This window comes from Pseudomonadales bacterium (assembly GCA_041395945.1).
GTDB lineage: Bacteria > Pseudomonadota > Gammaproteobacteria > Pseudomonadales > Azotimanducaceae > SZUA-309.
Genome location: JAWKZN010000001.1, coordinates 2,706,764 through 2,764,434, shown reverse-complemented (window position 1 = coordinate 2,764,434; position 57,671 = coordinate 2,706,764). Strand labels below are relative to the sequence as shown.

47 protein-coding genes (2 of these 47 running past the window's edge) are annotated in these 57,671 nt (G+C 62.0%); 26 read left to right on the top strand and 21 right to left on the bottom strand.

What is annotated here, in order from left to right:
• The 6 genes from R3E82_12635 to R3E82_12610 form a co-directional block, all read right to left on the bottom strand.
• Positions 1-100, bottom strand: partial view of a cation diffusion facilitator family transporter gene (locus R3E82_12635; protein ID MEZ5551731.1) — the 5' end (the start) only. 770 nt of this gene lie to the left of the window's left edge; the window shows 100 of its 870 coding nt (coding positions 1-100); the start codon lies at positions 98-100; its stop codon lies off the left edge, out of view.
• Positions 101-146: 46 nt separating this feature from the next.
• Entirely contained in the window at positions 147-1,073 is a 927-nt protein-coding gene (locus R3E82_12630; protein MEZ5551730.1) for an LLM class flavin-dependent oxidoreductase, read from the bottom strand.
• Between the two features lie 102 nt (positions 1,074-1,175).
• The gene (locus tag R3E82_12625) at positions 1,176-1,673 is read right to left on the bottom strand and encodes a GNAT family N-acetyltransferase (protein MEZ5551729.1); all 498 of its coding nucleotides are present in this window, start codon (positions 1,671-1,673) and stop codon (positions 1,176-1,178) included.
• Between the two features lie 7 nt (positions 1,674-1,680).
• Entirely contained in the window at positions 1,681-3,099 is a 1,419-nt protein-coding gene (locus R3E82_12620; protein ID MEZ5551728.1) for a serine hydrolase domain-containing protein, read from the bottom strand.
• Positions 3,096-3,698 (bottom strand): HAD family phosphatase, encoded by a 603-nt coding sequence (locus R3E82_12615; GenBank protein ID MEZ5551727.1) that lies wholly within the window; start codon positions 3,696-3,698, stop codon positions 3,096-3,098. The genes R3E82_12620 and R3E82_12615 overlap by 4 nt, the downstream gene beginning before the upstream one ends.
• Positions 3,699-3,703: 5 nt before the next feature.
• Positions 3,704-4,138 (bottom strand): nuclear transport factor 2 family protein, encoded by a 435-nt coding sequence (locus tag R3E82_12610; GenBank protein MEZ5551726.1) that lies wholly within the window; start codon positions 4,136-4,138, stop codon positions 3,704-3,706.
• 184 nt (positions 4,139-4,322) lie between these two features.
• On the opposite strand from R3E82_12610, the gene R3E82_12605 reads away from it, so the two are divergent.
• On the top strand, positions 4,323-5,105 hold the full coding sequence (locus tag R3E82_12605; protein ID MEZ5551725.1) for an enoyl-CoA hydratase-related protein: 783 nt from the start codon (positions 4,323-4,325) through the stop codon (positions 5,103-5,105).
• A 52-nt stretch (positions 5,106-5,157) separates the two neighbouring features.
• Here the strand turns inward: R3E82_12605 and R3E82_12600 are convergent, their stop codons facing one another.
• From R3E82_12600 to R3E82_12585, 4 genes are all read right to left on the bottom strand, one after another.
• Positions 5,158-6,138, bottom strand: a complete 981-nt coding sequence (locus R3E82_12600) for an ion transporter (GenBank protein ID MEZ5551724.1) — start codon at positions 6,136-6,138, stop codon at positions 5,158-5,160.
• 72 nt (positions 6,139-6,210) lie between these two features.
• Positions 6,211-7,131 carry a histone deacetylase family protein gene (locus R3E82_12595; GenBank protein MEZ5551723.1) on the bottom strand — a complete coding sequence of 307 codons (921 nt, stop codon included), beginning with the start codon at positions 7,129-7,131 and terminating at the stop codon, positions 6,211-6,213.
• The gene (locus R3E82_12590) at positions 7,131-8,801 is read right to left on the bottom strand and encodes a GGDEF domain-containing phosphodiesterase (GenBank protein MEZ5551722.1); all 1,671 of its coding nucleotides are present in this window, start codon (positions 8,799-8,801) and stop codon (positions 7,131-7,133) included. Before R3E82_12590 ends, R3E82_12595 begins: the two co-directional genes overlap by 1 nt.
• 134 nt (positions 8,802-8,935) lie before the next feature.
• Entirely contained in the window at positions 8,936-13,285 is a 4,350-nt protein-coding gene (locus tag R3E82_12585; GenBank protein MEZ5551721.1) for a DEAD/DEAH box helicase, read from the bottom strand.
• Between the two features lie 21 nt (positions 13,286-13,306).
• Between R3E82_12585 and R3E82_12580 the strand changes: the two genes are divergently transcribed.
• Together R3E82_12580 and R3E82_12575 are read left to right on the top strand one after the other, a co-directional pair.
• Positions 13,307-14,596 (top strand): acetyl-CoA hydrolase/transferase C-terminal domain-containing protein, encoded by a 1,290-nt coding sequence (locus tag R3E82_12580; GenBank protein ID MEZ5551720.1) that lies wholly within the window; start codon positions 13,307-13,309, stop codon positions 14,594-14,596.
• 111 nt (positions 14,597-14,707) lie between these two features.
• On the top strand, positions 14,708-14,992 hold the full coding sequence (locus tag R3E82_12575; GenBank protein MEZ5551719.1) for a hypothetical protein: 285 nt from the start codon (positions 14,708-14,710) through the stop codon (positions 14,990-14,992).
• 407 nt (positions 14,993-15,399) lie between these two features.
• Here the strand turns inward: R3E82_12575 and R3E82_12570 are convergent, their stop codons facing one another.
• A complete protein-coding gene (locus R3E82_12570; GenBank protein MEZ5551718.1) occupies positions 15,400-17,451 on the bottom strand; it encodes a S9 family peptidase in 2,052 nt (683 codons plus the stop codon).
• Positions 17,452-17,852: 401 nt separating this feature from the next.
• On the opposite strand from R3E82_12570, the gene R3E82_12565 reads away from it, so the two are divergent.
• On the top strand, positions 17,853-18,575 hold the full coding sequence (locus R3E82_12565) for an SOS response-associated peptidase (protein MEZ5551717.1): 723 nt from the start codon (positions 17,853-17,855) through the stop codon (positions 18,573-18,575).
• Complete coding sequence (locus tag R3E82_12560) at positions 18,575-19,054, top strand: hypothetical protein (GenBank protein ID MEZ5551716.1); 480 nt, start codon at positions 18,575-18,577, stop codon at positions 19,052-19,054. Before R3E82_12565 ends, R3E82_12560 begins: the two co-directional genes overlap by 1 nt.
• Positions 19,055-19,084: 30 nt before the next feature.
• Here R3E82_12560 and R3E82_12555 read toward each other — a convergent pair whose 3' ends face one another.
• Positions 19,085-21,103, bottom strand: a complete 2,019-nt coding sequence (locus R3E82_12555) for an aldo/keto reductase (GenBank protein ID MEZ5551715.1) — start codon at positions 21,101-21,103, stop codon at positions 19,085-19,087.
• Positions 21,104-21,208: 105 nt separating this feature from the next.
• Entirely contained in the window at positions 21,209-21,853 is a 645-nt protein-coding gene (locus tag R3E82_12550) for a helix-turn-helix domain-containing protein (protein ID MEZ5551714.1), read from the bottom strand.
• 70 nt (positions 21,854-21,923) lie between these two features.
• Between R3E82_12550 and R3E82_12545 the strand changes: the two genes are divergently transcribed.
• The 8 genes from R3E82_12545 to R3E82_12510 all read left to right on the top strand — a co-directional run bounded on the left by R3E82_12545 (position 21,924) and on the right by R3E82_12510 (position 31,000).
• Positions 21,924-22,781, top strand: coding sequence for an outer membrane lipoprotein-sorting protein (locus R3E82_12545; GenBank protein MEZ5551713.1), 858 nt, complete (start codon positions 21,924-21,926; stop codon positions 22,779-22,781).
• A 59-nt stretch (positions 22,782-22,840) separates the two neighbouring features.
• On the top strand, positions 22,841-24,109 hold the full coding sequence (locus R3E82_12540) for an FtsX-like permease family protein (GenBank protein ID MEZ5551712.1): 1,269 nt from the start codon (positions 22,841-22,843) through the stop codon (positions 24,107-24,109).
• 12 nt (positions 24,110-24,121) lie between these two features.
• On the top strand, positions 24,122-25,417 hold the full coding sequence (locus R3E82_12535; GenBank protein MEZ5551711.1) for an FtsX-like permease family protein: 1,296 nt from the start codon (positions 24,122-24,124) through the stop codon (positions 25,415-25,417).
• A gap of 80 nt (positions 25,418-25,497) precedes the next feature.
• Positions 25,498-26,724 carry an FtsX-like permease family protein gene (locus R3E82_12530; GenBank protein ID MEZ5551710.1) on the top strand — a complete coding sequence of 409 codons (1,227 nt, stop codon included), beginning with the start codon at positions 25,498-25,500 and terminating at the stop codon, positions 26,722-26,724.
• Positions 26,721-27,416: an ABC transporter ATP-binding protein gene (locus R3E82_12525; protein ID MEZ5551709.1), complete on the top strand. Its 696-nt coding sequence runs from the start codon at positions 26,721-26,723 to the stop codon at positions 27,414-27,416. The genes R3E82_12530 and R3E82_12525 overlap by 4 nt, the downstream gene beginning before the upstream one ends.
• A complete protein-coding gene (locus R3E82_12520; GenBank protein ID MEZ5551708.1) occupies positions 27,413-28,666 on the top strand; it encodes a hypothetical protein in 1,254 nt (417 codons plus the stop codon). The genes R3E82_12525 and R3E82_12520 overlap by 4 nt, the downstream gene beginning before the upstream one ends.
• Before the next feature lie 24 nt (positions 28,667-28,690).
• A complete protein-coding gene (locus R3E82_12515; protein ID MEZ5551707.1) occupies positions 28,691-29,365 on the top strand; it encodes a histidine phosphatase family protein in 675 nt (224 codons plus the stop codon).
• A gap of 72 nt (positions 29,366-29,437) precedes the next feature.
• Entirely contained in the window at positions 29,438-31,000 is a 1,563-nt protein-coding gene (locus R3E82_12510) for an AMP-binding protein (protein MEZ5551706.1), read from the top strand.
• Positions 31,001-31,140: 140 nt separating this feature from the next.
• Here the strand turns inward: R3E82_12510 and R3E82_12505 are convergent, their stop codons facing one another.
• A complete protein-coding gene (locus R3E82_12505; GenBank protein ID MEZ5551705.1) occupies positions 31,141-32,286 on the bottom strand; it encodes a crosslink repair DNA glycosylase YcaQ family protein in 1,146 nt (381 codons plus the stop codon).
• 165 nt (positions 32,287-32,451) lie between these two features.
• Here R3E82_12505 and R3E82_12500 point away from each other — a divergent pair, with 165 nt between their 5' ends.
• The 4 genes from R3E82_12500 (at position 32,452) to R3E82_12485 (ending at position 37,562) form a co-directional block, all read left to right on the top strand.
• Positions 32,452-33,111: a thiopurine S-methyltransferase gene (locus R3E82_12500; GenBank protein MEZ5551704.1), complete on the top strand. Its 660-nt coding sequence runs from the start codon at positions 32,452-32,454 to the stop codon at positions 33,109-33,111.
• Between the two features lie 60 nt (positions 33,112-33,171).
• The gene (locus tag R3E82_12495; protein ID MEZ5551703.1) at positions 33,172-34,074 is read left to right on the top strand and encodes an ion transporter; all 903 of its coding nucleotides are present in this window, start codon (positions 33,172-33,174) and stop codon (positions 34,072-34,074) included.
• A gap of 141 nt (positions 34,075-34,215) precedes the next feature.
• Positions 34,216-36,903 carry an aconitate hydratase AcnA gene (gene acnA, locus R3E82_12490; GenBank protein MEZ5551702.1) on the top strand — a complete coding sequence of 896 codons (2,688 nt, stop codon included), beginning with the start codon at positions 34,216-34,218 and terminating at the stop codon, positions 36,901-36,903.
• Positions 36,904-36,926: 23 nt separating this feature from the next.
• A complete protein-coding gene (locus tag R3E82_12485; GenBank protein MEZ5551701.1) occupies positions 36,927-37,562 on the top strand; it encodes an HAD family phosphatase in 636 nt (211 codons plus the stop codon).
• A 531-nt stretch (positions 37,563-38,093) separates the two neighbouring features.
• On the opposite strand, the gene R3E82_12480 is transcribed toward R3E82_12485, so the two are convergent.
• The 3 genes from R3E82_12480 to R3E82_12470 form a co-directional block, all read right to left on the bottom strand.
• Positions 38,094-39,908 (bottom strand): SLC13 family permease, encoded by a 1,815-nt coding sequence (locus R3E82_12480; protein MEZ5551700.1) that lies wholly within the window; start codon positions 39,906-39,908, stop codon positions 38,094-38,096.
• Positions 39,909-40,007: 99 nt separating this feature from the next.
• Positions 40,008-42,428: an endopeptidase La gene (lon, locus tag R3E82_12475; protein MEZ5551699.1), complete on the bottom strand. Its 2,421-nt coding sequence runs from the start codon at positions 42,426-42,428 to the stop codon at positions 40,008-40,010.
• A gap of 183 nt (positions 42,429-42,611) precedes the next feature.
• The gene (locus R3E82_12470) at positions 42,612-44,864 is read right to left on the bottom strand and encodes a carboxy terminal-processing peptidase (GenBank protein MEZ5551698.1); all 2,253 of its coding nucleotides are present in this window, start codon (positions 44,862-44,864) and stop codon (positions 42,612-42,614) included.
• A gap of 389 nt (positions 44,865-45,253) precedes the next feature.
• Between R3E82_12470 and R3E82_12465 the strand changes: the two genes are divergently transcribed.
• Both R3E82_12465 and R3E82_12460 read left to right on the top strand, forming a co-directional pair.
• Positions 45,254-46,021: an FKBP-type peptidyl-prolyl cis-trans isomerase gene (locus R3E82_12465; protein ID MEZ5551697.1), complete on the top strand. Its 768-nt coding sequence runs from the start codon at positions 45,254-45,256 to the stop codon at positions 46,019-46,021.
• Positions 46,022-46,054: 33 nt separating this feature from the next.
• A complete protein-coding gene (locus tag R3E82_12460) occupies positions 46,055-46,309 on the top strand; it encodes a hypothetical protein (GenBank protein ID MEZ5551696.1) in 255 nt (84 codons plus the stop codon).
• Between the two features lie 96 nt (positions 46,310-46,405).
• On the opposite strand, the gene lepB is transcribed toward R3E82_12460, so the two are convergent.
• The 3 genes from lepB to yaaA form a co-directional block, all read right to left on the bottom strand.
• Positions 46,406-47,095 (bottom strand): signal peptidase I, encoded by a 690-nt coding sequence (gene lepB / locus R3E82_12455; protein MEZ5551695.1) that lies wholly within the window; start codon positions 47,093-47,095, stop codon positions 46,406-46,408.
• Positions 47,095-47,388, bottom strand: coding sequence for a DUF1244 domain-containing protein (locus R3E82_12450; GenBank protein MEZ5551694.1), 294 nt, complete (start codon positions 47,386-47,388; stop codon positions 47,095-47,097). The genes lepB and R3E82_12450 overlap by 1 nt, the downstream gene beginning before the upstream one ends.
• Positions 47,389-47,534: 146 nt before the next feature.
• Positions 47,535-48,311 (bottom strand): peroxide stress protein YaaA, encoded by a 777-nt coding sequence (yaaA, locus tag R3E82_12445; protein ID MEZ5551693.1) that lies wholly within the window; start codon positions 48,309-48,311, stop codon positions 47,535-47,537.
• Positions 48,312-48,512: 201 nt separating this feature from the next.
• On the opposite strand from yaaA, the gene R3E82_12440 reads away from it, so the two are divergent.
• From R3E82_12440 to R3E82_12430, 3 genes are read left to right on the top strand one after another with little or no spacing between them, the layout of a single operon-like run.
• Positions 48,513-49,247 (top strand): Stp1/IreP family PP2C-type Ser/Thr phosphatase, encoded by a 735-nt coding sequence (locus R3E82_12440; protein ID MEZ5551692.1) that lies wholly within the window; start codon positions 48,513-48,515, stop codon positions 49,245-49,247.
• Positions 49,248-49,249: 2 nt separating this feature from the next.
• Positions 49,250-49,579, top strand: a complete 330-nt coding sequence (locus R3E82_12435; protein ID MEZ5551691.1) for a BolA/IbaG family iron-sulfur metabolism protein — start codon at positions 49,250-49,252, stop codon at positions 49,577-49,579.
• A complete protein-coding gene (locus R3E82_12430) occupies positions 49,576-50,544 on the top strand; it encodes a rhodanese-related sulfurtransferase (GenBank protein MEZ5551690.1) in 969 nt (322 codons plus the stop codon). The genes R3E82_12435 and R3E82_12430 overlap by 4 nt, the downstream gene beginning before the upstream one ends.
• A 62-nt stretch (positions 50,545-50,606) precedes the next feature.
• Here R3E82_12430 and R3E82_12425 read toward each other — a convergent pair whose 3' ends face one another.
• Positions 50,607-51,215 (bottom strand): arylesterase, encoded by a 609-nt coding sequence (locus R3E82_12425; GenBank protein MEZ5551689.1) that lies wholly within the window; start codon positions 51,213-51,215, stop codon positions 50,607-50,609.
• An 82-nt stretch (positions 51,216-51,297) separates the two neighbouring features.
• On the opposite strand from R3E82_12425, the gene R3E82_12420 reads away from it, so the two are divergent.
• The 4 genes from R3E82_12420 to ttcA all read left to right on the top strand — a co-directional run.
• A complete protein-coding gene (locus tag R3E82_12420; protein ID MEZ5551688.1) occupies positions 51,298-51,969 on the top strand; it encodes an ABC transporter ATP-binding protein in 672 nt (223 codons plus the stop codon).
• Positions 51,966-54,464, top strand: coding sequence for an FtsX-like permease family protein (locus tag R3E82_12415; protein MEZ5551687.1), 2,499 nt, complete (start codon positions 51,966-51,968; stop codon positions 54,462-54,464). The genes R3E82_12420 and R3E82_12415 overlap by 4 nt, the downstream gene beginning before the upstream one ends.
• A gap of 140 nt (positions 54,465-54,604) precedes the next feature.
• The gene (locus R3E82_12410; GenBank protein ID MEZ5551686.1) at positions 54,605-56,848 is read left to right on the top strand and encodes an EAL domain-containing protein; all 2,244 of its coding nucleotides are present in this window, start codon (positions 54,605-54,607) and stop codon (positions 56,846-56,848) included.
• Between the two features lie 458 nt (positions 56,849-57,306).
• A protein-coding gene (gene ttcA, locus R3E82_12405; protein MEZ5551685.1) for a tRNA 2-thiocytidine(32) synthetase TtcA crosses the window boundary here: on the top strand, positions 57,307-57,671 show its 5' end (the start). Its footprint extends 532 nt past the window's final position; 365 of the gene's 897 nt are visible here — the first part of the coding sequence; the start codon lies at positions 57,307-57,309; its stop codon lies off the right edge, out of view.

Sequence of the window (57,671 nt, the reverse complement as noted above, 5' to 3'; positions counted from 1 at the left end):
GCAGCCCGCCAATCACCTCGATGATCATGAACCCGGCAATCAGGGCAAACGCACGGCCGAGCAGAGTCTGGTTGTGATCGTGGTCGTGGGCCAATGGCATGCTCGAATTGATCGGTACGCGGCGAGTATAGCCGCAGAGAGGCTTCCTAGCGCTTCAGTCGCTCCCCGATGGCGGCAACGCTGTCGATACCGGCGCTGTCGGTGGCGGCGACGGGCATGATGTTGAACACCCGGCAACCTGCGTCACGATAGGGAAGGAGGAAGTCGGCGATGTCCCTTGCGCTGCCGTAGGGGCTGTACTTTTCAAAACGTTCAAAAGGCACCCGGTAAAAGCTCTCCATGCCGCTGGCAAGTCGGGTTCGGGCCCGATCACGATCCTCATCGATGCCAGCCCACACCTGCAGACCGTGCTGTGTCGGGACCGGTCTGCCGTGGCCCTGTGCGGCGGCATTGATCTGCCCGATGGCCTTGCTGAAGCGCGTTGGCGACACCCAGACAGCGAGCCAGCCGTCACCGTAGCGGGCGGCACGGTGCAGGGCGGCCTCTACCCGACCTCCCACCAGAATGGGTATTGGTGATCGGGGTGCAGGACGGATCGATGCGCCTTCGAAACTGAAAAATTCACCGCTGTGATCCACCCGCTCGCCCGTGAGCAGCTGCTCGAGCACATGCAGACACTCGTCGGTGCGCCGCCCGCGGGTAGCCGGGTCAATGCCGCACATGAGGAACTCATTGCGGTCCTCGCCACCCACACCGACCCCTAGGATCAGCGCACCGGGTGCGCTTTCGCTCAGGGTGGCGAGCTGTCGCGCCACGATGACCGGATGCCGCAGGGCGAGCAGATAAACTCCGACACAGACCTTGAGGCGCGCATCCAGTGCGGTGAGGGTTGCTGCGTTGATGAGCCCGTCCATGCCGGTACCGTTGATGAAACTCACATGATCGGCAATGAACAGATGGTCGATGCCGCTATCGAGCACCTGGGAGACAAGGGCGGCCCGTTCGCTGTGTGAGCTCCTGAGCATCGTGGGAGATGCGACCGTGCCCACCCGCACAGGGGAATCGTTACCCATCAGCGCAGTGTCTTCGGATCGGTTCCGAGGCGCACTTTAATCTGTGAGGAGAAGGCGCGCGCCAGATTCGGGAGATCGTTGCTGCCTGTCAGGGAACTGCCTTCAGCCATTCAGCAGCCGCAGCTTCATCTGGTAGGCGGCTTCGCGGTCATCGTAGTAGCGAGGCAGCAGCGCCTCTTCCCGGTAGCCGTGACTGTGATAGAAACGCCGGGCAACCTGGTTGTCTGCCCTGACCTGTAACTCGATCTGCTGGCAGCCCGCGATTCGCGCGCTCTTCTGCAGCCAGCGCAACAGACGGCTGCCGATGCGTCGACGGCGCAGACTCGGATGCACCGCAAGCAGCAGCAGGGCGGCTTTGTCGAGGTCGGTATCGCCGTTGCCGAAGTCCATGACCGCGAAGCCGCCGACGAAGCGGGTGCCGGTTACTTCGAGCTCAGCCACCAGGACCACTGTTTCCGGCTCGGCGATCTTTTTTGCGATGGCTTCGGTCTGCCAGCGCCAGCCGAGACCCTGTTCGATGTAGTCCCGGGACATCCGTGCGAGCAGCCCGGCTTCGTGAGCCCGGGCGGGTCGCAGAGTACAGGTGCCTATCGCTGTCATGGGCGTATTATTCCCGAGGGCACAGTCTGAGGAAAGCGGGGCAGGGGGTTCGGCTGAGGTTGACATGGTTGCCCAGTTCGCCCTGCATCAGGAGCAGAGCGCCGGTATCGACGAAGACGACCGTGGTCCCGGGATCCTCTCTGCGGCGGAAGCGGCCGTCACCCAGGGGGTAGAGCCTGGTACTCCGGTTGTCTGCGAGAACCTCCAGGTACTGATCGGTTGCGCGGATGCGAATTCCCGGCGACTCGCCCGCCAGCCATCCGTTCAGCCCGAATCGGGCGCTGGACGGATAGTACTCGCCGGCATACCGCTGCAGGTCCGAATCCCGGGAAACCGCCGGTGGGGCGGCGGACTGGAGGTCAGACAGCATCCAGCCCTCGATGCGCCGATGCATGCGCCGCAGCAGGCCGGGATTGTCCGTGTTGATCACCAGCAGATAGCCGCGGCCCGCCTCGAACTGCAGGCCATAGCGCGAGCGGTAGCCGTCGGCATCCCCGCCGTGCCCCCAGATCACGTGACCGTCCCGAATCCAGGGATACAGGCCGGCGGCATAAGTCAGCGCAAGTCCGGCGCGGGCACCGAGAGAACTGCCTGGAGTGTGCATCCGCGCGATGACCTCGGGTGCAAACACCTGGCGCCCCCTCAGCCGGCCCTCGTTGAGCAGCATGCTGACAAAGTTCCCCATCTCGGCGATCGATGCATTCAGTGCTCCGAAGGCGCGAAAAGTCATATGCCAGTAGGGTATGGGGGTGGTGCCGTCAGCCCGGAAGCCACCGGGCAATCCCGGCACCGGCTCGAAACTGGCAGCCGGCATGTGCAGCGGCTGCAGGACAGCGTCGGTCATGTACTGCTCGAATGTCTGTTCCGACAGGGCCTCGATTACCGCCGCGGTAATGCCGGGTGCAACGTTGGTGTAGCTGTGCTGCCATCCGGGCGGCCAGCGCAGATCCCGATTGGCGGCCCCTCGGGTGAGCGCCGCAGACAGGGGGAGGGGCTCGTTGTCATCGAACTCGGCCCGGCTGAGATCGCTGAAACCGGCGGTCAGTTCGAGCAGATGAATGAGCCTGACCGGATCCGTCCGGGACCAGGGGTTGTGAAAGTACTGCTGTTGCAGCAGGGCCGCGACGGGTGTGGTCAGCGGCAGTTGCCGTTCCTGTGCCAGATTCAGTGCGGCCAGAGCGGTGAAGGATTTGCTGATGGAGCCCCAGCGCAATGGCGTGTCCTTGTCCGCTGTGCCGTAAGCGCCGATCAGTACGGGTTCGCCGTTGCGAAAGAGGGCGAGTCCCAGCGCCGGGACCCGGTGCAGCTTCTGCATGCCGATGAGTTCGTCGACCAGGCCAGTCATTCCGGGGACAGTCTGCTCCTGAGCGGGTATCTGGGGCGACGTGCAGCACGTCACCAGCAGCGCTGCCAGCGTGCGCATCATGGCAGCACACCGAACTCACCCAGCGCGCTGCGTAATCCGGTGACCGTCTCGAATCTGTGGGCATGGAAGCCGAGAGAGGCGGCCGCAGCGGTGTGGTGGGTTTTTCCGTCGACAAACAGGCACTGATCGGCGGCGAGATCCAGGATGCGCAACACCGCAGAAAAGCTGCGCGGATCCGGTTTCATCACGCCGAGATCTCCGGAGTACAAACGGGGCAGAAAAAGACCTAAGTGCGCGGGGTGTGCCGCTTCCAGTCCGATACGGGCGATGTCTGAATTGTTGCTCAGAACCGCGCTGGCGGCCCTGTTTCTGGCCAGTTTCACGAGCTGGACAACCTCAGTGTTGGGCGTGTACCCGGCGGCCCAGGATGCCTGGAACTGTTCCATGCTGAGGCGGATGCCGAGGAGTCGGCCGCACTCGGCCAGTGCCCGTTCGCCGCGGAGGCGACCGCGCTCACAGGCCTCCATGAATCCGGAATCTGCCAGGCGTCTGCGTATCCGGTCCGGCGGCAGATCGCAGATCCCGGCGAAGGCTTCCCAGCGCTGTTCCAGCTGGAAGCGGAAGATCACGTCCGTGAGGCCGAACACAATGGCACGCACATCTTTCAATTGCTGGGGCGCCGGAAAGCCAGATGCAGCTTCCGTCGACTGATGCGCCATCCTCCGTCGGTGAGTGCGAAGCGATCTTCATAGTGTCCGACCGCCGCCACACCCTGCAGATCGATTGGCGTGCCGGACAGACTCTCCGGTCCCACGTGCCGGTAGAGGGTCAGATAGGCGATCCCGCGGGCCTCGGTCGGGCTTATGACGTCAATGAACACATTGGTGATTACATGACGTGACTTCAGCTCGTCGGGCCGGCGCCGGATGGCCTCCCGGATTTCTGACAATCCGCAAAGCGGCTGACCGGCGTCCAGTTCTGCATCCTCGGTGAAGAGATCGAAAAACGCATCATAGTCCCGGAAATCCAGCGCCCTCGAATAGGCAATGGAGAGCCTTTCGCAGCTGAGTTCAATCTCCCGTCTGGTGGCTTGTTTCATCTGTGCGTTCACTCTGTTGTTCGTTCACTCTGTGTTCTGATATCCGATGTGCAGTTTGCAGCTTTGAATCTGCCGGTTCTCAATGAGAGTTCCTCAGGCACCCGCCGGGGTGCTGGCGGTGCCGGCGCAGGTTGAGATATCGTGTCTGGAAGTATTCACAGTCGAGTTAACCGAGGAAACCCAGATGGAACGTATGTCGCTTGAATTTCAGGACCGGGTCGCCGTGCTCCGATTCAATCATCCCGAAGTCATGAATGCCATCGGTGCGCAGATGCTCGAAGATTTCAGCGAAGCCCTGGGTGAAATCAGCAATCCGGCGAACGGTGCCCGGGCGCTGCTGCTCACCGGTGAAGGACGGGGTTTCTGTGCCGGTGCGAATCTGCAGGACGAAGGTCGTGAGCGCCGGCGCGGGGGTGCCGGTGACGGACTGCGCTCTACCTACCACCCCATACTGCTGACGCTGCGGGATCTGGACATGCCCATTGTTACCGCTGTGAACGGCGCGGCTGCCGGGGTGGGCATGAGTTTCGCCGTGATGGGCGATATCGTCTGCGCATCGAAAAATGCCTTCTTTCTGCAGGCGTTCGCCCGCATCGGCCTGGTTCCCGACGGTGGTTCGACCTTCATGCTGCCCCGTCTGGTCGGCTGGGGCCGGGCGCTGGAACTGTCGATGCTGGCCGAGCGGCTGCCCGCGGAGAAGGCGGAGCAGTGGGGGCTGGTGAATCGCCTGTTCGAAGACAACGAAGCCCTGCTCAGCGGCGCAATGGACATCGCCTCCCGGCTGGCCCGCGGACCCAGATCACTCACCCTCATCCGCAAGGCCTACTGGAACACCTGGCACAACGCCTTCGAACAGCAGCTCGATCTTGAAGCGCAGCTGCAGAACCAGGCGGGGCGCAGCGCAGACTTTGCGGAAGGGGTCCAGGCGTTCCTGGAGAAGCGCGATGCGAAATTCAGCGGTGAATGATTCCTGAAACGGCGAAGTTTGATTAACGTGGATACCCGGGATACTGTCCGGGTCAGAGCTGCCTCAATGCGGCGCGCTGATCCGCCGGCTGTGCAAGCAGCGACCGGTGGCAGTGGGGGCAATGTCCCGGATGCTCACGCTGAAATTCCCGCAGCAGCTGTGCTGCTTCTTCCGTATCGATTCCGAGGCGCTGGCGCAGATCTTCGAGGGCTTTCGCCTCTTCCGCGTCCACCACGCCGTCCGACAGCGCGCTGGCGATATGACTGGAGTAGGTTTCCCGTTGGCGGCGCAGCTGTTCGGAAAAGCTTGAAGCCAGGATTCCGGCCGGCAGTGCAACCATGCCCACGCCGATCAGGGTGATGCAGCCACCGAAGAACTTGCCCAGGGCAGTGATGGGAATGGTGTCACCGTAGCCCACGGTAGTGAGGGTGGCCATCGCCCACCACATGGCCGCCGGGATGCTGCCGAATTTGTCCGGCTGGACCTGGTGTTCGATGAGGTAGATGCCGCTCGACGCGAGCACCAGCAGTACCAGCATCAGCGCGAAAGAGGCGATGAACGCGCTGGCTTCTGCCCGGAACACCGAAAGGATCATCTGCACAGTGGCCGAATAACGGGTCAGCTTGAAGACCCGCAGCAGACGGATCACCCGCAGGAAACGCAGGTCCATGCCGAAAAACATGCTCAGGTAGTAGGGGGCGATTGCCAGCAGATCGACGATGGCCGCCGGGGTGAGCGCGAAACGCAACCGGCCCATGGTGGTGTCGGAGAAGCGAGTGTCCTGACTGTCCGGGGCGCTCCAGATCCGCAGCAGATATTCGACGGTAAAAACCGCGACCGAGAACCGTTCGAAAACATCGAACGCGCTGCGGTTGGCCCGGGACAGGCTGGGTACAGATTCGGCGACGATGGCCACCACGTTCAATGAGATCAGCGCGATGAGAAACAGGTCTACCGCCTGGCTCAGCCGGTCGCCGGTGCGTCGTGCGTCCAGACAGGCTGCCACCCGCAGGCGCAAGCGTTGCGAACTCATGCCTTAGGTATAGACCAGATCCGCTGTGCCTGCTTCTGCAGGTGCCGCCAGGAACCGCCAGCCTCCGGCGTCTCAGTCCAGCAGTGCCTGCAGATGCGCGTGTACCGATCGGGCCAGAGCGTCCAGGTCGTAGCCGCCTTCGAGGGCGCTGACGATGCGCCCTTCACAGTAGTGATCGGCGGCGTCGCGGATCAGGGCAGTGATCCAGCGGAAGTCTTCCTCGTCCAGATCCAGACCGCCCAGGGGGTCTTCCCGGTGGGCGTCGAAACCCGCTGACACCAGGATCAACTGGGGTCGGTGCCTCTCCAGCGCAGGCAACCAGTCGGCGCTGATGCGACGGCGGAACCCGGCGCTGCCGGTGCCGGCGTCCAGCGGCGTGTTGATGATGTTGGGGCGGACGATGTCAGCCAGTCGATAGGGGTAGAAGGGATGCTGGAAACTCGAACACACCAGCACTTCCGGCCTGTCTCTGAAGATGTCGACGGTACCGTTGCCGTGGTGCACGTCGAAGTCGAGGATGGCTACCCGCTCGATCCCGGGGCGGGTCAGCGCGGCGTCCGCACCGAGCGCGATGCTGTTGTAGAAGCAGAAACCCATGGCAGCATCCCGCTCGGCATGATGACCCGGGGGTCGCACAGCGCAGAAAGCGCGCCTGCCTGGAGCTTCGAACACCCGCGCGACGGCCTCGACCACAGCACCTGCCGCGAGGCGGGCGGCGCTGAGACTGGCGGGACACAGTGCAGTGTCCGGATCAACAGGAACCAGTCCCCGGGAAGGCGAGCGGTCAGTGAGGGACCTCAGGTAACTGGTCTGGTGGGTTGGCGACAGACTGTCTGCAGCGATCGGAGCAGCCTGCAGGGGTTCGAGGCTCTGCTGCAGGCCCGTCCTCGCAAGATGCGCATCGATGGCTCTCAGTCGATCCGGTCGTTCCGGATGACCCGGCTGCATCTGGTGTGCAAGACAATCCGGGTGACTCAGATAGAGAAGGCTCATCAGCGGCTCTGGCGGTTGCGGGGCTCCGATAGTAGCTGATGAAATTCCGCGAGGGGTACTGGTGGAGAAAGCAGGTAGCCCTGCACATCCACTTCGCCGAGCCCTTCGAGCAGGTGCAGCTGAGCAGTGTCTTCGACCCCGACAGCCACCACTCGGAGCCGGTAGCGGGCAGCCAGATCGCAGAGCTGGGCGATCAGATCCCGGGCCGCGCTGCCGGTCGTGAGGTTGGCGATGAGACGGCGGTCGATTTTCAGCGTGTCGGCCGGACAGCGCAGCAGACGATCCGCGTCGATGAGCTCCTGACCCAGATTGTCGATGGCAAAGCGCACGCCGCGATCACGCAACCGGTAGAGCTGTTCGCGATGCTGATCCACCAGTGCGGTGAGGTGGGCGTGGGACAGCTCGAGTTCGAGCATGGCGGGATCCAGCCAGCGTTCCCGCTGGAGTCTCTCGATCTGTCGGGAAATAGCGCCTCCGGTGAACTGCTGGGGCGATACGTTGATACCCAGGCACAGCGGTTCGAGGAGATGTTCGAGCCATCCGCTGGCGGTGGTGCAGGCCCGCTCAAGGACCCAGTCGCCGATGCGGGCCATATGGCCGTGGCGCTCGGCAATGGGGATGAAATGACTGGGAGCCAGCTCACCCACATCCAGGCCCTGCCAGCGCAGCAGCGCCTCGGCGCCGGTGATGCGTCGCGTACCCGAGCGCCACTGGGGCTGCAGCATCAGGCTGAATTCCTCACGGTACTGCTGTCCGTCCATCGCCCGGTTGAGACGGGCAGGCAGGCCATCCTCACCGGGAAACTCGATGCGGTTGCCGCCAGCCTGGCGCGCGCGCTGCAGCGCATCCCGCGCCGCCAGCCAGAGTCCGTCTGTATCGACGAGGCGGGGGCTGAAGGCCATGCCCATACTCACAGTCAGCTGGATTTCTCCACCCTGATAGCGCAAAGGCGCGCGGAGTCGGCCCGCGCAGGTATCGGCGAGCTGGCGCAGCTCGTCGAGTCGGCATCCCGGGAGACTGAACAGGAAGCTGGCTGCATCATGGAAAGCCAGGCCGGCACCCTGCGGGCAGGCCGCCCGGAAGTGTTCGGCAAGCGCGCGCAGCAGGTCGGTTTTGCTTACAGGGTCCAGATTGGCATAGAGGTGTTCAGCGTGGTCCACCTGGGCCAGCAGCAGACCCATGGGGTGATCCCGGTGTGCGCTGAGGGCGCCTAACAGCTGCGTCACCCGGGGCAGACGGCTGATCGGTTCCTGCTCTTCGATGCCCGCAAAACGCACACGAAAACGCAGAGCGTTTACGCAGTCGTTGATCTGCGCAATGAGCCGGGTGTCGGAGAGTCCGGCATCGAGGTGTGCAATCGACTCGGGCGGATGCCGCGCGGCGCCGCTGGGTAGGGACGCACCCGCCGCCGCGGGGAGTGCGGGTGATCGATCCGCTGCCACCAGGGTCCCGGTAGCGAGAAGTATGCGGACTGCAGAGGGATCCGCCAGATGTTCCAGGTTGGCGAGTTCATCGCTGATCACAACGTCTGGCGGCGGCGACAGGGTTGCCACCATCTGTTGCAGGAGGCCCGGGTCGCCGACGATCCAGCAGTTCCAGCCGGCACCAGCGGCCAGCGAGATGATCCGTGCGCGCAGCGCTTCGTCGGCTATGGCTCCGCATACCTGCATGTTGGTGGCCTGACTGTGAATGAGTGCCGGGTAGATTCAGTGTAGACGCTACCCGTTTTCAGACCGGGGAGACTTGTCCTCGATCACAGGTTGGGGGGTGCTCTGACCAGTGGCCTCAGCGGTCCAGAAATGCCCTAGCCGACGGGGAGTTCCAGATCGACCTGCTTGTGGTCTCTGCGGGCGACCAGCAGTCCGTCGATCGCCCGCAGGTAGGGGCTGGTGCCGGAAGGCTGGCCGTTGATGGTCTCTACTGCCATGCGGCCATGCTGGCGCACCAGGTGGACGAGCAGGGTGACTGCTTCCGCCAGCGCGGGATCATCCGGTGGCAGGTGGAAGGTGAGCCGCCGCCCGAGGTTCTCGACGCAAAGAGCCAGCTCTCCCGCGACATAGCAAAGGTAGTTGTGCGGCCGCCGTTGCGGCAGGCGATCGTCCTGAAGGCCCAGTCCACAGGGAGAAACCGGATCGAGTGCATTGCACCAGAAGCTGTGTCGATGGGGCAGATCGCGCTGCAGAATCTGCAGCGCCGGCGGCGTCAGGAACTGAGGCCCGGAGAGTCCCTCATAGAAGTAGCCGGCGATGACTTCACCGGCCAGTTCCATCGTATACAGCGCACGGAAAATCCGGCTCCAGCGCAATGCGCCGCCCTCCCGATTGACCAGTTCCCGGCACACCATGCCGTAACGCTCCAGCAGTGTGCGTGCGCGCTCTTTGTCTGTTTCGAGCGCGCTGATGGGGTCCGCTGGTTCGTCGGCAACGCCACGCAGCGTCCAGTTGCCCGGCAGGCCGCGCACGCGCTGGCGGATGGCGCGGCGCATGCCGATCGATCGCTGCAGGTTGGGCCGGCCGCCGCCTGCGGCGGCGGGACTGTCGGCACGGAAGCCGCGCGACATACCTTCCACCAGCGCGCCCGTCGTCTGGCAGAGGAAATCGCCGGCCCATACCGCCTGCCAGAAGCGGTTCTCGAAGGATTCTGCATTCGCGGGGCCGGAAACTTCAGCCGCACGCTCTGCGAGATGCTGATAGCTGTAGGCAGCCTGAGGGTCACGGAACAGGTCGTCCAGCGCGCCTGGCTTGCGGGTCTCCAGCAGGAGCGCCAGGTCTTCGGGGTAGCCGACCGTCATGGACTCCCTGCCGGTCCCCGTCCAGCCGAGCCCCAGGGCTTCCAGCACCTGGTCGAAGCGCCGCTGGTCGAAGTCCGGATTTCGCGCAGCGAGCAGGTCGTGCAGCCAGACTCGAACGGGTGCGGGATAGCCGCGCAGCATCAGCAGCTGATCGATCAGCGCATCGTCGTCGGATGATGAAGCGGCGGTCAGCCGAAAGCGCTGCCAGCGGCTCAGATCGGCGGGGAGCATTGCCGCCTTGCGGGGGACGAACACCGGGCGTGCCAACGCACGCTGAAAGCGCAGCAGGATCTCGAAATTTTCCGCGTCGCAGTAGTAAACCGTCTCGTCGCCTTCCATGAGGGGACCTTCGACAAAGTCACCTTCCTCGAGCAATCCGTCCGGCGTCACCGGCAGCAGGTGGTCGATCTGCGCAGCACTGAGGGGGCCGTAGAACGAGAGAATTTCCGTGCAGAACTGGCTGGCCGTGCGCTCGTCCTGCACGGATACCGGTGGGCGGTCCAGCATGTCTGCTTCGAGCAGACCGCAATGGATCAGCGCGTGGCCGAGTTCCGGATGCAGTACCCAGGTGCGTGTCCCGGCCAGCGCCTGGAGGAGACCCTCCCGGGGTCCGAGGTACTCGCTGATCGGCACCAGCACTCTTTCCTTCACCCACTCGAGCCAGTCCTCGTGTTCCTTCGGCTGATAGTCGGACGCAGTGCGCTGGCGTTTTTTGAGAAAGCGCTGCAGGGCTTCCGGGCGAATGCGCGGTCGCTGACTGTCTGTGGCAATCGCCTGCCTGAGCAGCGCGTCGGACAGGGAACTCGCGCCTTCGACATCCGGCGTGTCGTCGGCATACATGTAACGGTTGATCTGATCGTAGGAGAGATCGCCGGCGAAAGGACTCGGGCTGCTGGTGGTGACAGCAGACCAGTGGATACTGCCGTCGGCGATTTCATCGAGCATGCGGGTGAGGGCGGGCAGATCGAACTCGTCCTGCAGGCAGGTGCGCCAGGTTTCGAGCAGCACCGGGAAATCGGAAAATTCCCTGATGCTGGCGAGCAGCTTCTTCGCCTGCAGTCGGCTCATCCACAGCGGCAGGCGCTGATTGAAACGGGCTTTGCTCAGCAGCAGTGCACGACCTGCGCACTCCCGGAAGCGTGCACCGAAGAAGCCGGATTCCTCGAGGGCCATTCTCAACAGCTGGTGCAGGTTGCTGCCGCGAACCAGAGTGAGGACGGTGGCAGGATCCAGAGGTGCTTCGCTCTGGATCACGACCACGTTGTCGTCCAGGTGGATTTCTATCGAACCCTTGCGGGAACTGCCTGAGACCTCTGTGACGGTCGGCGGCTGGCTCAATGCAGTGGTCAGCGCCAGCGCCCAGGGACGGTTCACCCGGCCGCCCCAGCCGGTGTGAATCACCATCTGGGACAGATCGTTCGGTCCTTTGTAACCACCGGGTCCACGCAGCACCGTTTCGATCAGCACGTGGTGACGATGGGGCAGAGAGTCCCGGGTGGCTTCCCGCTGACGCTGCAGATAGTCCAGGAGCTCATCTGCAGCTGAAGGCTCGAAGCCATGCTGTGACTGCAGTTGTTCGTGGAGTCTCTGCCGATCGCCTGTCGCCAGCAATCCGTCCGCTTCTTCCAGCCAGCTGCCGATGCGATCTGAGAAATAGAAGCTGCGGTCGTAGCCTTCCGAGCGCCAGAAGGGCGGTGCTTTGCCCGCCGGGGTCGCGGTTCGCACGATGACATCGTTGTGGGTAATGCGATGGATCTGCCAGTTCTGGGTGCCGAGGGTGAAGGTCTGACCGACGACCGCTTCCCAGACGAATTCCTCGTCGAGCTCGCCGATTATGCTGCCGCTTTCGATGTGGCGGATCTTGTAGTAGCCCCGGTCCGGAATTGTACCGCCTGCGTTATAGAGGGCGAGCACCGCACCGCGTTGTGCGCTGATCGTGTTGTGGATGCGATCGTAATGCAGGCGCGGTTTCAGCTCCCGCACCCTGGCACCCGCATAGCGTCCGGCGAGCATCTCGATGACCAGATCGAACTGCTCCCTGGGCAGAGTCAGGTAAGGCCCGCTGCGGGTCAGCAACGCGAACAGAACGTCCAGGTGCCAGGTGCTGTTCGCCGTGCAGGAGACAACGATCTGCGCCAGCACATCCAGCGGATTGCGTATGAGTGCAAGCGGTTCCAGCTGTCGTTCGGCGATGGCCTGGGACAGCACGGCGGCTTCGAGGAAGTCCCGCGCGTGGGTTGGAAACAGCACCCCGCGACTGACATCGCCGACATTGTGACCGGCACGACCGATGCGCTGCATGGCAGCTGCGATTGAGGGGGGTGACTGTACCAGCACCACTTCATCGAGCTGGCCGATGTCGATACCCATTTCCAGCGAGCTGGTCGCCACGATGGCACGCAGCTCGCCCGCCTTCAGCCGTGCCTCCACCGCACTGCGGATATCCCGGGACAGCGAGCCGTGGTGGGCGTAGGCGAGGGGCTCGGGATCCTGGTCATTGATCTTGAAGGTGATTTTTTCTGCGAGCCGCCGGGAGTTGGTGAAAAACAGGGTCGAACGGTTGGCGGCGATCTCTTCGCGGAACGCCACCGACAGCGGTTCCCAGATTGTCTGTCCCTGCTCTGCCGCCTGGCGTGCGGCCGCCGGGAAGCAGACGCGGAAACTCATGCGCTTTTCAGCAGGCTCAGCAGCAATGGCGACGGAGCGCCGTACTCCATCGATGTCCCGGCCGCCCACATAGGCGGCTACCGCATCGAGGGGGTGCACGGTGGCAGAAAGCGCGATGCGCTGGAACTCACCACCCAGGTCGACCAGTCGCTCCAGCGCGGTCAGCAACTGCACACCGCGGCGGTTGTCCACCAGGGCGTGAATCTCATCGAGAATGACGGCCTCTATGCAGCTCAGCACCCGGCGACCCCGTTCGGTGGTCAGCATCAGGTTCAGGCTTTCGGGTGTGGTGATCAGGATGTCCGGCGGACGGCGCAGCAGCCGCTGGCGTTCGCTCTGCTCTGTATCCCCGGAGCGCACGGCCACCCGGAGGGGCGGCAATGCGCCCGCGGCTTCCAGCGCTTCGAGCGGGTCGAGAAGATTGCGGCGGATGTCGTTGTTCAGTGCTTTGAGGGGCGATACATAGAGCACCCGGGTACAGCCAGGCTGCCAGAGTCCGCCTGCATAGAGATTCAGAGCCCAGAAGAAGGCGGTGAGCGTCTTGCCGCTTCCCGTCGGTGCAGTGATCAGCACGTGCTGCTTTGCAGCGATCAGAGGCCAGCTGCGCAGCTGGACACCGGTGGGCGCGGCAAAGCGCTGGTTGAACCAGTCCTGCAGGGGTTGCTCGAACAGGGTCAGTGCGTCCGCAGTGCTCACGGATGTTCGGTGAGAGTTCTCATGGCCCGATATGCTCGCACATCGGCTCGACCCATGGGCACAATGGCTATTTCAGATACGGAACATCGCACGATGCCGCAACTGCAGGAACTGCTCACCCGGGGCCAGAGGATCTGGGTGGCAGGCAATGTCAATGAGCCCACGACGCTGCTCGATCAGCTCACGGCGCTGCCGCTGCCTGAGCAGCTCACCTTCATCCAGTTCCCGCTGGCGGGCTACAACAGTGTGGATTTCACCCGGCTTTCCTCCACCTGCCGGATGGAAACCTTCTTCATGTCGCCCGCACTGCGCAGGGCGGACCCGGCCCGGCTCGACTTCGTGCCCATGCAGATGCGCGCGGTGTTCGACTATCTGCGCCAGCGGGTGGATGTGGCCATGGTGCAGCTCGCCCGGGATCGACAGGGCAGGCTGCGGCTGGGTCCCGGGACCGATTTCAGTGGTGCGGCACTTGCTGCTGCGAAAATTCGGATCGGGGAATTGAATCACAGCTTCACAGCACCCGCCGGTGCACCGCTGGTGGACGCCGATGGCTTTGATCTGATTGTGGAATCAGAACGGCCGCTGTACGAAATGCAGCAGCCGGCGATGGACGATGCCGCGCTCGCCATCGGCGCACAGGTTGCCGGACTCATTCGGGACGGCGACTGCCTGCAGACGGGCATCGGGTCGATTCCGGCTGCGATTCTGGCCGCACTCGGTGATCACAGTGATCTGGGTCTGCACGGTGGCATCATCGACGACGGCGGCATGGCGCTGATCCGGGCAGGCAATGTGAATGGCATGCGTAAACAGATCGACTGCGGCCTTCATATCACCGGCATGGCCCTGGGCGGCCGTGAACTCATCGACTGGCTGGCAGACACGCCGGAGGTGGCCTTCCGGGGTGCGGATCATACCCATGAAATCAGCACGATACGTAAGCTCGATCGATTCGTGTCCATCAACTCGGCGGTGGAGGTCGATCTGTTCGGCCAGGTCAATGCGGAGTATGCGGGCGGCAGACAGATATCCGGTACCGGTGGCAGCGTGGATTTCATGCGGGCGGCGCGTGCATCCCGGGGTGGTCGATCCATTGTTGCCATGAATGCCACCGCGCGGGACGGCTCCATCTCCCGGATCGTGCCGAAGGTGGAACTGGTGACCGCGTTACGCACGGACGTGGATCTGGTCGTCACGGAATACGGTGTCGCGAAACTCGATGGCCGTTCGGTTGCGGCACGTGCAGAAGCACTGATCAGTATCGCCGCGCCCGGCTTCCGTGACGGGCTCAGGGATCGAATGCCGGGTTGAGGTGTGTGCGCGCACCCAGGTGTACGCGCACACTGGGCGTGTGCGCCAGTGCACAGTTCCGGACTCCCGGACTTCCCGCGGGTTACGACTCTCTTACAATCAGCAGCAAGGATGAGGGAATTCGAAAAAGGAGTTCGGATCGCCATGGATTATGTCGGCATCGATCCCGCAGTAGGCCTGGAGTGCTCGCACTGCAATCACATTTCACGCATGCCCTACAGCGGCCTGCTGTCGCTGGTGATGCAATCGCGCCAGGCAGAGTGCGAAAGCTGTCAGCGACTGATGCTGCATGACTGGACCACAGTCGCGGTCGTTCAGAACATCATTAAGAAACGCATGTCCCAGGCGAACGAACTCAAGACTCGGCGGCAGCGAAGGCTGGAAAGCGTTCGCTGACAGCAGCACCGGGCTGTACCCCCACCATATCCAGGTGTTCGGTTAAGAATTTCGGAAGCAGGTTGATCAGAGCGAGGGCGAGGACGGGCAATACCGGGCCTCGCTCGGCAGCTCCGCTGTACCCTCGCTTAGCGATTTGCCTCGTGCAGGAACACGAGTCAAATCGCCGTACTCGGCCTCGCTACACGGCCCGGTATTGCCCGTCCTCGCCCTCGCCTGGTAAATTTTTCCGAACTTCGTAACTGTACTTCTCGCTGTTAGTCGGAATATCCCGCGCTTGGAGAAGATGATCCTCAATTCCTGCCTCACACCTGCATCACGCGTGGCGCTCCCGCACTGGTTTTTCCCTCTCCACCCCAGACTCGATCATTGCTCCGAAATCGGCCCCGATGAGCCGACTCCAGCGCTCAGTCGCCCCGCAGACAACTGAGAATGAACGCATATTCCTCCGCAGTCTCCCGCAGCGAATCGTAGCGCCCCGAGCGGCCGCCGTGGCCGGCCTCCATGTTGGTCTTCAGCAGCAGAATCTGATCATCGGTCTTCAGCTCCCGCAGACGGGCGACATATTTGGCAGGCTCCCAGTAGGTTACCCGGGGATCGTTGAGTCCCGCGGTGACCAGCATCGGCGGATAGTCCCGGGCCTGCAGGCCCTCATACGGTGAATAGGAGCGGATCAGCTCAAACGCAGCAGCATCCTCGATGGGATTGCCCCACTCCGGCCACTCGATGGGTGTGAGCGGCAGGGTTGGATCCAGCATGGTGTTGAGTACATCGACGAAGGGGACATGGGCGACCACGGCACCAAACAGCTCCGGTGCCTGATTCACCGCGACCGCCACCAGTTCACCGCCGGCACTCTCACCGACAATGGCGATACGGCCGCGGCCGGTGATGCGTCTGTCGATCAGCCCCCGGGTCACATCGACAAAATCGTTGAAGGTGTTGGTGCGCCTGTCGAGTTTGCCATCTTCGTACCAGTGATAGCCGAGATCGTCTCCACCGCGGACGTGGGCGATGGCATAGACAAAGCCGCGGTTCAGCAGTGACAGGCGGCTGGCTGAGAATCCGGGAGTGATACTTGTGCCGTACGCGCCGTAGCCGTAGAGGAACAGTGGCGTCTGTGGTCCGACCTGCAGATCCTTTCGATGCACCAGACTCACCGGCACGTCGACGCCGTCGCGTGCAGTGATGTGCAGCCGGTGGGTGACATAGTGGTTTGCCTCATAGCCGCTGGGAATGCGCTGGGTCTTGCGGCGGCTGAGGACGCGGGTTGTCAGATCGTAATCGTAGATGGTTCCCGGGGTGACCATCGACTGATAGGTGAGACGCAGCTGATCCGCGTCGTATTCCGCATTGGCGCCGAACTCGGCATCGTAGGCTTCTTCCGGAAACTCCACGTAGTGACTCATGCCCTGGTGGTCGAACACCCGGATCTGATCGAGCCCGTCCACCCGCTCGGAAAGGAAAAAGTAATTCCGGAAACAGAGCAGGTCGGTGAGATAGTGGGTGTCGCTGCCTGGAATGAGTGTCTGCCAGTGCGCCGGGTGCGGATTGGTGTCGGGTGCGGTCGCCAGACGGAAGTTCCGGTGGGTGTCGTTGCTGAGAATGTAGAACAGCCCTTCCCGATGATCGACGTGGTACTCGTGGCCCGTATGCCTGGCGCTCATGAGTTCGGGTTCCGAGAGTGGTCGCGCCGCCGGCAGCAGCCGTAACTCGGAAGTCGTGTGATCACCGGTCGAGATGATGATGAACGCCCGGGACTGGGTCTCATCAATCCCGACAAAGAAGGACTCATCCTGTTCTTCGTAGACTATGGCGTCCGTTGCTGCCGCTGTTCCCAGCCGGTGCCTGCGCACCTGGTACGGACGCCAGGCGTCGTTGACCTTCAGGTAAAACAGATGCTCATCATCTGCTGCCCAGACGGGCGCACCGAGGGTGAGTTCGATCATCGAATCGACCGGATCGCCGGATTCGAGATCGATGATGCGCAGGGTAAAACGTTCGCTGCCGTTGGTGTCCGCACTCCAGGCCAGGTAACGGCCGCTGGGGCTCACCGAGAGCCCGCCCAGCACGAAGTAATCGTGGGCGGCTGCGAGTGCGGGCTCATCGAGAATGATGGTCCAGTCATCGGGTGCGTGGACGGGCGCCCGCAGCCACTGCCGGTACTGAGCCTCCTTCTCGAAACGCCACCGGTACCAGAACATGCCGTCACGGAACGGTACGGACTCATCCTCCTCCGGCTGACGGGCTTTGATCTCTTCGAACAACTGTTCCACCAGCGCCTGCCGGGGCGCCATGGCATGCCGGAAATAGGCGTTCTCAGCTTCCAGATATTCGATCACCCGAGGGTCCGTCACTTCCGGATAAGCCGGATCCCGCAGCCAGTGGTAAGGGTCACTGAGGATGACACCGTGGACGGTGCGGGTATATTCCTGGCGATGGGCGATCGGTGGTTTCATGGTGCGGTGATTGACTGCCGGGGTGCGGTACCGGGGTAACCGCGGGTGAGAAAACCGCGCGATGCTCAACCAATGTCGATTGAAACGCAAATCTCCAGCGAGCCTCCTCTCGAGGCTTCCCGGGCACCCCGGGCTTCCTAGGCATCCGGTGTCGATAGCGTCTACCATCTCCTGACCGACTGATCCCGGAGATTGCCCATGCCACGCACTGAGCCCAGCAAGAGAGACGAGATCCCGGAACTCGCCGGCGTTTTTGCAGCGGGCTGTTGCTGTTGCCAGGCGCATAGCCGGTCCTGCCGGGTTCGCGGCTCTGGCTGCGCTGGACTGGCCGGCGGGGAAGCACGCCTGGTGGACGCCAGCAGGGCACCGGTGCGGTACCGGATTACTTGAGGCGCTCTGTCATGTGCGGTCGATTCAATGTAAACGCCGATCCGCTCACCATCCTGCTGATGGAACTGGTGCAGTTGCCCCACCCGGGACCGGACAACTACAACGCAGCCCCCACGGAAACCATTCAGGTCCTGCGGCAGGGGGAGTCAGGTGCTGTCGAACTGGTGCCCATGCGCTGGTGGCTCACGCCGTTCTGGTCCGATGGCCCGTCGACCAGATACAGCATGTTCAATGCCAAGTCCGAGACCGCACATAAGTCGCCGGCGTTCAGAGAACCTTTCCGGAAACGACGCTGTGTGGTCCCGGTCAGCGGCTTCTACGAGTGGGTGCGGACATCGGGTCAGAAGCTGCCCTACTACATTCATTCCACCGAGCATGAGGGACTGCTGCTCGCCGGACTCTGGGATCGCTGGGTCAATGAAGAATCCGGGGAACTTCTGGAGAGCTTTGCTGTGCTGACTGCACCGGCGGCGGAAGGCATGAAGTTTGTGCATACCCGACAACCGGTCATGCTCTCGATGGCGGGTGCCAGAGCCTGGCTCGACCCGGACAACGCGGACTTTGCCGATCTGCTGGGTTCCGGGATTCCGGAAACTCTGGAGGCGGTGCCCGTGTCTTCTCATGTCAATAATGCGCGTCACAAAGACCCCCGCTGTATTGAAGCGGTTGGAGCTCCGGTTGCCATTGCGCCAGTGGCTGACACCTCGCCTTCAGCCGCACCAGGAGCGCACTGATGCTGCTGCGCGCGGGACACTGGCTGGGACGCGGCAGTCTGCTGGTTGAAGGATTCAGTCTGGGTGAAACCCTTGAGTGCGATGCCCGGGTCGAGCGGGACACCGGCGCCTTCCTGATAAATGCGTCCCTGAAGTCCCAGCGCGGCGGTGCGCGTGACTTTGTTATCCGGGTGGCGGGTAACGAAGTCGGCACCTATTCCCTGCGTATCCAGGTGGGGGCAGAAGTGCTGACCGGCAGTGCCAAGCTGGACAGCGCGCCCAACCTCGGACTGCTGTGGAACGATGCGGAATCCGTGTATGCCACCTTCAGTCTGTTCGCGATCAGTGATGGCATCGGGCTGCGCGGTTTTCTCCGCGATGGCAGGAATACCTTTACCTGGGAAATCGCTTTTTCCGAAAAGCGCGATATGGTCAAGGCAGACAACGTGGTCTCGCTGCGCGGAAAAGGCACAGGAAGGCACGGTCCGCGCGGCCGTTAGCGGCTGCGAGAAGCTCTGAGGCGTTGATACTCAATCAGAGGTTCCCCGGTCCGACAGGTCCAGCCAGTTCAGCTGCGCCGGGCTGAGTTCGATCTGCAGCGCCGCGAAGCAACTCTGTGTCTCGCTGAGCTGGCGGGGACCGATCAGAGGGAAACAGGCGAACGGCTGCTGCGCTACGTAGGCAAGTGCAATCTGGATCAGGTCCACGCCATTCTCTCTGGCCAGGCTCGCCGCTCTGCGGCGGCGTTCAAAATTCGCCTCCGAAAACCATACCCGGCGCAGTTCATCCTCGGTCGGTTCGACACTGGTCAGTGCCCGTCCCTCCCGGGCACCTGCGGCGTTGATCACGCTCTCCGCCCAGGGGGTGAAAAATCCCCTCGCCTGGGAGGACCAGGGCAGCAGGGCGATGCCATTGCTGCGCAGATAGGCGCGAAATTCGCCACTGGTGGCGGCTTCCACACCCGGCCAGATCGGCGTGACCATCCGGGCCAGGGAAAAGTTGTTGGAAACTGCCGTGAAACCCTGCAGGCCTTCGGCAGCTGCGTACTCGTTGGCGGCGCGGATGCGGGGCAGAGTCCAGTTGGATCCGCCGAAGGCGCGGATACGACCACGATTCCGCTCGGCGTTCAGCGCATCCACGAATTCCTTGACCGGAATGTCGAGGTTGTCCCGGTGCAGGAAGTACAGGTCCACGTAGTCAGTCTGCAGACGCTGCAGACTCTCGTCCAGCTGGGGTGCGATGAATTCCGGCGCGTTGTCCGGGGTGTGGGCGCCTTTGCCGATGATGACGATCTGCTCACGCAGGTTGCGCTGCCGGTGCCAGTGGCCCAGCAGGCGCTCCATGGATCCGCCCCCATAGATGTAGGCGGTATCGAAACAGTTACCCCCCTGCTCGATGTAGTCGTCCCACATCACTGCCGCATGGCTCATGGAGGGCTGGTTGTCGCAGCCCATCACCAGCCGTGAGACGGGTTTATCGAGGTGCGCAATGCGGCCGGCGCTGGCCGGTTGCGTGACGGCCACCGGCGCCAGCAGGGGGCCCCGGTGGCTGTCCGGTCGTTCGAGGTGGTACTCGAGACCGATGGCCCTGCGCCAGGCATCGAGGGTTGCCGCGTTGTCACGGCTGTCCTGCCAGTCCATCAGGGGGGACTGCTGCAGCCCGGCGGACAGGCATTCCGCGACGTGGTCGATCTCCAGTTCGTAAAGACCGGCTGACTGACCTTCGATGCGCTCGATCGGCTGCCCCTGCCTGTGCAGCTCGAAATGCCAGTTGCCCCTGGCATCCGCGCACAGCCAGGGATTGGCCGCATGGATGCGTCCGCTGCTGCCGTAGAGATTCAGCGAGTTGTCGAGGGTGAGACTTACCGAAGTGGCCACCTGGGCGGTAAGGCCGCCGGTGAATTCGAGCTGTGCTGCGCTCCATTCGTCGATTCCCGTGCTGCCCAGATGGCCTCCCGCGGTCACATTGCGGGGCTCTCCACCGGCAAACAGACGGGCCGCCGAGACGGGATAACAACCCACATCGAGAATGCCGCCACCGCCGAGTTCGTTGGAAAACAGGCGGGAGTCCGCATCGAAGGACGCCTGGTAGCCGAAGCTGGCCTGGATGTGGCGCAGTTCGCCGATGGCGCCTTGCGCGAGCAGCGCCTGAATTCTGAGGGTCTGGGGATGACAGCGGTACATGAAGGCTTCCATCAGGAAGCGTCCGTTGCGGCGGGCGGTTTCCACCATTGCCATCACTTCCGGATGGTTCATGCCGAGGGGTTTTTCACAGAGGACGTGCTTGCCTGCCCGGAGTGCACGCAGCGTCCACTGTGCATGCGCAGGATGCGGGGTGGCGATGTACACGGCATCGATCAGGGGATCTTCCAGCAGTGCGGAGTAGCTGCCGTAGCTGCGGATACCCGGGTAGCCGTCCGCAAAGCGTCGAGCACGCTCCTCGGAGCGGCTTGCTACAGCGTGCAGCTCGTTGTGGACAGAGGCGGTTGCGGCATCTGCAAACGCAGTTGCAATACGGCCGGTGGCTAGGATGCCCCATCTGATGGTCACACCGGACTCCAGGTTTCAAGAGCGGGGCGTCAGTATGTCCGAAAAAGCCCGTCCTGAGTCAGGCCGTCGCCTGCCTGAGGCCGCCATCGGGTCAAGCGTCTGCGGTCAGGACTGCCGGGTCAGATAAGGTCGCAGAAGAATTTCCATCTGGGCGTCGAGGCTGGCGAGGGTAGAGTCGAGGTCGCGCGTCGGCTCGTAGAGAAACCTGGAAAGACACTGTTCCGCCAGACTGTTGAGTGTTTCCGCGAGCAGGCGCACGTCGACACCGGCGATCAGATCCCGGGAGCGCTGGGAGCGGTGCAGCAGGCGGGCGATCATTTCCTCTGCAGCCGCCTGATCGACCAGCGACATCATGCGGGAGCCGGATTTGCGCTTGTTCCAGATCTCGGTGGCAACGAACCACCACAGCTCGCGCTGCTCGGGCGCGCCCAGGGTCTGCAGGCGAATCCGGTTGATGGCGCTCAGGGTAGCGAGCAGACCGCCTTCGTAGGCGTCGATGCGTCTGGCGATCTTCACAGAGATATCTGCGATGTCGGTGGAGAGGATGGCTTCGAGGATGCTGGCCTTGGTCGGGAAGTAGTTGTAGAGGGTCTGGTAGCTGAGTTCGGCGACGCTGGCGATGTCGCGCATCTTGGTCTTCTGATAGCCGTGACGGTCGATGAGCACCCGCGCGGCTCGCAGGATGTCGCGCTGGGCGCGCTGCTTCTTGCGCTCTCGCAAGGGCAGTTCGTCGAGTCGGGTCGTAGCCATCAATTTAATTTTGACAAGATCAATAATTGGGGAGAGTATGCTTTTTCGAAGGGTGTTACCAGAGGGATCAATGCGCCGAAGTCGCTCCAGCCACCCGATTGACGTCCGTGATGTCCTGCTGTGGGCGTTACTCGTAGTTGGCGCCGCCCTGTCCAGTCCCATGCGCGTCGCGGCGGCGCAGAGTGCCGATGAACCGGAAGTCCGGAAGCCGGATGTCCAGGAGCCGGGTGTCCGGGAGCCGGGTGCCCGGGAACTGGTTGCAGGTGCCCTGGACCTGATCCGCGGACGGACGTCCTACATGGAGATGTCGATGCTGGTGCATCGCCCCGAGTGGGAGCGGAGTTCATCACTCGTTTCCTGGACACGGGGCCGCGAGGACGCGCTGATCCGCTTTACCGCGCCTGCCCGGGACGCCGGCAATGCGACCCTGAAACAGGGCGACAAGATGTGGACCTACACCCCCAAGCTCAACCGCACCATTCGACTGCCGTACAGCCTGATGTCGCAGAGTTGGGCGGGTTCGGATTTTTCCTATAACGATCTGTCGAAAACCGACGACATGCTGCGCTACTACGATCTGAGCATTGCGGATTCGGTTGAGCAGGACGGCCATCGGATCTATACGATCGAGGCGATCCCGCATGATGACTCGCCCGTGGTCTGGGGCAAGGAGCAGCTGGTACTGCGCGATGACTACGTGTTGATCTCGCAGACGTTTTACGATCAGGCAATGGTGCCACTCAAACGACTGGAAACGCTGGAAATCGCCGAGCTCGGGGGTCGGACGATGAGTGTGCGGATGCGCATGATTCAACTCGATGAAGTCGATCACTACACCGAGGTGAGCTACGACGCAGCGCAATTCGACATCGCACTAGAAGACCGCACATTCACGGTTTATGCGTTGCAGAGTGGGGCCGCTCCATGAGTAGCGGGGCTCATGTCATGGGTTCTGTAAAGGGCCGCGCTGCATGAGGGAGTTTTGACATGAGCGAGACCGTTGCGGAACTCGCGCCTGTAAAGCCTGCCTTCCAGGGCTTTCTGAGTGTCCGGATCGGCTGGCGGAACCTCTGGCGTAACCGGCGCCGCACCTGGCTCACTGCAGGCAGTATCGCCTTCGCTGTGCTCCTTGTGGTCTTCACCATGGCCTTTCAGCTCGGCCAGTACGGTGTGATGATCGACAACGCGACCACGCTGATCAGCGGGCACATTCAGGTGCAGAGCCGCGAATTTGTCGCAGACAGCAGATTCGAAGACACGATGGCGGAAGCCTCGGGGCTTGTTACCGGGATCGCCTCGATTCCCGGTGTGATCGCAGTGGCGCCGCGCGTGGAAACCTTCGCCCTGGCTTCGGCGGACGAACGCAGTTTTGGCGCCCAGGTGATAGGCATCGACGTGGATGCCGAAGCCAGGACAGTGCGGATCACGAAGATGCTCAAGTCGGGTCACGGCATCACAGCCACCGAAGAGGCGCTGCTGGGCACGGTCCTGGCACGAAACCTGGGCGTTGCTCTGGGTGACGAAGTCATCATTCTCGGCAGCGGTAAGGAAGGTGGTGTGGCTGCGATGGTTGTGCGGGTCGCCGGTCTGCTGGAATCGGGGATAACAGATCTCGATCGGGTTCTGCTGCTGGCGCACCTTGATGTGGTGCAGGATGCCTTTGGTCTGCACGACGAAGTCCACACCCTCGCTGTTCGAGTGGACGATGTTGCGAACAGTGAGCGCATTACAGGATCAATTCAGGCGCAGCTACCCGCCGCACTGATCGCGCGGGACTGGCCTGAGGTGATGCCCGATCTCTATCAGAGTATCGAAATCGACCGGCTCTCCGGACAGATCATGTACGGCATCATCATGGGACTGGTGGCCTTCAGTGTGGTGAACAGCTTCATCATGACCGTGTTCGAGCGCACCCGTGAGTTCGGCATGCTGCTGGCGATCGGCATGAAGCCGCGGCGCATCATCGCCATGCTGCAGTGGGAGTCTCTGTTTCAGTGGCTGGTCGGTGTCGGGATCGGGCTGCTGCTGGCATCGATCCTTGTCGGCTGGTTCGCGAAAGAAGGTATCTATCTGGGTGAGGCGCTGGAAGACTACGCGCAGCAGTTCTACATGCCCTCGCGCCTTTACCCGGCATTCTCAACTGAAGCACTGCTCACAGCGCCGGTGATCATGCTTCTGGCGACTCAGTTCGCCTCTCTGATTCCAGCACTTCGCATCCATCGGCTGCGGCCTGTGGAAGCGCTCCGCAGCACCTGAGGGGAATTCGCGATGGCGGAAACCAGCATGGATACCCCTGCGGCTGCGCCTGTCACCGGCGGTGGTCGGAGCGTTGTAGGTGCGATGGCCTGGCGCAACCTGTGGCGCAATCGTCGCCGAACCTGGCTCACCAGTGCCGGCATCGCCTTCGCAGTATGGATGCTGGTTTTTGCCCAGAGCCTGCAGGAAGGTACCTTCGCCACCATGATCGACAATGGCGCGCGCCTCGCACTCGGCCATGTTCAACTTCAGCATCCCGGTTACCTCGATGATCCCCGCATGGAGTACAGCATCGATGCCGATCCGCAGCTGCTGGAAGCGATCAGATCCAGCAGCGGTGTTGTGAACGCGTCGGCGCGGGCGCAGGGGTTTGCGCTGGTGTCCCATGGCGAGCGCAGTTTCGGTGCCCAGGTTCAGGGAGTGGACGCGGTGGTAGAAGCTCGATGGTCCACGCTGCCTGGCATGGTCAGTGCCGGACGTTACCTGGCCGGGCCCGGAGAGGCTCTGCTCGGCTCCGTGCTCGCCCGCAACCTGGGACTTGCAGTCGGCGATGAAGTCGTAATGCTCGGTACCGCGCGGGAGGGGGGCGTGGCTGCCACCGTTGCCGAGGTTGTGGGATTGTTCACCAGCGGCCAGGCGGAACTCGATCGTTCACTGCTGCAGATCGACATCAGTGATTTCCGGACGGGCTGGAGCCTCGGTCCCACCGAAGCCCACAGCGTGGTGGTGCTCGCGAACTCTGTCGCGGTGAGCGAAGAAGTTGCCGCTGATCTGTTGCGACTGCGGCAGGTTCGCGGATCGGAGAGTGATTGGGCGGTGCTGGGCTGGCGCACGCTGATGCCGGAGGCGGAACAGTACATCGAGCTGAAGCGGGTAGGCACCCGGCTCATGTTCGCGGTGATCACCATCATCGTCACCTTCAGTGTGGTCAACACCTTCATGATGACGGTGTTCGAGCGCACGCCGGAGTTCGGCATGCTGACTGCCATCGGCATGCGGCCGGGTAAAATCATGCTGCAACTTGCGGCTGAGTCCTTCTGGATGGCGGCGCTGGGTCTTGCGCTGGGTTTCGGATTCAGTCTGCTGTGCATTGTGCCGCTGATGATTTATGGCATGCCGCTGCCGGGTGCTGCGGATGAGATTCTGCGTGAATTCAACATGCCCGACCGCCTGTACCCGACCTTCAGCATGAATGCGGCAGTGACTGCCGCCCTGATCATGCTGATCGGCACGCAGTTCGCTGCGCTGATTCCAATGCTGAAGATCCGCCGGCTGCGTCCGGTCGAGGCACTGCGTGCTCGGGCCTAGGAAACCTCTGAGGTGTTGCTGCTTATGCAGAGGTTCCCTGGCAGCTGCGGAAGTCGGATGGAAAAGTCTGAGGAAAATGCATGCCGTTAAAGCTTCTGTTTCAGCTGAGTAGTCGCAACCTGTTCCGGCACCGGCGACGCAACGCCATGCTGCTGGCAGCCATCGTCGTCGCTGTTGCGGGAGTGACCGTGACCAACAGTCTCATCCGCGGCATGCAGTTCGACATGCGGGAATCAGCCGTGGCCAATCTCACCGGCCACTTGAAAATTCTGGCGCCCGGATATCGTGATGATCCGAATATCGAGAAGAGTTTTGAGCTGGCGAAGAACTGGCAGCCTGATTTTCCTGCCGATCAGCTCGCCGGCTGGGCTGCCCGCATCCGCATTCCGGCGGTCATCATGAGTGAGCGGGAAACCCGGGGCATCCAGTTTGTCGGTGTGGATCCGAAACAGGAGAACATCTCCTTCCTGGGTGATGTGGCACACACGGGAGAAATGCTCAATGGACCTGAGGATAATCGGGTGCTGATCGGCAAGGAGCTCGCGCGCCAGCTGGAGACCGAAATCGGCCGCCGGCTGGTCATCATCACCCAGGGCATCGATGGCAAGAACCGGGAATCGGGATTCCGGATTGCCGGTCTGTTCGATGCAGAAGGCACCGGGCTCGAGAAGCAGTTCGTGTTCACGGGGGTAGCGACGCTGCAGAAGATGGTCGATGCGGAAGTGGTGACGGAGGTTTCCATCAAGCTGACCACCGAGGCTGATGATCAGAAGCTGGGGCTCAATCTGAGATCGACGCTGACCAGCTTCTTCACCGGACTGGATGTGCTCGACTGGCAGCAGCTCGAACCTCAGGCGGCGGCGATGTTCATCTTTGCCGACAGCGCCATATTCATATGGTTTCTGGTCATGATGGGTGCACTCATCTTCGGTCTGGTCAATACGCTGATCACTGCTGTCATGGAACGGATCAGAGAGTTCGGAGTGTTACGGGCGGTGGGTATGCAGTCACGTCTGATCATCGTGCAGGTGATGCTCGAATCTGCGCTGATCATGAGCGCGGGCGTTGCCCTCGGCCTCGGTCTTGGCTGGTTGCTGGCCACCCAGTGGCTGGGCGAAGGCATCAACCTGGCCGACTGGGCGGAAGGCATCGAGATGGCCGGCATGAGCAGTGTGCTCAAACCCCGCGTGCTGACCGCCGACATGATACTCGTGGCGTCACTGAGCCTGGTGTTCGGCGTGCTGGCTGCCCTCTACCCCGCCTGGCGCGCGGTCAAAATCAAACCTCTGGAGGCTCTCAGAAAATGACAGATACAGTCGTCCGCTGCACCGGTGTTTCAAGAATCTACCAGGATGATTCGGTGCCGGTACGAGCCCTGCAGAATGTTGATTTTGAGGTCAAGTCAGGAGATTTCGTGAGTCTGGCTGGCCCTTCCGGATCGGGCAAGTCCACCCTGCTCAACATCATCGGCGGTCTCGATCGGCCGGATGCGGGCACCGTGCAGGTGGACGGTCAGATACTCAACGAGCTGAGTGAGAGCGAGCTTTCCGATCTGCGATTACTGAAGATGGGTTTCGTGTTTCAGGCTTACAACCTGATCCCGGTGTTGTCTGCAAGGGAAAATGTGGAGTTCATAATGCAGCTGCAGGGTGTAGGGGCTGCAGAACGCGCAGAGCGTGCTATTGCAATTCTGAAAGAACTGGGCCTGGAAGGGATGACGGACCGTCGCCCGGGTGAGATGTCCGGTGGCCAGCAGCAGAGGGTGGCCGTGGCACGGGCCATTGTTACGAAACCCGTACTCCTGCTGGCGGACGAGCCGAGTGCGAACCTCGATTCGAGCACCACCAGAGAGCTGCTCGAGCTGCTGCGCACGCTCAATGAAGATCACGGGGTGACCATTGTCACTGCCACCCATGATCCCCAGGTGATGAGTTATGCGAAACGGCAGGTACGGCTGCGGGATGGGCAGATCATCGAGGACAGCGCAACCCCATCATGATCCTTTCTGCCGGAAGCTGGCGCTGGCAGTCGCTACTGCTGCTGTTGTGGGGCTGGTTCAGTCCCGCTGCCGGTGTCGAAATTGATGCCCGTGTGAAAGTCTTCGGTGCGGGTGCTGCACTGATCGACACAGATGCACAACGACTTCAGGACGGTACACCGGCGTACGACTACACGGCGGATACCCGGCTGATGCTCTCCCATGAGAGCGGTAACTTCACCTGGCTGGCCCACCATTCGACGATTGTCGCCGGGGGCGATTCCTACGGGTTTCAGGTGAATTCCGGCGCGGTGCTGGATCAGGCGGTGACAAATGATGATCGAAGGCTGATGGATCTGACCTGGGTGCTCGACTCGGGCGCAAGCCATCAACTGCTGCACCGCATTGACCGCATGGCCATGCAGTACAACGGTACCAGCTGGGGATTGACCGTCGGCCGCCAGGCGGTGAGCTGGGGTAATGGCCAGGTATTCCAGCCGATGGATCTGTTCAGCCCCTTTGCCCCGACCACCGTCGATCGCGACTACAAATCCGGTGATGATCTGATTCTGCTCGACAAACTGTTCAGCGATGGCAGCGATCTGCAGTTGCTCGCGGTCGCGCGTCGTGACTTCGAGGGCGACGTGAGCCATCGTGCCAGCAGCGCAGCCGCCAAGTGGCACAGGTTCGTCGGCTCCGGTGAGCTGGAACTCGTTGGCGGTCAGCACTACGAGGATCAGGTGTTCGGTGTCTCCTGGCGGATGCCCCTGGGCGGCGCGCTGCTGCGCAGTGACATCATCGCGACGAGGCTCGATGAGGGAGACTGGAAGGTATCGGGGATTCTGAACCTGGACTACAGCTTCACGGTCAATGAACGGGTCGCCTATGTGGCGGCCGAGTACTACCACAACGACTTCGGGGTGAAGTCTCTACCCCTGACCCCGCTGGCATTACCTGATCCGCTGACCGAACGGCTTGCCCGGGGTGAGGTATTCAACCTGATGCGTGATTACCTGGCGCTCACAGGCAACCTGGAATGGCACGCGCTGTGGAACCAGTCTCTTACCCTGATCACCAATCTCCATGATGGCAGCGCTCTTGTGCAGAGTCAGCTCACCTACGATCTGAATGATCACTCCCGGGCGGATGCAGGTGTTGTCCTGTCCCTGGGTCGTGCCGGTGAGGAATTCGGCGGTGTACCGCTTGCGGGCGATGCGTTGACCTCCGGCGGTGCCATTCAGGGGTATCTGCGCTGGGTTTACTATTTCTAGGTATGGATGACCAGGGAGGCAGGCTTGGGTGAATTCGGCGATGCCAGCGTTGATCTGGTTGCAGCGGTTCTTGGACGCCGTGTCCGCCGCTGTTTGCTGCTGATACGGCACTCGGCCCGGGAGTATGAGCCGGGCAGACATGATCTGGAGAATCCGCTCACCGCAGAAGGTCGTGCGCTGTCGCGTCGCCTGGGAGAACGGCTGCCGAAGTCGCTGACACTGCGTGGTTATGCAGGCCCACCCCATCGCTGCATGGAAACCGCGGAGCTGGTACTGGCGGGTCATGAAGCCCGCGGCGGTGCGATCACCCGGCACCGCCCGCTGGAAGCGCTTGGAGTGTTCTATGCGCTGGATCAGATGAAGATGTGGAAAGGCATGCGCGAGGCGGGCGGACTGGTGCCTTATATGGCTCAGTGGTTTGCAGGCGGAGTACCTGCCGATGCGATGATGCAGCCTGCGTCTGCTGCGCGATTGCTCGCCACTGTACTCGCGGCAAAACTGCGCTCGCCGGTTGCCGACCATCAGCTCGATGTCTGTGTGTCCCATGACATGAGCCTCCATCTGCTGCGACACCAGCTGCTCGGCGAGCGGCTGGATGAAGCGCCGGTGGCATACCTCGACGGCCTGCTGCTTTTCGAAGAGGACGGTGTGCTGAAGATGGCCAGTCATCGGGGTACCGAGACAGCGCTTGAACTGTAGAACACGGAATCCTGAAAAACAGTCAGGCGATCCACTAGAATCAGGCCAGGACCTGATGGGAAGGGGAGTCCTATGACAGAAACACCGAATGCACTTGACCAGGCTCTGGAGCAGGGAATGGCCCTGGCTTATCACGCCAGCCGGCAGCCCGAGCGTACGGCCCTGTCTTCCAGATTTGGCGAGCGGACCTTCAGAGAACTCAATGCCCACGCCAATCAGCTCGTGCGCATGCTGCGCCAGCGCGGTGTTGGTGCGGGTGATGCCATCGCGGTAGTGAGCCGCAACCGGCCGGAATTTGTCGAGGCGCTGGCAGCCGCGCTGCGGGGCGGTCTGCGATTTACCCCTGTGAATTTTCACCTGACCGCCGAAGAAGCCGGCTATGTCATCGACAACTGCGAAGCGAAGGCCGTGATCTACGATGCGGGCCTGGGTACCGCGACCGCGGCGGTGGAGCATGCGGCCGGTTGTTCAGTCCGATTGTCGGTCGGCGGTGCGATTCCCGGATTCGAGGATTTCAGCGAAGCGATTGCAGACTTCGATGACGGCGACATTCCCGATCCGATCCGGGGTGGCACCATGCTTTACACCTCAGGCACCACCGGGCGCCCCAAAGGCGTGTACCGTCGACAACAGCCGGTGGCGCGCGCCACCGTGGCGAGCCAGGCTGGTGGCGGTCCCGGCGCCGTCAATCTGTGTACCGGACCCATGTATCACGCAGCCCCTCTGGCCTTCAATGTCAGCGCGCCGCTGAATGCGGGGGCCGCGCTGGTGCTGATGGACCGCTGGGATGCTGAGGAAACCCTGCGTCTGATCGAAACCCATGGAGTAACCCATACCCATATGGTGGCCACCATGTTTCACCGGCTGCTGCAGCTGCCTGATGAAGTGAAACAGAAGTACGATATCTCCAGCCTGCAGTATGTGGTGCATGGCGCAGCACCCTGTCCGGTACATGTGAAACAGGCGATGATCGAGTGGCTGGGTCCGGTGATCAACGAGTACTACGCTGCCACCGAAGGCGGTAACAACTACACCATCGATTCCGCCACCTGGCTGCGTAAACCGGGCAGTGTGGGGAGGACGCCGACACCGGAAAACACCCGCATCCTCGACGATGAGGGCAACGAAGTCGCCCAGGGCGAAACCGGCAGCATTTATTTCCGCGCACCCGAAGTGGGTCGTTTTGAATATTTCAAATCTGCGGACAAGACGGCGGAAACCTACCGCGGCGACTGGTTCACCCTCGGTGATATGGGTTATGTGGACGAAGACGGTTTTCTCTTCCTCAACGGACGCAGTGCGGAGACCATCATCTCCGGCGGTGTGAACATCTACCCTCAGGAAGTCGACGAAGTGCTGCTGCAACACACGGCAGTGCTCGATGCCTGCACGGTCGGAGTGCCGAATGAAGAATGGGGTGAGGAGGTTAAGGCCGTCGTGCAGTTGCGCCCCGGACACGAGCCGACGCCGGTGCTGGCCGATGCCATCATCGCCCATGCCCGGAGCCGGCTTGCGGCCTTCAAATGCCCGAGATCGGTGGACTTCGTGGCAGATCTGCCGCGGTTGCCCAGCGGCAAGATTCAGCGCCGCGTCGTGCGCACGCCATACTGGAGCGGCCGCAGCCGGCAGATCTGAAGGGCGCGAAAGAGGACCAAGGGGAGCGCAGCTGCGGCGGGTCGTCCATGACCCCGGAAGCACGTCCCTGTGCTGCATCCCTGCGCAAAGGGAACTCTAGAACAGTTGCCCGATCTGTCGAGTCAACCGTTCACCCGGGCTTACGCGGCGCGCCAGCGGGCCTTCGCCGGCAGGGCGGGTGGTGCGCATCCGTTGTCGTGGGCGAATCGATCCAGCCCATCCTGCAGCGCTGCCAGGAACTCCGCAGGTGCCCGCACACGCAGGGCATCGTCTTCGATAAACAGATCGCGGATCTCGAGTCTTGCCTCGGGGCGATGAGCCTTGCAGTCCAGCCGTCCGACGAGCCGGTCCCGATAGAGAATCGGCAGGCAGAAGTATCCGTAGCGGCGCTTATGCTCGGGCACATAGCACTCGACCTGGTAGTCGAAGCCGAAAACCGTCCGGGTGCGCTTGCGCTGAATCACCAGATTGTCGAAAGGCGAGAGGATGCTGACCCGGTTGCTGGAAACCGGTGCGCGCCTCTCCAGCAGTTCCGGTTCCGCGAAGGCCGGACTGCCATCCGGCAGGCGCACCGGAACCAGTATCGAGTCGGCAACACGCTCCTCGAGGATCTGCTGCAGTGTTGTGCGCAGACTCGCACCCGGTCGCAGATAGAGCACGGCGGGTGAGGTGGCGAAGCCCTGTGTTCTCAGTGTTGCGTCAAGCAGGTGAGCCACGAATTCCCGCTCGGACGGCGCGCCTGTGTCAACATCGGCCGGCAGCACCCGTTCGGTGAGATCGTAGATCTTCTCGAAGCCATCCCGACCGACCGCCATCAGGTCGCCCTGCATGAAGAGCTGCTCCAGTGCACCTTTGGCCGGCTTCCAGTTCCACCAGCCGCCACCGGAGTGGTCGGGCGCGTCGAAGTCCCTGGCTTTCAGCGCACCCTCTTCCCGGATACGCGCCAGCACATCCTGCAGCAGCCCGGTGTTGCGGCTTCTGACCCAGCGATCGGCCTTCGCCGCCATGCGCTGCATCTTCGGTAAGGCGAACCGGTAATCGGTGATCGGCAGGTAGGCGGCGGCGTGGTACCAGTATTCGAATATACGACCCTCACGCTGCAGCCTCTCCAGATGCTCGGGCTGATAGTTGCTGACCCGGGTGCGCAGTACATGGTGGTGAGCGCGCGCTACCACGGAAATGGTGTCGATCTGCACGTAGCCGAGCTGTTCGATCGCCCGCAGGGTGGCCGCTTTGCCCCGTCCGAAGGGTTCCCGTTTCAGCAGACCCTGGCGCTCGAGGACCATCCGCCGCAACTTGGCCGCGGGGACGGTGGGAGGTGTTCGGGTTGCTCGCTCGGGCACGTTGGGTTAAACAACTGTCAGGGGAGAGCTTTATAACACCACCGGCATGGGTTCAGGTGCCTTCACGGGCCACGGGCAGCTGCCGGTGTCACTGAAAAGGTGTCCGCAATGGACCGGGACTTCTGGCTGGAACGCTGGGACCAGGGGCAGATCGGCTTCCACCAGGCACTGGTGAATCCGCTGCTCGCCCGTTACTGGCCCGATCTGGAGGTCAGCACCCAGGCCGGCGTGTTCGTGCCGCTGTGCGGCAAGAGCCTCGATATGCGCTACCTGCGGGACCGGGGTCATCGCGTGGTGGGGGTTGAACTCTCCGAGCGCGCAATTCAAGCCTACTTTGCGGAAGCGGGTGAGACCGCTGTGAAGGAATCCGGCTTCTATCTTCAGCAGTACCGTGGCGAACGTACGGTGATTCACTGTGGTGATCTGTTCGATCTGCAGGGCTCGGACCTGCAGGGCGTGCGGGGTGTCTATGACCGGGGCGCTCTGGTCGCGCTGCCTGCAACGATGCGCAGGCGCTACGCCGATCACCTGCAGCGCATCCTGCCGGATCGAACCGTGACCCTGCTCATCACCCTCGAATATGATCAGGCACTGATCGATGGCCCGCCCTTCGCGGTGTCCGAGTCCGAGGTACAGGCTCTGTTCGGTGATCGCGGCTCGGTCACCCGTCTCGCCCGGCACAGGGCTGTGGATCTTCCGCCGCGTTTCGGCAAGGCGGGTGTCTCCGAGGCGCGGGAGGTGGTCTATCGTCTGGAGAAGACGGTTTGAATTATCGTAAGGCATGGTAGCCTCTTGAACCATCCGGCAACCTGAGGCAGCGAGAGCGCGATGGCCCTGAACAGAAATGCCATCCGCATCATTATCTTCGAGGCCGATACCCCGGCCGGTAAGGCATTCGATGTCGTCCTGCTGGTGAGTATTCTGATCAGCGTGGTGGCCGTGCTGCTCGACTCTGTTGCAGCACTTCACGAGCGCTACGGTCGCATCTTCCTGATTCTCGAATGGACCTTCACCATCGCTTTCACAGTGGAGTACGCCCTGCGGCTCTGGTGTATCGAAAATACCGCGCGCTACGCCCGCAGCTTTTTCGGCATCGTCGATCTGCTGGGTATCCTGCCGACCTACCTGAGCATGTTCATCGCCGATTCCCAGTACCTGCTGGTGATCCGCATTCTCCGCGTGCTGCGGGTATTCCGTGTGCTGCGCATGGTCCGCTACGTGGGGGAGGCGCAACTGCTGAGCCAGGCGCTGCTGGCAAGCCGCCGCAAGATTGCCGTGTTCATCACTTCTGTACTCGCACTGGTGGTGATTTTCGGCTGTCTCATGTATCTGATCGAAGGCGAAGAGCATGGCTTCACCAGTATCCCGAAGAGCATCTACTGGGCGGTGATCACCCTCACCACCGTCGGCTATGGTGATCTGACACCGCAGACGCCTTTTGGCCAGGCCATGGCTACCCTGGTGATGATCATGGGCTACGGAATCATTGCGGTACCCACGGGCATCGTCACCATGGAGTTGAGTGAGGCTCAGCGCCGTTCAGCCAACACCCGTACCTGCCCCGCCTGTTCGGCGGAAGGGCATGTTGCCGAAGCCAGCTACTGCTGGCGCTGTGGTGAGCATCTGTTCCGTAAGGATCTTCGAGCAGCAGAGGCCGATCAGCGTGCGGCCGACGAAGAGAGCCGGGACGCCGAAGACGCTGGCTCCGGGGACAAGGCGGTCAGCGATTAGCCCGGACGGGCGCCGGGATCATCGATTCCAGTCTTCTGACGGCGCAGTTGGCTGCGTTTCCACCGGAAATTCCTACCGGAATTTGGGAGTTGTGGTCCCGTTGAGGCAAAATGGTCCTCTTTTTCCCTCCGGACGCGACGAATCATGAGTCTAGACAGCTTCAAATCCCGTAAAACGCTCAAGGTGGGCGCCAGCTCTTACGAGTACTACAGCCTCCCGGCTGCCCAGGCAGCGGGTGCGGGTGCGGTGGATCGACTCCCGGTGTCGCTGAAAATCCTGCTCGAGAATCTGCTGCGTTTCGAAGACAACAACACGGTCAAGAAGGCCGATATCACCGCCCTGGCAGGCTGGGCGGCGAATCCGCCACCGGCGGAAGAAATTGCCTACCGTCCGGCCCGGGTCCTCATGCAGGACTTTACCGGCGTGCCCGCGGTGGCCGATCTCGCTGCGATGCGCAGCGTGGTGAAGGAGGCAGGCTATGACGCCAGTATCGTCAACCCGCTCTCACCGGTGGATCTGGTGATCGATCACTCGGTGATGGTGGACAAGTTCGGCAATGCGGACGCCTTCGATGCGAACGTCGCCCTGGAAATGACCCGCAATGGTGAGCGCTATCGTTTCCTGCGCTGGGGTCAGCAGGCCTTCGACAACTTCCGCGTGGTGCCCCCGGGCACCGGCATCTGCCATCAGGTGAATCTGGAGTATCTGGCCAGAGCGGTGTGGACCAGGGAAGAGGGGGGCAAGACCTTCGCTTTCCCGGATACTCTGGTCGGGACAGACAGTCACACGACCATGATCAACGGCCTCGGTGTGCTGGGCTGGGGTGTGGGTGGCATCGAAGCGGAAGCCGCCATGCTCGGCCAGCCCGTGTCCATGCTCATTCCCGATGTGGTGGGCTTCAAACTTTCCGGCAGACTCCAGGAAGGCATCACCGCCACCGACCTGGTGCTCACCGTGGTGGAGATGCTGCGCAAGCACGGTGTGGTCGGGAAGTTCGTCGAATTCTACGGCGACGGCCTCAACGATCTGCCCCTGGCGGATCGGGCCACCATCGCCAACATGGCGCCCGAATATGGGGCGACCTGCGGCTTTTTCCCCATCGACGGGGAGACCATCAACTATCTGCGCCTGTCCGACCGCCCGAAGGAAACCGTGGCGCTGGTGGAGGCCTACGCCAGGGCCCAGGGCATGTGGCGCGAGAATGGTGCGGCGGAACCTGCTTTTACCGCCACTCTCGGCCTCGATCTCTCGACGGTCGAACCCAGCCTCGCCGGCCCGAAGCGGCCCCAGGATCGGGTGGCCATGCGCAACACCCGCAAGGCGTTCGACGAAGCTCTGGAACTTCAGGGTCGCGGCAGTGCGCTGGACGCCCGGGTACCCGTGCCAGGCACCAGCTATGACCTCGGCCATGGCGACGTGGTGCTGGCGGCGATCACCTCCTGCACCAACACCTCCAATCCGGCGGTGATGCTGGGTGCCGGCCTGGTGGCGAAGAAGGCTCTGGCCCTGGGGCTCAAGGTTCAGCCCTGGGTAAAGACCTCCCTGGCGCCGGGCTCCAAGGTGGTCACAGAGTATCTGGAAAAAACCGGCCTGCAGGACGATCTCGACAGCCTCGGGTTCAACCTGGTGGGTTACGGCTGCACCACCTGCATCGGTAACTCCGGCCCCCTGCCGGAGCCCATCTCTGCCGCCATCAGCGCGGGGGATCTGGTGGTGGCGTCGGTGCTCTCGGGTAACCGTAACTTCGAAGGCCGCGTGCACCAGGAAATCCGTACCAACTGGCTGGCGTCGCCGCCGCTGGTGGTGGCCTATGCGATCGCCGGCACCACGCGCATCGATCTTTCGAAAGATCCGATCGGCAAAGGCAAGGATGGCAAAGACGTCTTTCTCAAGGACATCTGGCCCAGCAATGCGGAAATCAGCACGGCTGTGGCTCAGGTTTCTGCGGACATGTTCGAGCGCCAGTACGGCGATGTCTTTACCGGCCCGGCCGCCTGGCAGGCCATCGACGTCTCCAGCGCGGCAACCTACGGCTGGGAATCTTCCACCTACATCAAGCAGCCGCCCTTCTTTTCAGTGGGCGGGGATCTGGACCAGGATGTTGCAGTTTCCGGCGCGCGGGTACTGGCCGTGCTCGGTGACAGCGTGACAACGGACCACATTTCCCCGGCGGGTGCCATCCAGCCGGACAGTCCGGCCGGACAGTACCTGCTGCAGCATGCGGTGACCGAGGACGACTTCAACTCCTACGGTTCCCGGCGCGGCAATCACGAAGTGATGATGCGCGGCACCTTCGCCAACACCCGCATCAAGAATGAAATGGTGCCGGGCACGGAAGGCGGCTACACGCGCCACATCCCCAGTGGTGACGAACTGTCGATCTATGACGCCGCCATGCGTTATCAGGGTGAAGGCATCCCGCTGGTGGTGATCGGCGGCAAGGAGTACGGCACCGGATCCTCCCGTGACTGGGCGGCGAAGGGCACCCGGCTGCTGGGTGTGAAGGCTGTGGTGGTGGAAAGTTTCGAACGTATCCACCGCTCCAACCTGATCGGCATGGGCGTTCTGCCACTGCAGTTCAGAGAAGGGGAAGATCGTAAAACCCTGGGTCTGAAAGGCGATGAAATCATCGACATCGCGCTGCCCAAGGGCGTGCGCACGGTGACCCCGCGGCAGGACATGGTGCTGCGAATCCGCCGCGCGGATGGTTCGACAGCAGAAACCACGGTGATGAGCCGCCTCGACACGGAAAACGAGATTGCCTACTTCAAGTCCGGCGGCATTCTCCAGTACGTGTTGAACAACCTGGTGGCCGCAGCATCGAAGTAACTTCTCCCCCGCGCCCGGGTGCGGTGGTATTCGACATGGACGGCCTGCTGCTCGATTCGGAGCGGCTGGCCCGGGACTGCTTCCTGCAGGCCTGTGCGGATGTCGGCTGGCCGGCGGATCTTGCCGCCTATGACCTCTGCGTGGGCGGTACCTACGAATCCACCGAGCGCATCCTCATCGCCGCCTACGGCCCGGACTTTCCCTATGCGCGATTGAGCGAGTGCTGGGGAGCGCACTACGAAGCTTACATTCAGACCCGGCCGGTGGCCGTCAAAGCCGGTGCGCGGGAACTGCTGGATCATCTTGCGGATCTCGGCATTCCCCGGGCGCTGGCCACTTCCACCCGGCGCGCCACCGCCCTGCAGAAGCTGCGGCTGGCGGGCCTGGAGGACTATTTCTCCCACCTCGTCTGTGGTGGCGAGACCCCGCGGGGCAAGCCCCATCCGGATCCCTATCTCGAAGCAACCCGCCGTCTGTCCCATCCCCCGGGCCAGTGCTGGGCGCTGGAGGATTCCAACAACGGTGTCCGCGCCGCCCATGCCGCCGGTCTGCGGGTATTCCAGGTTCCCGATCTGGTCCAGCCGGATCCGCAGGTCGCCGCACTCGGGCACCAGGTGGTGGGCTCGCTGTTCGAGGTGCTTGAACTGCTGCTCGATTAGCCCCGATCCGTCAACGGCTGCAGCTGTTCGGCCAGGAATCCCGGAAGGGGTTGATCAGGGCGTGATCGAGGACGGACTGCCCCGGGCCTCGCTCGGCGGCTCCGCCGTGCCCTCGCGCAGCGATTTGCCTCACGGGAAGCCCGCGAGGCAACTCCGCCAATCGAGGGGAGCCCGGAGGGCCCGAGCGTAGGCCCGCCCCATTCCTTTCTCCACCGCGACCTCGCATCCACCCCAGCCTCGCAATAGGCTGCGAAATCAGGCCGCCAGGACTTGTAAGGAGTATTTCTAAAGCGCCAGGTTGAGTGAACTGGCGCACATCTGAAACTTTTCTACTGTTGTGTAATCCCGGACTCGCTGGCGTGCACAAGTTGCGGCGTCTGGGAAAAACTTACGACAAGAAACGGAATAGACGTGATAAATCGAAGCGAGTCCGAACTGATCGCGCGGGAAAGAAACAATCAGTCCGCGCAGAAAATCCCACGCATCCCCCGGGAGCCATGGACCGGTCGTCCGGGTCGAAGCCGGTTCGACTCAGAAGTACATGGCGCTCAACACCCAGGTCAGCGTCACCCACATCAGAATCGATAGCGGCACCCCGACCTTCACGAAATCTGCGAAGGTGTAGTTGCCTGCGCTCATCACCAGCAGATTGGTGTTGTAGGCCATGGGAGTGGCATAGCTGAGATTGGCCCCGAATAACACCGCGAGCACGAAGGGTTCCGGGGGAAGATTCAGCTGCACGGCAATACTGACTGCGATCGGCGTACCGATCACTGCGGCGGCATTGTTCGTGACCACATTGGTGAGAATCGCGAGCATCAGCATCAGCCCGCCGAGTATCACGGTGGGGCTCGCGCCGTCGGTCGCACTGAGAAAGACACTGGTGATGTAGTCGATCGCGCCGGTTTCGATGAGGGCGTGACCGAGTGCCAGACTGGCGACCACCACGAAATAGACCGAAGTGCTGATCGCCCGCACGGCAGCTTCCAGATCCAGACAGCGGGTGAGCAGCAGAATGACCGCACCACTGATGGCGCTGACCGCGATCGGCAGAATGCCCGCAGCGGAAAGCAGAACCACGCCGGCAAGCACAGCGAGGGCGAGGAAGGCTTTGCTGGTTTTGGGCAGGTCCATGCTGGCGTCGACCACGAGAAAATCCGTCGAGCGCTTGAGGGCAGAAATCTGTTCTGCAGGACCCTGCACGAGCAGGATGTCTCCCGGCTGGAGTATCACGTCCTGAATTTCTTCCTTGGCATGCCAGATGTCCTTGCCGGCACGGTGCAGGGCCAGCACGGCAAGCTGAAACCGATCCAGGAAGCGGGTGTATTTGAGATTGGCCCGATCCAGCGTCGATCCCGGTACCACGGCGATCTCGGCGAGCACCTGATTCTCGGCCAGCAGAGGATGGGCTTCATCGACAATGTGATCGCCGGAGTACATGCGAGCTTTGAGTGCTTTCTCGAATCCTTTGAGGCGATTCGGTGTATCACGCACACGCAGCCGGTCACCGGCCCGCAGACGCACATCCGGCAGGGGCAATACGAATGCGTCACCGCGGCGTATGCGGACGACGTGCATGTCACCACCGGCGGCGGCCTTTGCCTCGGCCAGGGTTCTGTCGACAAAGGGGGAGTCCTCCCCGATATGCAGGCGGGCGTCGAAAACCCGGGGAGAAGGGTTGGAGAGCTCAATCTGCCGTGCCGGCAGAATACGTGGAGCAATCAGCCACAGATACAGGATGGCCACCCCGGCGCCGATGCTGGCGGGGAAAACGAAATCGAACATGCCGATGGAATCGAGCCCCATGTCAGCAGCCACGCTCACAACCAGCAGATTTGTGGAGGTTCCGATCGTCGTAGCCATACCGCCGACCAGGGTCGCGAAACCCATGGGCATGAGAATTCCGGTCGGTGAAGCCCCGGTGCGCAGGCAGACGCTGATCAGAATGGGGAGCAGAAGCACCACGATGGGCGTGTTGTTGATGAAGGCCGAAAGCACTGCACTGAGCACCAGGGTCAGCAGGAAAGACAGGTAGGGGGCCTTGCCCCAGATCCGGGACAACAGGGTGCCGATTGGTTCCAGGGCGCCGGTGCGCACCAGACCCTGGCCGAGCACGAGCAGCGCACAGACTGCGATCAGCGCTTCGTGCGCAAAGCCGTGAAAAAATTCCGTGGCCTTTATGCCGGGATAGGGAAAGAGGGTGAATCCGATGGCGAGTACGGCGATCAGACCGAGACTGGTCATCTCCAGCGGAATGCGATCCCGGGTGAACAGATAGAGGGCGAAGACCGTAAGCACCATCGCAGCGATGGCGTGCAGATCCGGGGCGACTATGCTTGGGGACAAAAAGTACTCCTGGGGAGACGCGTTTCAGACCGCACCGAATTCTGACAGCCCGATCACTGACCACCGCGCCGGGAAGTTCGGACCCGGCGCTGCGCCGGACTAGAATATCAGTTCTGCGACTTCCTCGAAGTCCTTGACGAAATGCACCTTGATGCCTTTGCGAATGTGCTCGGGCACCTCCTCGTAATCACGTTCATTGGCGGCCGGAAGGATGACGGTGCGGATTTTCTGTCGTCTGGCCGCGAGCAGTTTCTCACGCACTCCGCCGATCGGGTAGACGTGACCGGTCAGCGTGAGTTCACCTGTCATCGCGCAGTTGATACGGGGCTGACGCGCACGCGCGAGCGACAGCAGTGCGCTGGCGATGGTGATTCCCGCACTCGGACCATCTTTCGGAGTCGCACCGGCCGGGACATGCAGGTGGATGAACGCCTTGTCGAAATATCCGGCAGGCACTCCCAGGGCATCTGCATTGGCGATCAGGTGACTGTAAGCGATATTGGCGGATTCCTGCATGACCTCGCCGAGCTGCCCCGTCAACTGGAAACCCGCGGACCGGCTGTGGACGCGAGTCGCTTCAACAGGCAGTGTGGCACCGCCGAGTGCTGTCCAGGCCAGACCGGTCACCACACCCACACCTTTCTGGCGAAGCTCCTTCTCATAGAGTGGACGGCCGAGATAGTCCGATACGTCTGTCGCTTTCACGACCAGCGGGCGTTGCGCACCTTTCAGGAGCTTCATCACCGCCTTGCGGACGATGGCTGCCAGGGCTTTGTCCAGGCGGCGGACGCCCGCTTCCCTGGAATAGCCTTCGACGATCTGGCGCAGCGCGGCGGCCTCGATTGTAAGGTCGCCCCGGCGTTTCAATCCGGCGCGTTCGAGCTGACGAGGCAACAGATGGCGCCGTGCAATGGCGAGTTTCTCCTTGTCCAGGTAGCCGGAAAGGTGGATGACTTCCATGCGATCCAGAAGCGGACCGGGGATCGTATCCAGCTGATTGGCAGTGCAGACAAACAGGACTCTGGAGAGGTCGAGGTCGACGTCCAGATAGTGATCATGAAAGCTGCTGTTCTGTTCCGGGTCGAGCACCTCCAGCAGCGCGCTGGCGGGATCCCCCTGAAATGAAGCGCCGATCTTGTCCACTTCATCCAGCATCACCACGGGATTCACCACCCGGGTGTCCTTGAGTGCCTGCACCAGCTTGCCCGGCATGGCGCCGATGTAGGTGCGGCGGTGACCCTTGATCTCGGCTTCGTCGCGCATACCGCCAACACTGAAACGATAGAACTTGCGCTCCAGTGCCGCAGCGATGGCCCGGCCGAGCGACGTCTTGCCGACACCCGGAGGACCGACGAAGCAGATGATGGAACCGGCGACCTGGCCTTTCATGATGCCGAGGGCGAGAAACTCGAGGATGCGCTCCTTGACGTCTTCGAGACCTTCATGATGGCGATTCAGGGTGCGGGTGGCCGCTTCCAGATCCCGGGCGTCGTCACTGGTCAGCCCCCAGGGTACCGACGTCAGCCAGTCGAGGTAGTTGCGGGTGACACCGTATTCCGGCGAGCCGACCTCGAGCATCGACAGCTTCTGCAGCTCGTCCTCGATCCGCTGCATGACGGCCGGTGGCACCGTGAGGGATTCGAGACGTTCCCGAAAATCATCGATCTCAGCCGTCTTGTCGTCCTTGGCGATCCCCAGTTCCTTCTGGATGTATTTGAGCTGCTGGCGAAGAACGGCTTCGCGCTGGTGGGATTGGATTTCGGCTTCGACGTGACGGCGGATTTCCATCTGTGCCTTGGCGATCTGCAGCTCCTTGTGCAGCAGTTCCACCACCTTTTCGAGTCGCCGCTGCAGGTTGACTGTTTCCAGCACCTCCTGCAGTTCGGGTTTACTCGACGAGGTCAGACTGGCTGCGAAATCTGCCAGCACAGAGGGTTCGTTCGGATTGGACCGCGCAAGGAAAACTTTCAGCTCTTCGCCGTAGAGCGGATTCAGGGGGATCAGTTCCTTGATGATGTTGATGATCGCGATCGCATAGGCTTTTTCGGTGTCCGCATCTGAACCGATCCGTTCCGGAAAATACTGGGCATTCACGGCGAAGGGGGGTTGATCCTTCAGCCAGCGCCGCACGCGGAAGCGCTGCAGACCTTCGAGCAGGATCTGCAGCTGGGCGCCCTCCCGGTGCACGCGGTGGATACGACACAGAGTGCCCATTTCAAAAAGGTCCGCGGGAGCCGGTATGCCATCGGAGGATTCCCGGGTCGCAATCAGGCCAACGACGTCCTGGCCCCGCTCGCGGATGGCTTCGACGGTGCTGAGCCAGTGCTCTGCACCCACGATCAGGGGAATCGCCTGGCCGGGGAAGAAAGGACGGTCGTGTGGGAGGACGTGGATGAGGTTGGGGTATGCCTCACTCGGCAGGATGATCTGTCTGCCGGAATCAGCATCCTGCTCCGCCTCCGAGTCGGTCTGCTCAGAAAGGGGCCGATCTATTGGCTTGCCCTGTTGATCGATATCCATGCGCGGCACTCGACTCTCATAAGAGGGTTATGTGCGGGCAGATCAGAAAAATCAAAGGGGTTGCCCGTTACCTCAGCCGGTTCCGGGTCTGTCCGCTGCAGATGAAGGCTGGTCAGCCGCTGACGCTGAGGATGTCGCTGTCGGGCTTTATCCTGGAAGGACAGGCTCAGTCGATCCGGACCCTCACTGCACCACCCGTTCCGATCCAGCGGGTGTGCTCTCAACCAGAGCGACCTGACGGCTGAGCCCGATGTAGTCGATGAGGATCTCACCCGATTCCACCAGCAGCGCGTCTTTGCTCGGATCCGCTGCGGCATGGTCGGCGGGAGATTCGATCGCTGCGTCCACCTCTTCTGCAGCACCTTCAGTTTCGGCATCTCCATCCGGGTTGTTGAGTTCCTCGAGCGATTTGAGCGGGGCCTCACCCTTCGCGATACGCAGGGTGTTTTCCAGATTCAGGCGCCAGGCGTCCTCGTCCGCCTTCTCCTTGACCCGCTCGCTCTCTTTCAGGGAAAGCTGCGTCTTGCGGCCGTTCTGACGGTTGCGTTCGGACAGCGCCCGCAGGTAGTTGAAATCCGGATCATCCAGCGTGCGCAGGTCGTGTCGGGACTGCAGCTCGGGGAGCAGCGTCTGAATCTGGTGGGTCCGGGGGTAAACGGCCGGCTGGATCACATCCCAGGGCATTGCATCGTCGAGCGAGCTCTCGCCAATCTGCTCGATATCGAAGATTTCCGGGTAAGCAATGTCGGGTAACACACCCTGGTGCTGGGTACTCTGCCCCGACACCCGATAGAACTTGGCGGCGGTGATCTTCAGCTGGCCGCGATTGAGCGGTACCAGGGTCTGCACGGTGCCTTTGCCAAAAGTCTGGCTGCCGATCAGGATGCCACGGCCATAGTCCTGTATGGCCCCTGCGAAAATCTCCGAGGCGGAGGCGGACAGTCTGTTCATCAGCACGGCCAGGGGACCGTCCCAGGCCACGGCATCATCGGTATCCGAGTAGATGTTGGCCCGCCGGGCGCCGGACTTCACCTGCACGGTGGGACCGGAACGTATGAACAGACCGGTGAGAGAATCTGCTTCCTGAAGGGATCCACCGCCATTGTTGCGCAGGTCGATCATCAGACCATCGATGTCTTCCGCCTTCAGCTCTTCGATCAGGCGGCGGACGTCCCGGGTGGTGCTCTTGAAGTTCGGATCGCCCTGCTGCACGGCCTTGAAATCGACGTAAAAGGTCGGGACTTCGATGATGCCGATGCGATACGGCTGACCGTTGCGGGTGAGCTCGAGCACACGCTTCTGAGCAGCCTGTTCTTCCAGCTTCACCGTGTTGCGGACGATGGAGATCACCCGGGTCGTATCGTCTTCCGACGTGCCGGGAATGATCTCCAGACGCACAGTGGAATCCTTCGGACCGCGGATCAGTTCCACCACATCATCCAGACGCCAGCCGACCACATCGATCAGCGCTCCGTTTTCCCCCTGGCCGACGCTGACGATGCGATCCGACGGGCGGATCAGGCCGGACTTGTCTGCCGGGCCGGCGGTGACCAGTTCAACCACTGACGTGTACTCGTCATCGCTGCGCAGAACGGCACCGATGCCTTCGAGCGACAACGACATATTGATGTTGAAATTCTGGGACGTTCTCGGTGAGAAGTACTGTGTGTGAGGGTCGTAGGTGCTGGCGAAGGCGTTCACATAGAGTTGAAAGGCGTCTTCACTCTTGGTCTGACGGCTCTGCCGCAGACGGTTGGTATAACGCTTGGTGAGCAGCGTCTCGATTTCATCGATGGGCTTGCCGTTGAGCTTCATGGCCAGCGCGGCGGCTTTCAGGCGTTTGCGCCAGAGATCGTCGAGCTCGGCTGTGTTGACCGGCCAGGGTGCATCCACCCGGTCGATTTCGATACTTTCATCCGCTTCGAAATCCATCCTGTCGAGACCGGCGGCGAGTTCGTCGAGCAGGAACTCGAGACGCTCGTCGAGACGCTGCTGATAGCGGTTGAAGACTTCGAAGGCCGGATCGAGATTGCCGCGGATCAGGGCATCGTCGAGTTCGTAGCGATACTTTTCGAAAGCGTGGACATCGGCGGCGAGAAAATAGGCGCGGCCACCGTCGAGAAGATCCAGGTACTTATCGAATATCTCGCTGGATATCTGGTCGTTGAGGTCTTTCTTGAGCAGGTGGTTGTGGCGCAGCTGCTCGACGATGGTGAGGCTGGTACGCGGATGCACGTCCAGCGGGGCCAGGATGGTCAGCTCATCGATGTCGGCCGGAGCGAGCCTGGCCGGTGTGGAGATGGCGAGCTGGGGTGGACTTGCGGCGCCTGGATCCTCTGCGGTCGCAGTAGACGACCACCACAGCCAAAGTCCGGCGGTCAGTAGAGCGAAGCCAATCCTGAACCCGCCTGGGAGCTGTCTGTTTCTGGTCATCATCGTACTGCTTATCCGCGGTTTGTCCTCAGCGGCAACCGGCATGAGGTTCCGGTCACCTGGTTTCCCGGTCCGGCTTCCCCGGACCGGCGCTCAATTCACTTTCTCAGGCAATTTCTGCCGACGGGGCTGAAGCCTTGTATGATGTGGCGGTCATTCGCTCGTCATCGACGTACTTTCAGATCCGTCTCGGGCTGTATCCGTCACCCGCTTTCCCGTCTTCAGACGTGGAGGTCGATCCGGGTACCTGGCACCCGATCAGACGTTCGATCGCTCAGGAGGTTCCCCCGAATACTCCCACAGCGAGACTAGCCAAATCCCGATAACGGGCATATCAACGGAATGTAACCCGGTGTTCCCACTACGGGCAACCGGCTCAAGGAGTAAACAGCATGCCAATGGGCAATAAATGGACTCAATCCATGGTTTTCGTGGCCACCACTCTGCTATTGGGTGCCTGTGATCAGAGCCCCGGCACCAGTGATACGGACGCCGCCACCACGCCGGCCGCCGGAGCTGCAGCCAACGCGAATCAGAACCTGGCCACGGATGCTCAGAAGGCCAGTTACAGCATCGGTTACACGATGGCGGGCAATGTCCGGCAGCGCTTCGCCGAAAGTATCGATGCTGAGGCCTTTGCCCGGGGTATTTCCGATCGACTCAATGACCGGGATCAGGCCGTGAGCCCGGAGGAGGCCAATGATTCGCTGCAGGCCTTCGCCATTGCCCAGCAGCAGGCTCTGACTGCCCGGGCGGGGCAGAATCAGGTGGCCGGTGACAGCTTCCTGAAAGAAAACGCTGCCAGGGAGGGGGTGGTAACACTGGAGTCCGGGTTGCAGTACCAGATTCTCACTCCTGCTGAAGGTCCGAAGCCCGTCGCCGCGGACACGGTCACCACCCATTATCACGGCACCCTGATTGATGGCACGGTTTTCGACAGTTCCTATGAACGCGGAGAGCCGGCCAGCTTCCCGCTCAATGGTGTGATCAGCGGCTGGACCGAAGGTCTGCAACTGATGTCTGTGGGCGCCAAATACCGATTCTTCGTGCCACCGGATCTTGCTTATGGCGGGCAGGACAGAGGCCCTATTCCGGCTAACTCGACCCTCGTTTTCGATGTTGAGCTGCTGGCCATCGAGTCCGCTGACGGCGGCTCGTAGCCGCAAGCCGTCCCTGGCCGGAAGGTTGCGCCCATGGTCAATTCGCTGCTGAAACCGCCGACCCGGGGTCGAGCCCGGGGGCGCCAGCTCACCCGGACCATTCTGCTTGCCGCCCTGGCGGTGGTCGTCGGCATATACTGGCTGGCGGACAGCTTCGGCGTCGATCAGGCAGAGCTGCTCGGTTATCTGCAGGTGAGTGCGCTGTTTGTCGGCGCGTTCATGCTGGCCGGAGTGCTGGCTGGCGGACTGTTCTGGCTGCTGCGTCGGGCCTGGAACCGGCGTCGCTGACTGGTCGCGGACCGGTGCCGGCGGGGTGGTACCAGAGGTGCGGTTCAGGCGTCCGCGCCGATGGGATCGGTCCGCTCCTATGGGATCGGTCCGCTCCTATGGGAGCGGGGTGAAGAATCTGTCGAGTCGTGGCTGGTAGTAGTTTTCGTAGTCGAGTGAGAAAGCCACGGTTTCTGCTCTGCCGAGAATCCGGTCCCGGCTGACGAAGCCGATATAGCGCGAATCCCGGCTGTCGTCCCGATTGTCGCCCATCATCAGGTAATGACCCGGGGGGACCTCCACCGGTCCGAAATTGCTGGCAGCACTGCGATAGGTGGGTGAATGCAGCATCACCCGGCGCTCGTTGCCGAGAATGGATTCGGTCAGGAACTGGTAGGCGATGCGATCATCGACTGGAATGGCAGAAACGAGGTCGGCGGCCAGTGGCTCGTAGTGGGCGACGGCGCCGTTGATGTGAAGTTCATTGTCGAGCAGTTCGACGATGTCGCCGGGAATGCCCACCACCCGTTTCACCAGCAGTTTCTCGTCTGCCGGAGAGGGGAAGGTCACCACATCGCCGCGCTCGGGCTCGGCCCAGCGGATGACGGAGACATGAGTGAATGGCAGCCGCAGATCGTAGGCGAGTTTGTCCACCACGATCCGGTCGCCTATGTAAATCGAAGGCACCATCGATCCGGACGGCACCTGGTTCCAGTCGGCGATAGCAGAGCGGAAGATCAGCATCACGGCGATAAAAACGATGAAACTTCGCCACTCGCGCCAGATTTTTTCGAAGTCGACGCGCATCAATCGGGTTTCCGCGCGGCAAAGGTCTCGAGCTGGTCCGGGCTGGCTTCCTGCTGGAACCTGGCCTTCCACTCGGCATAGGGCATGCCGTACACGCGCTCGCGGGCGCTGTCGTAGTCGACAGTCTCGCCTGCCTCGGTGCTGGCGGCCACGTACCATTTCGACAGGCAGTTCCGGCAGAAACCGGCGAGATTCATCAGATCGATGTTCTGTACTTCCCTGTGCTCATCGAGGTGGGCCAGAAGACGGCGGAAAACGGCAGCTTCGATGGCCTGCTGAGTCTCTGGGTTCATCCGGGTTGCCATCGGTAGTTTGGGACCCGGAATCTTAAGGAGGCTCGAATCAAGTAGCAACGTTCAGGCAGGTTGAGCGGACTCTGACGGGCCGCCGCGGGCTGTTTACCTTCCGCCGCGGGCTGTTAACTTTCCGCCGCGGGCGCTCACCGCGGTCGGTCGCGGAGGAACACCCAGTGATCGTCCCTGGAGTCCCGGGCGCTGTAGTAGTAGCCGTCGGCGTCGAATTTCTTCAGAGCACCCGGGGAGGAGATACGATTACGGATGATGTAGCGGGCCATCAGTCCACGGGCTTTCTTGGCATAGAAAGACAGAAACCTGTAACGACCGTTTTTCAGATCCTTGAAGACCGGGGTAATGATCCGGGTATTCAGTTTCCGGGTGTCCACGGCCTCGAAATACTCGGCTGAAGCCAGATTGACCAGCACCGGGCGGCGCTGGGTGCGTAACAGTTCATCGAGTGCTGCGGTGACCGGATCCCGCCAGTACTCATAGAGATCGGCGCCCCGGGGATTGCGCAGTCTCGTGCCCATCTCCAGCCGATAGGGCTGGATGAGATCCAGCGGTTTCAGCAGGCCGTAGAGGCCGGAGAGGATGCGCAGATGTTTCTGTGCCCAGTTCAGGTCGGGTGTGGTGAGGGTATCGGTATCCAGACCCAGGTAAACGTCTCCGCGAAATGCGGAGGCTGCGATGCGGGCGTTGTCCGGGGTGAACGGCGTCTGCCACTGGGCGAATCGCTCATGATTCAGGTCCGCCAGCCTGCTGCTGATCCGCATGAGCCTGCCCAGCTCAGCAGCAGATTTCTGGCGCAGCACATCCACGAGTTGTTTTGACTCCGGCAGAAAAGCTGGCAGGCTATGTTTCGCAGCAGGAGCGGCCCGATTGAAGTCCAGCCGTTTGGCCGGAGATATGACAGCAAGCATCTGGATTTCCGATTGAAAGCGCGGGTCTGCGGCACGTGCAACTGCGACACCCGAACCCGCCACAGTATGCGGGTACATAACCGCACAGTGTGTTGCGACAAACTGCGTGGCCGGGACGAAAGCGCGTTAGTCTAACCGAAATGGGTTTTCAGCCAACCGATCGCGGTAGCAGGAACAGGAAAGGAAGAGAAAATCAGCAACGTGATCGAAATTGTGGGACGCTCGCACACCGGTCAGGTCCGGGAGAACAATGAGGATCGGATCGGTTTCGATACGGATCTCGCGATCGCCGTGCTCGCCGATGGCATGGGTGGCCTCAATGCCGGTGAAGTTGCCAGTAAGGTGGCGGTCGAAACCATTGTGAAGTCCCTGAAGACCTGCGAGCGCATCGACGAAGACGCTGTAGAACTCGCCATCGACCAGGCCAACGCCGAAGTGCTCGAACAGTCCGCCAGTCGCGGAGAAACCGGGGGCATGGGCACCACGGTCGTCGTCTGGACACTGACCCCCCAGGGACAGTGTTTCATCGGCCATGTCGGCGACTCCCGCGCCTACCGCCTGCGCAACCACACCCTCAAAGCACTGACCTCTGACCACAGTGTGGTCCAGCAGATGCTCGATGAAGGGGTGCTCTCGGAAGGCGAAGCCAGGGTTGCGCCGAATCGGAACATCATTACCCGGGCGGTCGGACTGGAAAGCTCGGTGGAAGTGGACGTCCGCTCCTGGGTACACGGCGAGGGAGACCTGTTTCTTCTGTGCAGCGACGGCCTCACCGACATGCTCAGCGACGATGAGATCTACAAGCTGTTGCTCCCCCACATCGATGAGTCCGGCGCAGGAGATCTGGAGGCAGTCGCGGATGCTCTGGTGAGCGCGGCCAACTCCGCGGGCGGGCACGACAATGTGTCGGTACTGCTGATCCGGGCGGTGCAATAACCGTGGGCGGCGCTACCAGAGCGGCACGCATTGAGGAGCGCCTCAGTCAGCGCTTTGAGCTGCTGCATCTGGAAGTCGTCAATGAAAGCGGCGGCCATAACGTGCCGGCCGGTTCGGAAAGTCATTTCAAAGTCGTCCTCGTGTCTCCGGAATTCGAAGCCAGGCCCATGCTTGCCCGTCATCGCCTGGTAAACGAGTGTCTGGCAGATGAATTTACCGCCGGCCTGCATGCGCTGGCGATCCACACCTACACCGAAGCGGAGTGGCGCCAGCGTTTCGGCGCGGCACCCCTTTCACCTCCCTGTCTGGGTGGCAAGGCGCAACAGCCGTGAACTCCGGTGGCGACAATGTGATGACCTTCTATCGTTTCGTGCCGCTCGACGCGCTGGAAGACTGGCGGGAGCAGATCGAAGACGAGGCGGCGGCGCGGGGGCTTCGGGGCACCGTCCTGCTGGCAGCCGAAGGTATCAACGGAACCCTGACCGGTACCCACGAAAACCTGGTGCGCTTTGGCGAGTGGCTGACCGCTGCGCAGCCTTTCGCCGGCATGCAGTGCCGGTATTCGGCGGCGTCAAAGGAAAACCGGGTCTTCTATCGGCTGAAGGTACGGATTCGGCCGGAAATCGTCAGCCTGGGTGTACCCGTGCGGCCTGCCCTGCGCACCGGTGTGCATGTGGACGCGCCTGCCTGGAACAGGCTGCTGGAAGACCCGGACGTGCTGGTGATCGACACCCGCAATTCCTACGAAATCGAAGTCGGCAGTTTTCCCGCAGCCGTGGATCCAGGCACCCGCACCTTCCGGGAATTTCCGGGATTCGTGGACCGGGAGCTGGATCCCGTCCGCCATTCCCGGGTCGCCATGTTCTGCACGGGGGGTATCCGCTGCGAGAAGGCTTCCGCCTATCTGCTGGAACAGGGGTTCAGTGAGGTTTATCAGCTCGATGGCGGGGTGCTGAAATATCTGGAGACGGTCGACCCGGAAGAAAACCGCTGGCAGGGTGAGTGCTTCGTGTTCGATCAGCGGGTTTCGGTGAGTGAAAGTCTTGCGGAAGGATCTTTCGGGCAGTGCTATGCCTGCCGGCGTGCCCTGAGCCCTGCGGATATGCGATCAGCCGACTATGTCGAAGGCGTAAGTTGCCCCCATTGTGCGCACAGGCTTTCCGAACAGCAGACGGCCCGCTTCCGGGAGCGGCGGCGTCAGGTACTGCTTGCGCAGCAACGGGGCACACAGCACGTCGGCCTGGCGCAGAGTGCCGATAGCGGCCGGCTGCGGGAGAATGAGGAAGCTTCAGAGTAATTCAGCCTCGCGGTAAAGGGCTGCTGAGAGGCTGCCCGGGTTCGCCGCCACCAGGCGGCTGATCAGAGTTCGGTTTTCGTGAGCAGCGGCGCGAGGCTGCTCCAGATCTCGTCCAGCAACGCAGGCTGTGCCTCAGCGGAGGGATGAATACCATCGCTCTGCATCAGCTCGGGCTGCAGCGCGACCTTTTCCAGCAGGAAGGGAACCAGTTCCACCCCCCGGGATTGCGCGATGTCGCTGTACATGCCGGAGAAGGCCCGGGTATACCGTGGGCCATAGTTGGGCGGAATCTGCATGCCTACCAGCAGCACACGACGCCCGCCCGCCAGCGCCAGTGTCACCATGCGCTCGAGATTCTCTTTTATCCGGGCCACGGGATAGCCACGCAGGCCGTCGTTGCCGCCGAGTTCGATCACCACCACAGCGGGATCGTGACTCTCCAGGGCGGCGGGCAGTCGGGCCAGTCCACCACCGGTGGTTTCTCCGGTCAGGCTGGCGTTCACCACCCGCCACTCGCACTCCAGCCTGGCCAGGCGCGCTTCGAGCAGGTGCACCCAGCCCTCTTCGCGTTGAATCCCGTAAGCGGCGCTGATACTGTCGCCGAGCACCAGGATGGTATTCCGTGCCTGTGCGGGTGCTGAGAGCATCAGCAGACACAGCACCGCCAACATTCCGGACAGAGGTTTACACCCCGCTGCCCGGGCCGAACGCCGGGTGCGGTGAGCGGCACACTCAGAATCAGTCAGGAAATCTATGAATCGTCTGGTTATCAAAACCGAAGGCGTCACGAAGACCGTGCCTACTGCAGAATCCGAGCTGTGCATCTTGGATGCCATCGATCTGGAAATCAACGCAGGGGAGTCCGTCGCCATCGTCGGTGCTTCCGGTTCCGGAAAAACCACGCTGCTCGGCATTCTCGCCGGTCTCGATGTCCCGAGTGCCGGTAAAGTACAACTCTGCGGCGTCGAACTGACATCGCTGGATGAAGAGGAGCGGGCGAGAATTAGAGGCGAGCAGGTCGGCTTCGTGTTTCAGACCTTTCAGCTGCTCGGCAGCCTGACTGCACTGGAAAACGTGATGCTGCCAGCGGAGCTGAAAGGGGACGGGCGCGCTGAGCCCCAGGCCCGGGCACTGCTCGAGAAAGTCGGTCTCGCTGAGCGCACCGGCCACTACCCCAGGCAGTTATCCGGCGGAGAGCAGCAGCGGGTCGCGATTGCCCGGGCCTTTGCCTCCCAGCCGAACGTACTTTTCGCGGATGAACCCACCGGCAATCTGGACACGGCGACAGGTCAGAAGATCATCGACCTGCTGTTCGGGCTCAATGCGGAGTTCGGGACCACGCTTGTCCTGGTCACCCACGATGACCGGCTGGCTACCCGTTGCGAGCGGGTGATCGAGATTGAAGCGGGACGCCTGGTGCAATGAATATCAGACTTGTGCTGCGGATGGCCTGGCGGGACTGGCGCAGTGGGGAGCTCACCCTGCTCGTTATCGCCCTGATGGTGGCGGTCGGCACGGTCACGTCTGTAAGCCTGTTTGTGGATAGACTCCAACAGGCGCTGATCAGTGAGAGTGCGACCTTTCTTGCAGCCGACCGTTACATCGGCAGTTCGGACGAAATTCCTGAGCGGTTTCGTGATGCGGCGCGGGAGCGCAATCTCGATATCGCAGACACACTGTCCTTCCCATCCATGGTCTTTGCCAGTGACGAGCGCAATCAGCTGGTGAGTGTGAAAGCCGTCGGCGACGGCTACCCGCTGCGCGGTACGCTGGCGGTTTCCGACGTGCCTTTTGAGCGTGGCCAGTTTGTCGACAGCCTCCCCGCGCCGGGTGAAGTGTGGATGGACTCCCGTCTGTTTCCCGCGCTGGAGGTGAAACTCGGCGACGAGGTCGAAGTCGGTCTCGCACGACTGCGAGTCACCAAGGTGCTGACGCTGGAGCCGGACCGGGGTGGCAGCATGTATGACCTCGGCCCCCGGCTGCTGATGCGGCTGTCGGATGTGCCGGCGACCGAAGTCGTGCAGCCTGGCAGCCGACTCTCGTATCGTCTGCTGCTGCGCGGAGACGCTGGGGATCTCGAAGCACTCAAGGATGCGCTGGATCTCGATAACGAGCCGAACTACTGGTGGCGGGGAATCCGGGAAAGCAGTCCGAACATCGGCTCGGCGCTCGACCGTGCGGAGAGTTTTCTGCTGCTGGGCAGTCTGCTCGGCGTGCTGCTCGCAGGTGTGGCGGTGGCACTCAGCGCACATCGCTATGCCAGCCGGCATTATGATCACGTAGGCATCCTCAAAACCCTGGGCGCCACACCATCCGCCATTCTCACGGGCTATCTCGCTCTGCTCACCGTCATCGGCGCCATCGCCGTTGCCTTCGGCCTGCTGATTGGCAGTGGTCTGCATCTGATCATCGTCGCCATGCTGGACAGCCTGATTCCGGTCGCGCTGCCGATGCCCAGCGCCCGCCCCTGGCTGCTTGGTGCCGCCACCGGTCTGATCTGCGCAGTGGCCTTTGCGCTGCCCCCCCTGCTGCATCTGAAGAACGTCTCGCCGATGCGAGTCATCCGCCGGGATGTTGGCGCGGCACCGGCAAGCCAGATTCTCAGCTACGCCGGGGCAATTGCCGGCAGTCTGATCCTGCTCATCTGGTACAGCGGTAATCTGCTCCTCACCCTGTGGACGCTCACGGGCACCCTCGGTGTGCTGGTGGTGTTCTATGCACTGGCATCGCTGCTGCTCAAAGGTGGCCGGGTCGCCGGCATGCAGGCGGGCAGTGGCCTGCGTCTGGCGCTCGCCGGCCTCCAGCGCCGGCGCAGGGAGAACATTGCCCAGATCCTGATTTTCGGCCTGGCGATCATGCTGCTGCTGATCCTGTTCCTGTTGCGCACGGCGCTGATTGATGAATGGCGCGGCCAGGTGCCCGAGGATGCGCCCAATCACTTTGTCATGAACATCACACCCGAAGCCGTCGCCGAGATCGGTGCGATGATCGATGCGGTCAGCGATCAGCGCGGCGGCCTGTATCCGATGATCCGGGGTCGAATCACCGGCGTGAACGGCGTGGACGCGAAGGAGTGGGAAAGCGCCAGACGCCAGTCGGGTGAAGAGGGTGACCGGCTTTCCTCCGGTCGCAATCTCACCTGGACGGCGGAGATGCCCGAAGACAACCGCATCGTCGCGGGTGAGTGGTGGGGACCCGGGGAAACCCGGTCCCTGGTATCCCTCGAAGACGACTATGCTGAAGACCGGGGGCTGAAGATCGGCGACGTGCTGACCTTCGATGTGAGTGGCGCTGTGGTGACGGCAGAAGTGAGTAATCTGCGCCGGCTCGACTGGGAGAGCATGCGGCCGAATTTCTTCGTCATTTTCTCGCCCGCCGCGCTGCGCGACTATCCCGCCACCTACATGACCAGTTTTTTCCTGACCCCGGACAGGAAACGCTTTCTCAACGATCTGCTGTCCCGATTCCCCACCATCACCGTGATCGAAGTGGACGCGATCGTTGCCCAGATCCGCAGCATCATCGATCGGGTCACCCAGGCGGTCGAACTGGTGCTGGGTCTGGTGCTGGCATCCGGATGTCTGGTGCTGATCGCCAGCATTCAGGCGAGCCGGGATGGCCGGATGATGGAGCATGCGCTGATCCGCACACTCGGTGGTACGCGCAGGCTCATTGCCGGTTCTCTGGCAGCGGAATTCGCAGCACTGGGATTGTTCGCAGGCGTCGTCGCCGTGGTCGGTGCGGAGATCACCGTCGCCATCCTGCAGAGCCAGGTCTTTAATCTGACCGTGAAGGTGCATCCCTGGCTGTGGCTCTTCGGCCCGCTCTGCGGTGCACTGATCATCCTGCTGGTCGGACTTGCCGGTACCCGTCGGCTCGTCGCCAGTCCGCCGGTTGCCGTGCTGCGTGGTCTGGCCTGACGGCGTCACGAATATCCGCCGGCGGCCGCACCTGCCGGTGACGGGATACTGACGCCACAGATTACGGCGCATAATCGGTTTGCGATTCGCCATGGCTCAACTACGTTTAATAGACGTTGTCATGGATTCCGCTGCTGTCGATGCGCACGTTACCGGGTACCTTCAATGGCTGGACTTCCTGGCTGCCCTCCTGGCTTCCTGCATGGCCTCAGGGACTCCTGCTGGTCGCTGCACTGTCGACCTGGTACCTGTCACTTTCGCTGATCGACAGCCAGCAGCACCGCAGCGAACTCGAAAGCCTGCTCAGTCGTCTGCACACCTCGTCGATGCGTGTGGATCTTTCGGAGAACGTCGATAGTGCCGGTGCGGCGGTCCCGGTATCGGCGGTAACCGCCCGGCGCCTGCTGCTGGATCTGAAAGTGCTGCTGCCTGAAATTGAACTGCGCTCACCGCTCGCCGCCGCTGCGCTGTCGCGCAATGTCGAACTGCTGGAAAACGCGCTGACTTCCAAGGATGCTGCCAGCGTGACCCCGGGGCCGGAGCTGAACAGGGCCCTCGAGCAGATGGTGGTTGAACTCAGGCAACTGCATTCCCGCAGCCGGACCATCAGGATCGGCACCCTGCTCAGTCTCGCCGCTCTGGTCTTTGCCGCCCTCTGGTCCGGACTGAGTGCCAGAAACTCGAAGCGTGACAATCCCTGGGATGGTTACGATTTCGAGACACTGCTGTTCGACAACGTCCCCGGCGCCGCCGTGGTGACCGACGTGGATGATCGGATCGTGGCGGTGAATAAAGCCTACAGCCGACTCACCGGCTACAGCGGAGCGGAAGTAACCGGCCAGCCGATCACCTTCAATCATTCCGGTCAGCAGGACGAAGCCTTTTTCCGCGCCATGCACAGTGCACTGCTCGACAACGGGTCGTGGATCGGTGAGTTCTGGTTGCGCAAGAAGAATGGCGAGGCTTTTTCCGACAAGGTTTCCAGGATTGCGATACGGGATGGCAAGCGCCTGCGCGGTTATCTCACCCTGTCCATGGAACTGATGGGTGACGAAGACGCCCGCAGCCTCATGCTCTGGCAGGCACATCACGATACGCTCACCAAACTGCCGAACAGAAATCTGTTTCAGGAGCGACTGAGTCGGGTGCTGCTGCGCGCGCTGGATGAAGATTTCCTGGGTGCACTGATCAGCATAGACATCGACCGCTTCAAGATGGTCAATGATTCCATCGGGCCCGCGAAAGGCGATCAGGTACTGATGGAAGCTGCATATCGGATCGCCATGAGTGTGCGCGAGTCGGATACGGTTGCCAGGCTCGGCGGTGATCACTTTGTCGTGCTGCTTTCCGAGATCGAGGACCTGCGGGAGGTGGAGCGCATCGCCCACAAGATCGTCGTCGCAATCGAACGGCCGTTCATGATGGAGGGACAGCGCGAGCTCTTTGTCACTGCCAGCGTGGGAATTTCCACGATCCCCCAGGACGGCTCGGAAACCGGCGAACTGCTGCAGAAAGCGGATGCCGCCCGGATTCAGGTCAAACAGGAAGGCGGCAACAACCTCGCCTTCTTCGAACAGGAAATGAACGCCCGTGCAGAACGACGCATGGAGCTGGAGTCTGCACTGCGCAAGGCGGTCACGAACGATGAACTCAGGCTGCACTATCAGCCGGTGGTGGATGTGCGCCGTGGTGTCGTCACTTCTACCGAGGCACTGCTGCGCTGGCATCACCCTGAGCTGGGCATGGTGTCACCCGGTGAGTTCATTCCGATCGCTGAAGACACCGGGCTGATCATAGAAATCGGTCAATGGGTGGTGCGCGAGTGCCAGAGGCAGCTGAGCCAGTGGCGCAGTCGCGGACTCACCGATCTGCGGATATCGCTGAACATCAGTGCAGTACAGATCCGCCACAGTCACGATGTCATGGGTCTGCTGTCGATGCTCGCCTCCGGTGATCCGCAGGGGCTGACTCTGGAGCTCACGGAAAGCGCGCTGATCGACAACAGCGAAGGCGCCCTGGAGTTCCTCAGCGGCGCACGCGCGCTGGGCTGCATGGTTGCGCTGGATGATTTCGGCACCGGTTTCTCCTCCCTCGGTTATCTGCGCAATTTCGAGTTCGATGTTCTGAAGATCGACAAGGCCTTCATCGATGAGCTGGCCAACACCCGGGACCTCGGTCTGGTCGCCTCCATTGTCAGCATGGGACGCATCCTTGGCATGAAGGTGGTGGCCGAGGGAGTCGAAGAGCTGGAGCAGGTCGAGCGTCTCAAACAGATCGGCTGCGATTTCATTCAGGGCTATTACTATTCGAAGCCTCTGCCGCCACTGGAGTTCGAAGCCTTTGTGGGCCAGGGTCAGCTCGGGGTTGCCGCGCAGGCGAAGTAAGGGCGTTCTGCAGAGCCTCGTATCCACCCCAGCTTCTCGATGGATACGAAACACGGCAGCGCCATCTCCCCGACTGCCGCTGGAGAACTCAGCCAGGCATCTCGAAAATAGTTTGATCATTGCGTGGTCGAGGACCTGCTACCCCGGGCCTCGCTCGGCAGCTCCGCTGTGCCCTCGTGCAGCTATTTGCCTCACGGGAGGCCCGCGAGTCAAATAGCCTTACTCGGCCGCGCTACACGGCCCGGGGTAGCAGGTCCTCGACCACGCCCGCTGAATTTTTCCGAACTTCCTGGCTGAGTTCTCTGCAGCGCCCTGTCCCTGTAGAATCCCCGACCCCGAGGGGAGTCCAGTGGACTGATGCACGCCTGCGGCTGAGAAAAAGCCTGCGGTGGAGGTTTAAATAAGTGACGGTCGAACATTTCCCCAATCTGTCTCCGACTGCCGGCTCCGAACCGACAGTGACGGCGGCTGCGCGCAGAACACCGGATCCTTCGAAAGCCGCCCAGAAAGCGCGCTACGAGCGCAACAAACTGCAGAAGAAGCTGCGGCGGCAGGTCGGTCACGCCGTTGTCGACTACGGCATGATCGAAGCCGGAGACAGGGTTATGGTGTGTCTCTCCGGTGGGAAGGACTCCTACACCCTGCTCGATGTGCTGATGAGCCTGCAGCAGAACGCGCCCGTCCCCTTTGAACTGGTTGCGGTGAATCTGGATCAGAAGCAGCCGGGGTTTCCCGAAGACGTGCTGCCGGACTATCTCGAGAAGCTGGGTATCGAGTACCACATCCTCGAGGAAGACACCTACAGTATCGTCCAGGCACTGAC

Bases quoted from the DNA above. Each gene is read 5' to 3' on its own strand.
- R3E82_12630 (MEZ5551730.1), bottom strand. From the start codon at position 1,073: ATGGGTAACGATTCCCCTGTGCGGGTGGGCACGGTCGCATCTCCCACG.
- R3E82_12625 (MEZ5551729.1), bottom strand. From the start codon at position 1,673: ATGACAGCGATAGGCACCTGTACTCTGCGACCCGCCCGGGCTCACGAA.
- R3E82_12620 (MEZ5551728.1), bottom strand. From the start codon at position 3,099: ATGATGCGCACGCTGGCAGCGCTGCTGGTGACGTGCTGCACGTCGCCC.
- R3E82_12610 (MEZ5551726.1), bottom strand. From the start codon at position 4,138: ATGAAACAAGCCACCAGACGGGAGATTGAACTCAGCTGCGAAAGGCTC.
- R3E82_12605 (MEZ5551725.1), top strand. From the start codon at position 4,323: ATGGAACGTATGTCGCTTGAATTTCAGGACCGGGTCGCCGTGCTCCGA.
- R3E82_12600 (MEZ5551724.1), bottom strand. From the start codon at position 6,138: ATGAGTTCGCAACGCTTGCGCCTGCGGGTGGCAGCCTGTCTGGACGCA.
- R3E82_12595 (MEZ5551723.1), bottom strand. From the start codon at position 7,131: ATGAGCCTTCTCTATCTGAGTCACCCGGATTGTCTTGCACACCAGATG.
- R3E82_12590 (MEZ5551722.1), bottom strand. From the start codon at position 8,801: ATGCAGGTATGCGGAGCCATAGCCGACGAAGCGCTGCGCGCACGGATC.
- R3E82_12580 (MEZ5551720.1), top strand. From the start codon at position 13,307: ATGGCCCGATATGCTCGCACATCGGCTCGACCCATGGGCACAATGGCT.
- R3E82_12575 (MEZ5551719.1), top strand. From the start codon at position 14,708: ATGAGGGAATTCGAAAAAGGAGTTCGGATCGCCATGGATTATGTCGGC.
- R3E82_12570 (MEZ5551718.1), bottom strand. From the start codon at position 17,451: ATGAAACCACCGATCGCCCATCGCCAGGAATATACCCGCACCGTCCAC.
- R3E82_12565 (MEZ5551717.1), top strand. From the start codon at position 17,853: ATGTGCGGTCGATTCAATGTAAACGCCGATCCGCTCACCATCCTGCTG.
- R3E82_12560 (MEZ5551716.1), top strand. From the start codon at position 18,575: ATGCTGCTGCGCGCGGGACACTGGCTGGGACGCGGCAGTCTGCTGGTT.
- R3E82_12550 (MEZ5551714.1), bottom strand. From the start codon at position 21,853: ATGGCTACGACCCGACTCGACGAACTGCCCTTGCGAGAGCGCAAGAAG.
- R3E82_12545 (MEZ5551713.1), top strand. From the start codon at position 21,924: ATGCGCCGAAGTCGCTCCAGCCACCCGATTGACGTCCGTGATGTCCTG.
- R3E82_12540 (MEZ5551712.1), top strand. From the start codon at position 22,841: ATGAGCGAGACCGTTGCGGAACTCGCGCCTGTAAAGCCTGCCTTCCAG.
- R3E82_12535 (MEZ5551711.1), top strand. From the start codon at position 24,122: ATGGCGGAAACCAGCATGGATACCCCTGCGGCTGCGCCTGTCACCGGC.
- R3E82_12530 (MEZ5551710.1), top strand. From the start codon at position 25,498: ATGCCGTTAAAGCTTCTGTTTCAGCTGAGTAGTCGCAACCTGTTCCGG.
- R3E82_12525 (MEZ5551709.1), top strand. From the start codon at position 26,721: ATGACAGATACAGTCGTCCGCTGCACCGGTGTTTCAAGAATCTACCAG.
- R3E82_12520 (MEZ5551708.1), top strand. From the start codon at position 27,413: ATGATCCTTTCTGCCGGAAGCTGGCGCTGGCAGTCGCTACTGCTGCTG.
- R3E82_12510 (MEZ5551706.1), top strand. From the start codon at position 29,438: ATGACAGAAACACCGAATGCACTTGACCAGGCTCTGGAGCAGGGAATG.
- R3E82_12505 (MEZ5551705.1), bottom strand. From the start codon at position 32,286: ATGGTCCTCGAGCGCCAGGGTCTGCTGAAACGGGAACCCTTCGGACGG.
- R3E82_12500 (MEZ5551704.1), top strand. From the start codon at position 32,452: ATGGACCGGGACTTCTGGCTGGAACGCTGGGACCAGGGGCAGATCGGC.
- R3E82_12495 (MEZ5551703.1), top strand. From the start codon at position 33,172: ATGGCCCTGAACAGAAATGCCATCCGCATCATTATCTTCGAGGCCGAT.
- lon (MEZ5551699.1), bottom strand. From the start codon at position 42,428: ATGGATATCGATCAACAGGGCAAGCCAATAGATCGGCCCCTTTCTGAG.
- R3E82_12470 (MEZ5551698.1), bottom strand. From the start codon at position 44,864: ATGATGACCAGAAACAGACAGCTCCCAGGCGGGTTCAGGATTGGCTTC.
- R3E82_12465 (MEZ5551697.1), top strand. From the start codon at position 45,254: ATGCCAATGGGCAATAAATGGACTCAATCCATGGTTTTCGTGGCCACC.
- R3E82_12460 (MEZ5551696.1), top strand. From the start codon at position 46,055: ATGGTCAATTCGCTGCTGAAACCGCCGACCCGGGGTCGAGCCCGGGGG.
- lepB (MEZ5551695.1), bottom strand. From the start codon at position 47,095: ATGCGCGTCGACTTCGAAAAAATCTGGCGCGAGTGGCGAAGTTTCATC.
- R3E82_12450 (MEZ5551694.1), bottom strand. From the start codon at position 47,388: ATGAACCCAGAGACTCAGCAGGCCATCGAAGCTGCCGTTTTCCGCCGT.
- yaaA (MEZ5551693.1), bottom strand. From the start codon at position 48,311: ATGCTTGCTGTCATATCTCCGGCCAAACGGCTGGACTTCAATCGGGCC.
- R3E82_12425 (MEZ5551689.1), bottom strand. From the start codon at position 51,215: ATGTTGGCGGTGCTGTGTCTGCTGATGCTCTCAGCACCCGCACAGGCA.
- R3E82_12420 (MEZ5551688.1), top strand. From the start codon at position 51,298: ATGAATCGTCTGGTTATCAAAACCGAAGGCGTCACGAAGACCGTGCCT.
- R3E82_12415 (MEZ5551687.1), top strand. From the start codon at position 51,966: ATGAATATCAGACTTGTGCTGCGGATGGCCTGGCGGGACTGGCGCAGT.
- R3E82_12410 (MEZ5551686.1), top strand. From the start codon at position 54,605: ATGCGCACGTTACCGGGTACCTTCAATGGCTGGACTTCCTGGCTGCCC.